This is a genomic window from Vagococcus sp. CY52-2, from assembly GCF_022655055.1.
Taxonomy (GTDB): domain Bacteria; phylum Bacillota; class Bacilli; order Lactobacillales; family Vagococcaceae; genus Vagococcus.
The window spans coordinates 519043-576713 of the sequence record NZ_CP093384.1; the positions used below are offsets into that span (position 1 = coordinate 519043).

Genomic DNA, 57671 nt, shown 5'->3' on the forward strand with positions numbered 1-57671 from the left:
GACTATTAGGTTGGTTTGTAACGATTATCGCTTGGTCAGCAATGGCAGCAGGATTTGCCAAATTATTAATTGTTACAATACCTGCATTAGAAGGGCATAATAAAGCGATTAGTGTTATTTTAGTGATATTATTATCTATTATTAATAGTACCGGACTTAAAACATCCAAAATTTTTACCATCAGTATCACGATCGCAAAATTGATTCCTATTATTGCGTTTACCTTTATGAGTATTTTCTTTATTAAAAATGGTTTTGACGCTGGTAACTTTACACCATTCTTACAACTAAAAGAAGGTATGACGTTATCTAAGGCTATGGCCGGAACATCAATGACAGTATTTTATGCGTTTATCGGATTTGAAGCTTTACCAGTTGTAGCTGGTGAGATGAGAAATGCGAAGAAAAATGTTCCAAAAGCAATTATTGGCTCAATTAGTATCGTATCAATTCTTTACTTCATGATTATCGCTGGAACCATTGCGATGCTTGGAGTGGGGATTTTAGAAACAAATGCGCCTGTACAAGATGCCTTTGCTATGATGATAGGACCTGCTGGTAGATGGATTATTTCCATCGGGGCACTTATTTCAATTCTTGGATTAAACGTTGGGGATTCAATGATGATTCCTCGTTATGGAGCAAGTATTTCTGATGAAGGTTTACTACCAAAAATCGTTTCTAAGAAAAATAAAAAAGACGCACCTTATGTAGCTATTATCATCTCTTGTGTATTGACTTGTTTATTATTATTAAGTGGAAGTTTCGAACAATTAGCAGAATTAAGTGTAGTATTTAGATTTATTCAATATATTCCAACAGCAATCGCCGTTATTTTCTTACGTAAGAAAAATCCTGGTGTTGAAACTGCCTTTAGCTTACCATTTGGTCCAGTGATTCCACTACTTGCTGTAGCAGTTAGTGTATGGATGCTTGTTATGGGAGCAAATAGTAAGAGTTTAATTGCTGGAGGTATTGGTATCATTATCGCTGCAATTTTCTATTTCGTATTGAATGGTAAAAACGCAAGTAAAGCGAAATAAAGGGTTAAAGAGTATTGAATGAGTGAAGTGAGTTGTTAAGTTGAAAATGAGTTTAGGAGGAAGCAATAATGACTGAAGTAATTACATTAACAGGTAATGATTTAACATTGGAACAAGTGGTAGAGGTAGCAAGAAAAGGTGCAACAATTACGTTATCACAAGAAGCAATCGAGGCAGTGAATGCTTCAAGAAAAATTATTGATGATATTGTCGACAGTAAAAAAGTAACTTATGGTGTCAATACTGGATTTGGTTCCCTTGTTAAAGTAAGTATTCCACAAGAAGAAACTAGACAATTACAAGAAAACTTAATTCGTACTCACTCAAGTGGATTTGGTGATCCTTTAGGAGAAGATGAAGTACGTGCTATTATGTTAATCCGTATCAACTCTTTATTAAAAGGCTATTCAGGTATTCGTTTAAGTACCATTGAAACCTTAATGGCTATGTTAAATAATGGCGTTGTACCACATATTCCAGAAAAAGGATCTTTAGGAGCTTCAGGAGATTTAGCACCATTATCACATATGGTGTTACCAATGTTAGGATTAGGGCGTGCTTATTACAATGGTGAATTATTAGAAGGTAAAGAAGCAATGGCTCGTGCTGGTGTTGAAGTGATTCACTTAGAAGCAAAAGAAGGTTTGGCTTTAATTAACGGTACAACAGTTTTAACCGCTATCGGAGCATTAGCAACACATGATTCAATCGAGTTATTAAAACTTTCAGACATTGCCGGAGCATTATCATTAGAAGTACACAATGGTATTGTAAATGCCTTTGATGAAGAGTTACATATTATTCGTCCTCAAAGTGGGCAACTTGCAACAGCGAAAAATATTCGTCACATGTTAGAAGGAAGTACCTTAACAACGCAAGCAACAGCTGAACGTGTACAAGATCCTTACACATTACGTTGTATGCCTCAAATTCATGGTGCAAGTAAAGATACTGTGGCTTACGTGAAGAAAAAAGTGGAAATCGAAATTAACTCTGTAACAGATAATCCAATTATCACTCGTAGTGGAGATGTTATTTCAGGAGGTAACTTCCACGGTGAACCAATGGCACAACCATTTGACTACTTAGGAATTGGCGCAGCAGAAATTGGAAATGTGTCTGAACGTCGTGTGGAACGTTTGGTAAATACTAACTTAAGTGGTTTGCCTTCATTTTTAGTGAAACATCCAGGCGTTAACTCAGGATTTATGATTACACAATATGCTGCAGCATCATTAGCATCAGAAAACAAAATCTTATCACATCCAGCAAGTGTGGACTCAATTACATCTTGTGAAAACCAAGAAGACTTTGTCAGTATGGGAACAACAGCAGCTAGAACTGCTAGAGATATTACGAAAAACTCTCGTCGTATCGTCGCAACTGAAATGATGGCAGCATGTCAAGCTATTGACTTCATTAAAGACCGTGGTGTATTAGGTAAAGGAACTCAAGTAGCGTATGATGTCTTTAGAAAATATGTGAAATTCATTGATTTAGATAAAGATATTGAAATGTATGACGAATTAGAAAAAGCCACAGATGTATTAATCAATGGCGAATTATTAAAAGCTGTTGAAGAAGTTGTAGACTTAGATATCGAATTTGATTTTGGAAAATAAATAAACCACTTATTAAGCTCTGAATTGATTAAGATTCAGAGCTTTATTTTTAAATAAGTCGTGATAACTATTGAGTATCGAATCAATATTATGTAGTATGAATATAACGAGAAAAGGATGGTGTATGACGATGAAATATCAGAAACCAAAAGGAACAAACGATATTTTACCAGGTGAATCAGAAAAATGGCAGTTTGTAGAATCAACTGCACGTGACGTATTAAAAAAATATGACTTTCATGAAGTCAGAACGCCAATGTTTGAACATATTGAAGTTATTACACGAGGTGTTGGTGAGTCAACAGATATCGTGACAAAAGAGATGTATGATTTTAAAGACAAAGGTGATCGCCATATTACGCTTAGACCTGAAGGAACTGCTCCATTAGTTCGTTCATACGTTGAGCATAAATTATTCGGACCGGAACATCAAAATCCGTTTAAAGCTTTTTATATTGGCCCAATGTTTCGCTATGAACGCCCTCAAGCAGGACGTTTACGTCAATTTAACCAAATGGGGATTGAAGTATTAGGTAGTAGTAATCCAGCAACAGATGTTGAAGGGATTTTAGTCGCACTAGATTTCTTTAAACGTTTAGGCGTGACACATACTCAATTAGTGATTAACTCACTTGGAACAAGAGAAAATCGTATGGTTTATCGCCAAGCATTAATTGATTATTTAGAGCCTTTAAGCGACCAATTAAGTGATGACTCAAAACGTCGTTTACATACTAACCCACTTAGAGTATTAGATAGTAAAGATAAAAAAGATAAAGAAATTGTCGAAAATGCACCGTCAATTTTAGATTATCTAGATGAAGAGTCAAATGCTTTCTTTACTGAAGTGAAATCATTACTTGATGCAATGGGTGTGGAGTATGTAGTCGATCATAGAATGGTTCGAGGTCTTGACTACTACAATCACACCGTATTTGAAATTATGAGTAATGCGCCAGGATTTAATGGTGCGATTACCACAATTTGTGCTGGTGGACGTTATGATGGATTGGTTTCAGAGTTTAATGGACCAGATAGTCATGATTCAGGATTTGGGTTTGGTATGGGGATTGAACGTGTCTTAATTACAATGGATGCTGAAGGAGTAGAAATACCTGCAGCAAACAACGTGGATGTATATGTTGTTGGTCTAGGTGAAGAGACAAACTGTGAAAGTTTAAAATTAGCACAAGCAGCAAGACAAGCTGGATTTGTTTGTGAACGTGATTTTCTAAATCGTAAAGCCAAAGCACAATTTAAATCGGCAGATAAATTAAATGCCAAACTTGTTTTAATTATTGGTGAATCAGAATTAGCAGAAAAAGTTGTTCGTGTAAAAAATATGGTGACAGGTGAAGAGACAACCGTTTCATTAGATGATATTTATACATCCTTTAGCAATGTTTACAACAACATAATAGGGGAGTAAACGTATCTTTGGAGGAGACTTACTATGAAACGATTTAGCAAGGACTCTAGTACCATTGCTGATTATACTCGTAAATTAACGGTTATATTTTTATACGCGTTATTATACGCGATTGCTTTGAACATGTTTTGGCATCCAGCTTCAATCTATACTGGTGGAATCACTGGTTTTTCTCAAATAGTAAACACTGTTTTTGACAAATGGTTTGGCGTTAATTGGTCAATATCGGTCATTTATTATTTGATGAATCTACCATTTTTAATTTATGGTTGGAGAAAAATGAATAAAGAAATTGTCATTTTTACTTTAATAAGTGTGACAGCCGCATCCCTTGCAATTAGCATTGTACCTGAAATTGTACTAACTAAAGACCCAATTATTTGTGCACTGTTTGGTGGGGCTATTGGAGGGAGTTCTCTAGGATTAGCTTTAAAAAATGGTATTGCTACAGGTGGACTTGATATTGGGATTATTGTGATTCGACGCAAGACAGGGCGTAGTATCGGCTCAATTTCGATGGTAATCAACGGGATTATTGTAATAGCAGCAGGCTATCTATTTGGTTTTCCATATGCTTTTTATAGTTTGCTATCCATTATTGTGAGTGGAAAAGTGACTGATTTTATTTTTACTAAACAACAAAAAATGCAAGCTTTAATCATTACTAGACAGCCTGAAAAAGTGATCGCCGAACTTAAGGTGCGATTACTTCGAGGTGTGACGATTTTAAATGAAGCAGAAGGAGCGTATGATCACCGTGAAAAAGTGGTTCTTTTGACGGTTATTACACGTTATGAAATGCCGTTATTGGAAGAAGCAATCAAAGAAGCGGATAATGAGGCCTTTGTTAGTATCTCAGAAAATGTCCACACAATTGGAAAATTTGATGATTTTGAATTTTAAATCAATAGAAAAGCCACTTAGCGATTTGCTAGGTGGCTTTTTATAAACTCATTTTCACATGACAGGTAAAAATAAGACTTACACAAGTTGTCGATTTTTTGAAACCAATTCTCCATTTTTATAAACATCTTTGACTAAGTTTGTTGCAAAGAAATATAATGGATAATCAATATTTGGTGCATCAAATACGGCAATGTCAGCACGTTTTCCTTCTGTGAAACTTCCGATTGATTCCCCTAAACCAACTGAGTAAGCAGCATTGATTGTCACGGCATTAAATACTTGGATTGGTGTTAAATGCATTTTGAAACAACCAAGTTGCATAATAAATTGGATATTAGCTGTCGGGCAGCTTCCAGGATTTGAGTCAGTAGACAATGTAATGGCCATACCAGCATCTAACATTTTTTTGGCAGGAGCGTAAGTATCAGCCATTAAACTGAAAGTCGTTCCTGGTAATAAGTTACCAATAACACCTGCTTCACCCATTTTTTTAATTCCTTCATCAGTAGCAGCCATTAAATGTTCTGCACTCACTGTTTCAAGTTCTGCCGCCACATCAACTCCACCGATTGAGTCGATTTCATCAGCATGAATACGCAATTTGAAGTCTAAGTCTTTTGCTGCTTGAAGTAAGCGACGAGATTGTTCTGCTGTAAATACTCCTGTTTCACAGAAAATATCACAAAAATCAGCTAATTTTTCTTCTTTTACTTTTGGAAGCATTTCTGAAATAATATGGTCAATGAATGCATCACCGTTACCATTAAATTCTTCTGGAATAGCATGGGCTGCCATAAATGTTGAGACTAAGTCAATTGGATGAGTATGATTTAATTCTTTTACCACATTCATTTGTTTTTTTTCTGTTTCCCAATCAAGACCATAACCACTTTTGGCTTCTACTGTTGTCACACCATGGATTAACATTTCATCTAATAAATGACTTGATTTATTATAAAGCGTGTCAAAAGAAGCACTCTTTGTTGAGCGTACAGTACTTAAAATACCGCCACCTTCTTTTAAAATATCTAAGTAAGAGACACCATTTAATTTTTTGGCAAATTCATTTTCACGGCTGCCACCATATACTAAGTGAGTATGACAATCAATCAATCCTGGTGTTGCAAGTTTTCCTTTATAATCATGGATTTTAGTATGATCACCAATTAGAGAGTCGTCAGGAGTCCCACTACCAATTTTTAAAATTTTACCATTTTTAATGGCAATGTAACCATCTTCAATAATGGTTGCTTCAGACATTTCTGCTCCCTTTAATGCTCGTTGTTTATCTATCGGTGAAAAAATTTGACTAAAGTGTACTAATAGTTTATCTGCTTTCATGAAGATTCCTCCTTTTATTCTTACACTAATTATAACCATTTAATGAGTATAATGTAGTCTTGTATCATCTAAAAAGGGTCAAAAAATTTTTTTTAGAAAAAAAAGAGAAAAAAAGAGACTTTTTGCTGTAAATTGACCCATAATAGACTATGGGAGGATAAACTAAAGCCATAACTTAATGATTCATTCACTTATGTCTACAGGAAAAGAGATAAGTAACTCAAGATAAACTAAGGAGGAAGTAACAATGATTAAAAATACTGATATTAGTAAAGCAATGACGATTAAATTGCCAGATGTGTTACCAGATATGCCGAAATTCGAAGAAGGCATTCGTCGTGCCCCAGACAGAGGATTCCGTTTAACTGAAGCACAAACTGAATTAGCATTAAAAAATGCGCTTCGTTATGTACCAGAACAATTTCATGATCAAATGATTCCAGAATTCTTAGAAGAATTAAAAACAAGAGGTCGTATTTATGGCTATCGTTGGTATCCAAAAGAACGCATCTATGGTAAACCAATAGATGAGTATAAGGGAAAATGTACTGCAGCTAAAGCAATGCAAGTGATGATTGATAATAACTTAGATTTTGACATTGCACTATATCCTTATGAATTAGTGACTTATGGTGAAACAGGCCAAGTCTGTTCAAACTGGATGCAGTATCAATTAATTAAACGTTACTTAGAAGAGATGACTGATGAACAAACATTGGTTCTTGAATCTGGTCACCCATTAGGCTTATTTGCTTCTAAAAAAGATGCTCCAAGAGTCATCATCACAAATGGTTTACTTGTTGGGGAATATGACAATATTCACGACTGGGAAATCGCAGAACAAATGGGTGTCACAAACTACGGACAAATGACTGCTGGAGGATGGATGTACATTGGTCCTCAAGGGATTGTTCACGGAACATTTAATACATTATTAAATGCCGGTCGTTTGAAATTAGGAATTCCAGACGATGGAGATTTAACTGGAAAACTATTCATAACATCAGGTTTAGGTGGTATGAGTGGGGCTCAAGGTAAAGCTGGTGAGATTGCTAAATCAGTGACAATTGTAGCTGAAGTTGACCGCTCTCGTATCGATACTCGTTTAGAACAAGGATGGATTAGTCATGTGACTGAAACACCAGAAGAAACAATGACATTAGCTAAAGAATATTTAGATAACAAAGATTCAACATCTATTGCTTATCATGGTAATGTTGTTGACTTACTTGAATATGTTGACAAACATGATATCCATGTTGATTTATTATCAGACCAAACCTCTTGTCATAACGTATATGAAGGTGGTTATTGTCCAGTAGGTATCACATTTGAAGAAAGAACTCGTTTACTTGCTGAGGATCAAGATACATTTAGAAAAATGATTGATGATACATTAGAACGTCACTTTAACGTGATCAAATCATTAACAAGCAAAGGAACTTACTTCTTTGACTATGGTAACTCATTTATGAAAGCTATCTATGATACAGGAATTAAAGAAATTTCTAAAAACGGTGTGGATGATAAAGATGGATTTATCTGGCCATCATATGTAGAAGACATTATGGGACCTATGTTATTTGATTATGGTTATGGTCCATTTAGATGGGTATGTTTATCACGTAAACATGAAGACTTAAAGGCAACAGATAGAGCAGCTATGGAAGTTATCGATCCAACTCGTCGTTATCAAGACCGTGATAACTACAACTGGATTCGTGATGCTGAAGATAACAAATTAGTTGTTGGAACAGAAGCTCGTATATTATATCAAGATGCAATGGGACGAGTGAATATTGCGCTTAAATTTAACGAAATGGTTCGCCGTGGGGAAATTGGGCCTGTGATGATTGGTCGTGACCATCATGACGTATCTGGAACAGACTCACCATTCCGTGAAACATCAAATATTAAAGATGGGAGCAATGTAACGGCTGATATGGCAACACAATGTTACGCAGGGAATGCTGCTCGTGGTATGAGTTTAATCGCTTTACATAACGGTGGTGGTGTTGGTATTGGTAAATCTATCAACGGTGGCTTTGGTCTAGTATTAGATGGAACTGAATTAACAGACGACATCATCAAATCTGCGATTGCATGGGACACTATGGGTGGAGTTGCTCGTCGTAGTTGGGCAAGAAATGACCATGCGATTGAAACATCAATGGAATATAATGAAGTGAGAAAAGGATCAGATCATATCACGATTCCATATTTAGCTGATGATGAAAAAGTAAAATCAGCAGTAAGTGATTTATTTAAATAACGATTAGAGTGGACTTCCTATCCAAATCTCTAAACCCTCTCGTTTTTACATTGAGAGGGTTTTATTGTCTTGATTTTTCCGAAAACGATTTCTTTTACTATAACAAAATAGTATAATTATGGTGACAGGGTATATGTGTATATCGTTAATATACAAAAAAGGTGTGATTTGTTAAAGTGGGGAGAGTTTTTACGGTATGGGAAATTATTTAAATTGTCGATTGTTTGGAACACCAGAAGTAAGTTTAGATGGTGAGATTGTTTTGTTTTCTTTTTCTAAAATCAATGCTATGCTTTATTATTTATTAATTAATAAAACTGTTAGTCGTGATGAATTATCAGGACTGTTATGGCCAGATAAGAGTGATAAGAATGCAAAAAAAAATCTTCGAAACGCCATTTACCAAGCAAATAAAAGTTTAGGCATGGAGCTAATTATTTCTCCAAATAAATCATTGTTAATGTTAAATGACACAATTAACTTCACAAGTGATGTGGCGCAATTTACTCAGGATCCTGAAACGTATTATTATCTTTATAAAGGTGAATTTTTGAAAGGGTTTTATTTAAAAGAATGTGAAGGATTTGATTTTTGGGTTGTTAGGATGAAACGCTTTTTTGAGAAAAAGTTCGTTGAGACCGTTCATCGCCGAATAGAACAAGATATTGCCAATGGTGTGAATGAGCATGTGGAAGAAGCGATTGAACAATTAATGTTTATTGATGAATTTAATGAAATTAACTATCAGTATTTGATGACTTTTTATCAACAACAAAGCCGAGATAATAAAGTAGTAGATGTTTATCATAAGTTATCAAATTTGTTGAAATCAGAGCTTGGCGTTACACCAAACAAACAAACAAAAGTCATTTATGAAACGTCACTTGAGAGGATTTTGTCAGAAAATACGACTAACAATCAACGTTTTTCATCACTATTTTATGGTCGTTCAGAAGAGTTACAACAATTATCAGTCAATTTTGCGGCTTTTAAAAGTCGTCAGTCTTATCAATCTGTGGTGGTTCGTGGTGAAGCAGGTATTGGAAAAAGTGCGTTGATAAATCGGGCGATAGATAGCGTGTCAGATGAGTTTAAAGTCATCGAAACACAGTGCTATCAAGCAGAAGAAAATCATTTGTTACGTCCATGGAAAAAAATTATTGATCAATTGACGGTTATAATAGAAAATCAAGAATTAATCGATCCACTTGTTTGGCAAAAAGTGATTCGAAAAGTTTTTCCTAGTTTTACTCAACCGTTTCTTGAAGTGATTTCGCATGGAGAGACAGAACCTTACAAGGAAAAGATGTTATCAGATTTGATGATAGAAGCTATTAACAAGTTATCTCAACAACAACAACTTATTTTCTTATTTGATGATATTCAGTGGATGGATGAATCTAGTTTAGATTTGTTGACGACTGTTATGCTACATTGCCATACAAATGCGATGTTTCTGATGTCCGCTAGAAGTGTTGAGCGTTATCCATTGGACAAATTTATCAATACATTAAAACAGAGTGGTAAGTTAGCAGTTATCAATCTAGAACCTTTCTCATATGAGGAAACAGATGGATTTATTCGCAAAAAATTGCCGCATTTTGATGTGACCACTACAATAGTCGACAATGTGTATCAACATACGGAAGGAAACTTATTTTTCCTAATTGAGTACGTGTCCCTATTAAATAGCAATATGAATTTAAATACCATGACAGTGAAGATGAAAGATGCTTTACGAAATCGCTTTTTATATCTAACAGAAAAAGAACAAGAACTAGTGTCTATTATTTCTTATTTTTATGATTATGCCTTAATTGATAGTCTGGTGTTTTTAACCAATAGATCAAGTTATGACATCGTGGCGATGATTGAAAGCCTCGTATCAAAAAATATCCTAGTTGAAAAAGTGGTTAGAGATAAAATTGCGACAAGTTTTACTCATGTTAAGTTACGGGAGTTTGTTTATATGAATCAATCTCTTGCTAAAAAACGTGTACTTCATCACCGCATTGCTGAATTTTTAGAATTGCAACTTAAACCTGGAGGCAATGATATTCTTCAGTATGACACGATAGCCTATCACTACAAACATGGAAAAGATGAATTAAGTGGTTTGAAATATCGTCTAAAATATTTTGAAGGGTACCTGGGTTTTTATCATGAGCTATTCCCAGTTGAAGGACAATACGGTGTGGATCCATTTAGTTTCAACAAAGAATGGGCAACAGAGCAATTTGCGAAAATTAATCAACGATTAACACAATTAAGTCCAGATGATAAACAAACAAATGTATATAACTTACTCAGACTTCAATATTTGTACCTGGAAGGTCGTTTTTTGATAAAATATGGAGAGTATGAGCGAGGTGTGGCAAACATTCAAAGCGTGTTGATTAGAGCAAGAGAATTAAACGAGAGCTCTTATTTATTAAATGGGTATAAGCAAATGATTTATTATTATATTCAGATAAATGAACCTAAAGAGATGATTTATTACATAGAACTGGCTTTGGATTTGTCGATTCGAGAAAACAATCATCAATCAATCGGTATTTTATTACGTCTTAAGGGACTTTATCATATGATGAGCGGTAATAATACGGTGGCTGAGAAGTTACTAAAAGAGTCTATTAATACGTTTATGTTGACTGATGAAATCAGTAAAAAGTATTCAGTGAGCATTGCAGCAGCCTACAACTACTTAGGTGAAATACGGATGAATAATGGAGCGTACCAAGATGCTGTGGGTATGTTTGAAAAAGCCATTGATTTGTGTCAAAGTAATCAAGCACTCTCAAGTTTAACAATATTCTATATTAATGTTGGCGTGGCGTTGTTTGCTTTAGAAAATTATGAAGAAGCAGAAATCTATTTCTTAAAAGCAGAAGAAATTTTTTCTAGTCTAAATTTTTACTGGAAACGAGCTAAATTGGATGCATATCTTTCTATTTTGTATGCGCAAAAGAATCATATGCAGAAATCTCAATTTTATTTAATTCAAGGTGAAAAGCACGCAAAACGGATGGGGAATTGTCGTGATATAGGTATGGTAGAATATGCAAAATATATCAATTATCACGTGTACCATCATGACGCTATAGATGATTTTTTACCAGTTGAAACGATTTGTGAGTATTTAAATGACTACCAAGATGCTTATGAAATTAGTAAATTAAAAGAAATTAGATAATAAATTCAAGCCTCAATAAGAGGCTTGAATTTTTTTATCTTTAATCATCGAAGATATTTAGTGAAACCAGTGATTTGATGTTAAAATAAAACTATAAAGAAAAAGAAGGGTGGATATGGGATGTATCCTTTAGCGATTGACGTTGGGACAACCAATATTAAGTTACAAATTTTTGAAAAAGACACGATTATAGAAGAACTAGTCTTACCGATAGAAACATTTACAGATAGAGGAAGTAGAGTTTTCCAAAGTCCAGCTCACATTTATCGTCAAATTGTACGAGGTATTCGTACCATGACACAAGAGGGTTACAACATTGATTCAATCGTTTTGACAACAGCTATGCATAGTATTATGCCAATAGTTGAGGGACGAGACGAAGAGATGTATATTTGGCTAGATGCACAAAGCAAGCCATTTGTTGAAACAATAAAATCAGAAAAAAACTATCTAAATTATTATAAAAAAACGGGCACACCCATTCACGAGATGTCACCTTTTGCAAAAATTGGGCATTTCCAAAAAGAAAAATGGTTTAACGATGTTATTCGGTGGGTTGGAATGAAAGATTACTTAATGGAACGATTGACAGGAGAATTTGTCGTAGATTATTCCATTGCCTCAGCAACAGGCTTATTTAATATCCATGATAAGAAATGGGATGACACCATTTTGAAAAAAGTTGGAACAGATGAATCAATGTTAGCTAAGTTAGTTGATACGGATTATTCTGCCCCACTCCTTGAAGATGTTGCGGATGAATTATTCTTAACACCAAATATCCCAGTTTATATTGGTGCAAGTGACGGTTGTTTAGCGAGTTATGCTAGTTATGTCGCAAATGGTACGCTTAATACCATCACGATTGGAACGAGTGGCGCGGTGCGTAAATTATCTAAAACAATTGAGTTAGATGATAAAGGACAGACGTTTTGCTATTACTTAAACGATACTTATTGGGTCATTGGTGGTGCGACAAATAATGGCGGACAAATTATGACATGGGCTGAAAATGTCTTTTTTGAAGGTCAGTCTATTTATCAAGAGCTAAATCATTCTCTTAGTCAATCACCAATCGGAAGTGACGGGCTACTATTTTTCCCTTATTTAACAGGAGAACGTGCCCCAATTTGGCAATCAACTCCTCAAGGAAAATACATTGGACTAAGTTTACAACACACTAAACATCATATGGTTAGAAGTATAGTCGAAGGTATTTTTTATAATTTACGCTATATCAGTGAATTAATTGAATTAGAGCCACGAGAAATTACTGTGAATGGCGGCTTTTTTGCGAATGAGTTATTAGCCATGATGGCGGCTGATATTTTTGGTCAAAATGTTGTTCAATCGGTTTATAATGAACCAAATTTTGGAGCAGTGAGCCTAATTCATCCAGTTAAGTCGTTTTTATTATCAGACCATCGTCGAACATTTTATACGGAAGATAACCATCATTTATATAATCATAGCTATGAATCATTTAAAAAAGAAATAGAAACGAACATTATAAACAAATAACTTTTGAAACTTACGTATATTTTTGACAGAATTTTTATCACTTGTTACAATGAACAAAAAGACAGAATGGAGAATAGTCATGAGTGATATTGCTGTGATTATGGGTAGTAAATCTGATTGGGATACGATGAAAGAAGCATGTGATGTCTTAGATGAACTAAATGTAACATATCAAAAAAAAATTGTCTCAGCTCACCGGACACCAGAGTTAATGTTCGCTTTTGCTCAAGAAGCAGAAAGTAAAGGCTATAAAGTCGTTATCGCAGGAGCAGGTGGTGCGGCTCATTTACCAGGAATGGTGGCAGCTTTAACGACGTTACCAGTGATTGGTGTACCAGTAGAATCAAAAAGTTTAAAAGGAATGGATTCACTTTTATCAATTGTTCAAATGCCAGGGGGAATTCCTGTCGCAACGACAGCTATTGGTAAACCTGGCGCTAAAAATGCTGGTTTATTAGCAGCTCAAATTATTGGCATTACAGATAAAAATATTGGAAAAAATCTGCATCAATATAGACAGCAGTTAAAGAAAACTGTACTAGAAAGTGGTGACTCTTTTGATTAATTCTATCTTGCCTTCGCAAACAGTTGGTATTATTGGTGGTGGACAACTCGGTCAAATGATGGCTCAAAGTGCAAAAGAAAAAGGATTTGTTGTTGGGGTACTTGATCCTAATGACAATTGTCCAGCTGCTCAAGTGTGTGATTTTCATATTCAAGCGTCATATGATGATATCTCTGCTATTAAGAAATTAGCTAATCAATCAGATGTTTTGACGTATGAATTTGAAAATGTCGATGCTAAAGTATTAGAACCATATGACAATATAGGCAAACTCCCTCAAGGGTTGAAACTATTAAAAATATCGCAAAATAGACAATTTGAAAAAGAATTTTTAGTTCAACATAGTATCCCAGTTTCTCCATTTGAAGTCATTCGTTCAGTCGACGAATTAAAAAAAGCACTTAAAGTGATTGGGTTTCCAAGTGTACTGAAAACGATCATTGGTGGGTACGATGGAAAAGGTCAAATTGTGTTGCGCAGTGAAGAGGATATAAAAGACTGTCAAGAATTACTAAAAAATGCGACATGTATTTTGGAAAAATGGGTGTCGTTTGAAAAAGAAATCTCTGTGATCATTTCAAACAATAAGCGTCAAGAGATTAGTGTGTTTCCTGTGGCAGAAAATAAGCATGTGAACAATATTTTGTTTACTAGTATCGCACCAGCTAGAATCAGTGAAGCATGTGCAAAAGAGGCTATATCACTAGCCAAGCGAATTAGTAAAGAACTTGAAGCATGTGGCACAATTACGATTGAAATGTTTGTAACTGAGACAGAAGAATTGGTAGTCAATGAAATTGCACCAAGACCACATAATTCTGGTCATTACACGATTGAATCGTGTTCAGCAAGTCAGTTCGATACACATATATTAGGAATCTGCCAATGGGCAATGCCTAATATCAAAAGTTTTAGTGATGCAGTGATGGTGAACTTAATTGGAGACGAACAAAGCAAAGCGAAACAGGTTGTCTCTGAAAAAAATAATTGGAATTTTCATTTTTATGGAAAAAAAGATGAAAAACCAGGTAGAAAAATGGGTCACATTACGATATTATCAAATAGTATGTCAGAAACATTAACAGAAATTCAAAATCAAGATATTTGGCAATAAGAAAGGAAAAGACAATGATAGAACGTTATACTCGTAAAGAAATGGGAAATATCTGGTCAGATGACAACCGTTATGCTGCATGGTTAGAAGTTGAAATTTTAGCTGCGGAAGCATGGGCAAGCTTAGGAGAAATTCCTAAAGAAGATACTGTATTGATTAGAGAGAATGCGACGTTTGATATTGATCGTATTTTAGAAATCGAACAAGAAACACGTCATGATGTTGTGGCGTTTACGCGTGCAGTTTCTGAGAGTTTAGGACAAGAGAGAAAATGGGTTCACTACGGCCTAACAAGTACAGACGTTGTTGACACAGCTTATGGCTATTTAATGAAACAAGCTAATGATATTTTACGTAAAGATTTGTCTGAGTTTCTTGAAGTAATAAAAGAAAAAGCATTAGAGCATAAATACACAGTTATGATGGGTCGAACGCATGGCGTACACGCGGAACCAACGACATTTGGACTTAAATTAGCGTTATGGTATTCAGAAATGAAACGAAACATCGAGCGCTTTGAACATGCTGCTCGTGGTGTTGAAGCGGGTAAAATTAGTGGTGCTGTTGGAACATTTGCTAATACACCACCTGAAGTTGAAGCGTTTGTCTGTGATAAGTTAGGGATTCGCGCGCAAGAGATTTCAACGCAAGTATTGCCTCGTGACCTACATGCTGAATATATTGCAACAATTGCATTAATCGCCACAAGTATTGAAAAATTTGCAACAGAGATTAGAGGGTTACAAAAATCTGAAACACGTGAAGTCGAAGAATTTTTTGCAAAAGGACAAAAAGGTTCTTCAGCTATGCCGCATAAACGTAATCCAATCGGCTCTGAAAACATGACAGGGTTGGCTCGTGTGTTGCGTGGACACGTGGTAACAGCTTATGAAAATGTGTCTTTATGGCATGAAAGAGATATCTCTCATTCATCTGCAGAACGTATTATTATTCCAGATTCAACGATTTTATTAGATTATATGTTACAACGATTTACTAACATTGTTAAAAATTTAACAGTATTCCCTGAGAATATGAAACGTAACATGGGTGCTACGTTTGGTTTGATTTATAGTCAACGTGTGCTATTGAAATTGATTGATAAAGGTATGTCTCGTGAGGAGGCGTATGATTTAGTACAACCAAAAACAGCTATTTCTTGGGATGAACAAACTGATTTTAGACCATTACTAGAAGCTGATGAAAAAATTATGTCTGTCTTGTCTAAAGAAGAATTAGACGATGCATTTGACTATAACTATCATTTAAAACATGTTGATGATTTATTTGATAGAGTAGGATTAATAAAATAATGACTGAGGTTCGCGAAATCTATTTTCGTGGCCTTTTTATTTTGTCTAAAATCATACTAATTATATTAAAAACGAACATTTTAGAGAATGTTTTATTTTATCGTTAATAATTAATTGACGTTCAAAAAAACTCTTGTTACTATATGTTTATTAAATGAATAATGTTAATAAAATATATGAAAATGTTCTCTAATGACGAAAGGAAGAAAAGAAATGTCAGAAGTTTTATATTTAGGTAAGGCTAAAAGCGTACATTCGACAGAAAAAGAAAATGAGTTAAGGTTGGTTTATCTAGATCAGGCAACGGCATTAAATGGTAAAAAGAAAGATGAAATTATTGGTAAAGGTCAATTGAATAATTCAATTAGTTCTGAAGTGTTTCGATATCTATCTTTAAAAGGAGTTGCACATCATTGGATTAAGCAACTTAGTGAGAATGAGCAGTTAGTTAAAGCTGTGACAATAATTCCGCTTGAAGTCGTCGTTCGAAACATTGCAGCAGGAAGTTTTTCAAAGCGTTTTGGTATAAAAGAAGGAACGATCTTACCAACACCCATTCTTGAGTTTTATTATAAAGACGATGCCTTGGATGATCCATTTATGAATGAAGATCATATTGATTATTTAGATATTGCAACAAAAGAAGAAGTGGCTTTTATTAAAGAACAATCTTTTACAATTAATGATTGTCTAAAAGAATTGTTTTCATCTATTGGATTGACATTAGTTGATTTTAAATTGGAGTTTGGACGAGATAGTGACGGACGCATTATTCTAGCAGATGAGGTAACACCAGATACGTGTCGTTTATGGGATGATAAGACGAACAAATCATTAGATAAAGACGTTTACCGAAAAGACATTGGAGATTTGGTGAGTGTATATAAAGAAGTTGAAAAACGATTAAACGAACGAAAAGGAGAATAATCATGTTTAAAGTAAGAGTGTATGTAAACTACAAAGCATCCATTTTAGATCCACAAGCTGCAGTTATTGAAGGAGCTATCAAACGTTTAGGTGAAGATGGTGTATCAGATATTCGCGTGGGAAAAGTATTTGATTTTGTGATTAAAGCAGATAGCAAACAAGATGCTGAAGCAAAAATTGATAAGATTAGTGATAATTTATTAGCTAATCCAAACATGGAGACCTACGACTTTACTGTTACGGAGGTTAACTAATCATGGCAAAATTTGGTGTAGTAGTATTCCCTGGTTCAAATGGTGATCAAGATTTATTGTTAGCTATTCAAGATGTGATTGGTGAAGAAGCCGAATATGTGTCACATAGAGCAACTGACTTGTCAGAGTATGACGTTATTTTATTGCCAGGTGGTTTTTCTTATGGTGATTACTTAAGATGTGGGGCTATTGCTAAATCAAGTCCAGTGATGGAAGCAGTAAAACAGTTTGCCAGTGAAGGAAAACCAGTCTTTGGCACATGCAATGGATTCCAAATATTAACAGAGACAGGTCTTTTACCAGGTGTTTTATTAAATAACACATCGCTGAAATTCATTTGTGGCATGCAACCATTAAAAGTGAAGAATAATCAAACAATGTTTACAAATGAATATGAACAAGATGAAATCATTACCTTACCGATTGCTCACGGTGAAGGAAATTACTACTGTGACAATGCAACTTTAAAAGAATTAAAAGAAAACAATCAAATTATTTTTACTTATGAAAAAACAAATCCAAATGGCAGTGTGGAAGACATTGCAGGCATTACAAATAAGGAAGGAAATATTATTGGTTTAATGCCCCATCCAGAACGCGCGATGGAAGATTTATTAGGTAGTTCTGATGGCAAAAAACTATTTCAATCAATCGTAAATCATTTAAGAAAGGTGACGGCATAACATGGTAAAAGCACAAACAATGACTCCGGAAGAAGTGAAAGAATCTAAGATTTATCAAGAATGGGGTTTGAAAGACTCTGAGTATGAGTACATAGCTGATTCGATTTTAGGTCGTTTACCCAACTACACAGAAACAGGTTTGTTTGCTGTCATGTGGAGTGAGCATTGTTCTTATAAAAATAGTAAACCTGTGCTAAAACATTTTCCAACATCGAACCAACATGTTTTACAAGGGCCTGGTGAAGGTGCTGGTATTGTGGATATTGGAGATGGGTTAGCTGTTGTGTTTAAAGCAGAAAGTCACAATCATCCATCAGCGGTTGAACCTTATGAAGGGGCAGCTACAGGAGTTGGTGGAATTATTCGTGATATTTTTAGTATGGGTGCTAGACCGATTGCTATGTTGAATTCTTTACGTTTTGGTGAAATTAAAACTAATCGTACTAAATATTTAATTGAAAAAGTAGTCGCGGGGATTGGTGGCTATGGTAATAGTATTGGGATACCAACTGTTGGTGGCGAGATTGCGTTTGACGCGTGTTATGAAGGAAATCCCTTAGTTAATGCCATGTGTGTTGGTTTAATCAAACATGAAGACATTCAAAAAGGACAAGCAAAAGGTGTCGGTAACCCAATCATGTATGTGGGAGCCAAAACAGGCCGAGATGGGATTCATGGTGCCACGTTTGCTTCAGTTGAGTTTGTAGAAGGCGAAGAACAACAACGTTCTGCGGTACAAGTAGGCGATCCATTCATGGAAAAAGGCTTAATGGAAGCGTGTCTTGATTTGATTTTAAATCATTCAGATTGTTTAGTCGGAATTCAAGATATGGGTGCGGCTGGTTTGGTTTCTTCAAGTTCAGAGATGGCGTCAAAAGCTGGATCAGGATTAGAACTTTACTTAGATGACGTGCCACAACGTGAAACAGACATGACACCTTATGAAATGATGTTATCTGAGTCACAAGAAAGAATGTTACTTTGTATCAAAAAAGGAAAAGAACAACAAGTCATCGAATTATTTGAATCTTACGGTTTAGATGCTGTAACAATTGGTCATGTAACAATGGACAAGCGTTATAAATTATTTTTCCAAGGAGAAAAAGTCGCGGATATTCCTGTTGACTCGTTAGCGGAAGATGCGCCGGTGTATCATAACGAACAAGAAAAACCAAAACGCATCATTGAATTTGAAAAACAAGAAGCATATAAACCTAAAATAAAAGACTTTAAACAAACAACATTATCTCTTTTAGCTCAACCAACTATTGCGTCAAAACAATCATTATACGGAACATATGACTCACAAGTTCGTACTAATACTGTTGTAGGTCCTGGTAGTGATGCTGCTGTCCTACGTGTAAGAGGAACACAAAAAGCTCTTGCGATGACAACTGATTGTAATGGGAGATACTTGTATTTAGATCCAAAAGAAGGCGGAAAAATGGCGGTGAGTGAAGCAGCTAGAAATATTGTGGCAAGTGGTGCAAGACCATTAGCTATTACAGACTGTTTAAACTTTGGTTCACCAGAAAAATCTGAAGGATTCTATGAGTTAGATCAAGCAGCAAGAGGAATTGCTCGAGCGTGTGAAGCATTTGATACGCCCGTTATTTCAGGTAATGTTTCGTTATACAATGAAACGAATAATCAGTCTATCTACCCAACACCTATGATAGGAATGGTTGGCGTAGTTGAGGATTTATCCCATGTTACAACTCAAGATTTTAAAGAAGCATCAGATTTGATTTATATGTTAGGTGAAACGAATGCTGATTTTTCAGGTAGCGAAATTCAAAAATTATTAACTGGTAAGATTTCAGGGACTATATCAGCTGTTGATTTAGAAGAAGAAGTGGTCATTCAAGCTAAATTATTACAAGCTATTCAATCAGGTTATGTAAAAAGTGCTCATGACTGTGCTGAAGGTGGACTATTAATTAGTGTGATTGAATCAACATTTGGAAATGGATTAGGTGTTGATATTAAGACGAACCTAGCAACAGAATTAGTGTTTGCCGAGACATCAGGACGATTCGTTGTCAGCGTGTCACCTGAAGATAAAGATGCATTTGAATCTGTATTAAAGAAAGATGCTACTTTATTAGGAAAAGTGACAAATGATGGTGTGATAAAAGTTAGTACAGCCGACGATTCATTAGAATTACCAGTTGCAAAAGCCAAAGAAGTATGGGAGGAAGCAATACCATGTCTCATGAAATAAAAGGGATAAATGAAGAATGTGGTGTGTTTGGTGTATGGAACCATAAAGATGCCAGTCAAATGACTTATTATGGCTTACATAGTTTACAACATAGAGGACAAGAAGGTGCAGGGATTGTGTCATTAGAGAACAATCGCCTGCATGGTCATCGAGGATTAGGGTTATTGCATGAGGTATTTGCTAACCCTGATTTATTAACACAATTAAAAGGCCACTCTGCGATTGGTCATGTGCGTTATGGAACAAGTGGCGAGGGAGATATTATTAACATTCAGCCCTTTTTATTTCGCTTTTACAATGCTGAAATGGCATTAGCTCATAATGGAAATTTGATTAATGCTAAAACGTTACGTAAAGAATTAGAAGAAGATGGGGCTATTTTTCATTCTAATTCTGATACAGAAATCTTGATGCACTTAATTCGTCGTAGTAATAAAGACACATTCATCGACAAATTATCTGAAGCGTTGACTATTGTCAAAGGCGGGTTCGCTTATCTACTGCTAACGGATGATGCCATGTATGCAACGCTTGATCCAAATGCCTTTCGCCCATTATCTATTGGCCGTACGAGTAATGGTGCTTATGTTGTCTCAAGTGAAACGTGTGCTTTAGATACGATTGGAGCAATGTTTGTCAGAGATGTCGAACCTGGTGAAATTATTGAAATCAGCGATAACGGATTAAAAAGCTACCGTTACACTGATGAGACGATGTATTCAATTTGTTCAATGGAGTACATTTACTTTGCACGACCTGATTCAAACATCAAAGGAATTAATGTTCACTCTGCTCGTAAACGCATGGGAAAAACATTAGCTAAAGAACATCCTGTTGAAGCAGATATGGTCATTGGTGTGCCTAATAGTTCTCTTTCAGCGGCTAGTGGGTATGCTGAAGCAAGTTCTATTCCTTATGAAATGGGATTGGTAAAAAACCAATATGTCGCTAGAACGTTTATTCAACCAACACAAGAACTGCGAGAAGAAGGTGTTCGATTAAAACTATCTGCTGTTCGTGGTGTTGTGGAAGGAAAACGCGTGATTTTAGTGGATGATTCAATCGTTCGTGGGACAACATCAAAACGTATTGTTCGTTTGTTAAAAGAGGCTGGTGCAACAGAAGTTCATGTTAGAATTTCATCACCTCCATTAGCATATCCATGTTTTTATGGGATTGATATTCAAACAAAAGAAGAATTAATTGCTGCAAATTATTCAACAGATAAAATTAGAGAAATTATTGAAGCTGATTCGTTAGAATTTTTAACAGAAGAAGGTTTGATTAACTCGATTGGATTAAAGTTAGATGCCCCTTATAACGGGTTATGTATGGCGTATTTCAATGGTGATTACCCTACACCTTTATATGATTATGAATACAGAGAAAACAAGGAGGACTAGTATGTCAACAGCATATGAAAAATCAGGAGTCAATGTTGAAGCAGGATACGAAGTCGTAGAAAGAATTAAAGCTCACACAAAAAAAACAGAGCGTTTAGGGATGATGAGTGCATTAGGTGGATTTGGTGGCTGCTTTGATTTAAGTCAGTATCACGTGAAAGAGCCTGTCCTTGTTTCTGGAACAGATGGTGTGGGAACAAAATTAATGATTGCCATTGAAGCAGACAAACATGACACAATAGGGATTGATTGTGTTGCCATGTGTGCAAACGACATTTTAGCTCAAGGAGCGGAACCTTTGTTCTTTTTAGATTATATTGCTACAGGAAAAACCTATCCTGAAAAAATCGAAAAAATTATTGAAGGTGTAGCTAGTGGCTGTGTGGAATCCAAAATGGCTTTAATTGGTGGCGAAACAGCTGAGATGCCTGATATGTATGGTGAAAACGATTATGATTTAGCTGGATTTGCGGTTGGATTGGCAGAAAAATCAGAATTAATCGATTCATCAACTATTTCTGAAGGTGATGTATTAATCGGTGTTGCATCAAGTGGGATTCATTCAAATGGTTTTTCACTAGTCAGACAAATCTTATTTAAAGATCATGATTTTTCTTTAGATACAGTTTTAGATGAGTTAAATGGAAAAACTTTAGGTGATGTGTTATTAACGCCAACAAAACTTTACATAAAAAGTGTTTTACCATTAATTAAAATGCAAAAAATTAAAGGCATTGCTCATATTACTGGTGGAGGTTTCTATGAAAATATTCCTAGAATGTTACCAGCGAATATATCAGCCACTATAACAAAAGGCACGTGGCCAGTACTACCTATTTTTGATTGTTTACAAAAACTCGGAAATATCAGCGAAAAAGATATGTTTAGTACATTTAATATGGGAATTGGTATGGTACTAGCAGTTGATAAAAGAGATGCTCAGACAGTTTTAGATTATATCAATGATCATGATGAACTTGCTTATACAATTGGACAAGTTGAACTAGGTGAGACAAGTTCTGTTCACATTAAAGGAGAGAGTCGATGAGATTTGCCATTTTTGCTTCAGGAAACGGATCAAATTTTGAAGCAATAGTTAAAGCGAGTCAACAAGGAAATATTGCTGGAACATTGGTCTGTTTATTTTGTGATAAAAAAGATGCCTACGTGATTGAACGAGCAAAAAAGTATGACGTGCCTTATTTTGTGATGGAAAAAAAGGTACATCAGACAAAAGAAGCGTATGAACAAAATATTTTGACGATGCTAGAAAATGAAGACATAGATTTCATTGTGTTAGCAGGCTATATGAAAATTATCGGCCCAACACTTTTGAATCAATACAAAAAGAAAATCATTAATTTGCATCCATCCTTATTACCAAAATATCCGGGAAATAAAAGCATAAAAGAAGCCTATGAAAGCACTGATGAAAAGACTGGTGTGACGATTCATTTAGTGGATGAAGGTGTGGATACTGGCCCAATTATCTATCAAGAAAGTTTAGCGATTAATCGCGAGCTTTCTTTAGAAGAATTTGAGGAAGAGATGCATCAATTAGAGCATCATGTATTACCAATTATTTTAAATCAATTTATCTTGGAGGAATTTAAGAATGTCTAAAAAGCGTGCACTCATTAGCGTTTATGATAAAACTGGTGTAGCAGATTTTGCAAAAGAGTTAGTTAAGTTAGGGTATGACATTATTTCAACTGGCGGAACAAAACGAATACTTGAATCTGAGGGAATTAAGTGTTTGAGTGTGGAAGAAGTAACGAAGTTTCCAGAGATGCTTGATGGACGAGTCAAAACACTGCATCCATTTATTCATGGTGGATTATTAGCTAGACGAGATAATTCAGAACACATGAACACATTAAAAGAACACCATATAGAGATGATTGATTTAGTGTGTGTCAATTTGTACCCATTTAAAGAAACCATTGCTCAACCTAATGTGACACAAAATGAAGCGATTGAACAAATTGATATTGGTGGCCCGAGTATGTTACGAAGTGCCGCGAAAAACTTTGCTAGTGTGACGGTTGTTGTTGATAGTAGTGATTATGAGGTTATTTTAAATGAATTGAGTGAATCAGGGGACACAACACTTAAAACAAGACAATCATTAGCAGCAAAAGTATTTGCAACCACATCAGACTATGATGCAAGCATCGCTAATTACTTGTCAGAAGAAAATGATGAAAAAGGGTTACCAAACCAATTGTCACTAAACTATACAAAAGTTGATACTTTAAGATACGGTGAAAACAATCATCAAAAAGCGTATTTCTACCAATCAGATGATAATCAATCAGAAATCGGAATAGGAACAGCAAAACAATTACATGGGAAAGAATTATCTTATAACAACTATAAAGATGCTAATGCAGCGATACATTTAGTCAAAGAATTTGATGAACCAACAGTGGTTGCTGTGAAACATATGAATCCATGTGGTGTTGGTTTTGGAAAAACGATACATGAAGCTTACAGCCTAGCTTATGAAAGTGATCCGATTTCGATTTTTGGTGGCGTACTAGCTTTTAATCGTGAAATTGATGCTGATTTGGCTGAAAGTTTAAATCAATTGTTTTTAGAAATTATTATTGCCCCAAGTTTTACAGCTGACGCTTTAGAGATATTAGAGAAAAAGAAAAATCGTCGTTTGCTTCAATTAGACACAACGAAACCAAACCAATCTGAGTGGGAATTAGTCAGTGTCTCAGGTGGTTTACTAGTGCAAGAGTCTGATACTAAAATTGACGATGAGACAGAATGGACAGTTGTTACGGATACATTACCAACAGTTGAAGACATTGATGCATTGAAAAAAATGTGGTTAGTGGTTAAATCTGTAAAAAGTAATGCGATTGTTGTCGGTAACGCTCGCCATACATTAGGTATTGGTGCTGGACAAATGAATCGTGTCGGGTCAGTAAAATTAGCAATTGATCAAGCAGGTGATTTAGCCAAAGGTGCTGTATTAGCTAGTGATGCCTTTTTCCCAATGCCTGATAGTGTGGAATATGCAGCAAAACATGGGATAAAAGCAATCATACACCCAGGTGGTAGTGTGAAAGACCAAGAATCAATTGATGTAGCAAATGAGTATGGTATTGCAATGATTGTCACTGGAACAAGACATTTCAAACATTAAGAGGAGAAGACTTGATGAAAAGAAAACTATTGGTAATTGGTAGTGGTGGACGCGAGCATGCGATTGGTAAAAAATTATTACAAAGTCCACTAGTTGAAACAGTCTATTGTTTACCGGGAAATGCAGGAATGGTCATAGATGGGATTCAGTTAGTAGATGGAAACGAAAGTGATCAAGAATTTATTGCATCATTTTGTCAGGATAAAGAGATTAGTTGGGTATTTGTCGGACCTGAAGTGCCTTTAATAGATGGATTAGTTGATTTTCTAGAGACAAAAGGGATAAAAGCGTTTGGACCTAAAAAAAATGCAGCCATTATTGAAGGTTCAAAAGATTTTGCAAAACGACTAATGGCCAAATATGATATTCCAACGGCAAATTATGAAACATTTACTGATAGAGATGATGCAATTGCCTATTTATCAACACAGGAATTACCGATTGTCATCAAAGCAGATGGATTAGCTGCAGGTAAAGGTGTTGTGATTGCCCAAACCATTGAAGAAGCAACACAAGCTGTTGATGATAATTTATTAAATAATGTTTTTGATAGTGAAGAACCCAAAATTGTGATTGAAGAGTTTTTAGTTGGTAAGGAATTTTCTTTATTGTCATTTGTGGGAGACTCTTTTGTGTACCCAATGGTTGCAGCGAAAGATCACAAAGCAATTTTTGATGGAGACAAAGGACCAAATACTGGTGGAATGGGTGTATATACTCCTGTGCCGTATGTGGCAGATTCAGTGTATCAAGCATCACTATCAAAAATAGTTTCCCCAACAGTAGATGCGATGAAAAAAGAAGGAAGAGCTTTCCAAGGGATTTTATATACTGGATTAATCCTGACAAAAGATGGTCCGAAAGTCATTGAGTATAATGCTCGCTTTGGGGATCCTGAAACACAAGTATTGCTTGAAAGATTAGAAACAGATTTAGTTGAAGTAATCGAATCTATTTTGGATGATCAATCATTAGAAGTTTCTTGGAAAAATACTGGATTTGACTTAGGGGTTGTTGTCTCTGCAAAAGGATATCCAAATAGTTATGAAAAAGGAAAACCTTTAAACATTGATACAACGAATAAAGAAGTGAACCTTTTCTTTGCAGGAGTTGCAAAGAAAAATGATTCTCTTGTCTCAAATGGTGGTCGAGTATTTATGGCTGAAAGTAGTGGAGCAACACTCGAAGAAGCGAGACAAAAAGTATATGGTTGGTTATCTGAGCAACAGTTAACTGATTTTTATTATCGAACAGATATTGGAAAATAAAACAAGCTGACTAGGACTATTTTAACCTGGTCAGCTTGTTTTATTATTTTAAATTATTGCCAAAAACACTGATTAATCCGCCGCCCAAATTATTATTAGTATAGGGAAAATTTGTGATAGTCAGATACAATTCACCGGTTTCTTTTGATAACTGTCCACTTACAGCTAATGGAGTAAGTGACGCTCTTAAATCAGAAACGACACGTGGTAAGTAGCTGTTATTCTCAAGAGTTGTTTTAGCTTTTGTTAGTATCGCTTTTTCATTTTTGGGAATTTCTTTAAGTATCAGCTTATCAATACAACATATAAACTCCTTGTTAGACATTTGTTTTTGCATGAAATATCCTCTTTTCGTTTTTATGATAATATTACGACATGTTTTACTCTGTGTAGTAATAAAAGTTATTATTCTAGACGTTTGTCAATAATGGAACGTAGTACTTTTTCTCTTAATTCAAGGGAATCAACATTATATTTAATTTCATATCCTTTAATTAGTAAATCACAAATATATAATTGGGACATTTTACCGGCAATTGATCCACCATCTAAAAATTCATCAACAGTTGTTTGAAGTACAACATCTGCTAATTGAGCGATTGGTGATAACAAATAATTTGTAATGGCTATAATTGTTGCTTGATTTTGTTTCGCGATTTTTAAAGAGCCATAGGTGTCCTTAGTCTTACCAGAAAGAGATAATCCAATCACCAAATCTTCTTTGGTTAGTAATGAGGCAATTTGTGCTTGTAAATGGGGATCAATACTTGCATTAGCTTGAAGGCCAACTCTTAAAAACATAGATTCTAAATCATTGGCGGTGTTCCCGCTTGATCCCATGCCAAAAATATGAATGTTTTTGGCCGAGCTTAGAAGATTAATGGCTGTATCCAAAGCATGATTATCTAATATCTTTTCTGTCATTTTTAACGCATGAGCCAAATTAGTAGCAAAATCACTGTAGAAAAAGGTCGAATTATTTTGTTTTTTTTTGTTGGTGAAGTCTTCTTTAGCAATTTCTATTTTTAAGTCAGTAAAGCCAGAAAATCCTAATTTTTGACAAAATCTAATTATTGTAGCGTCTCCAACACCTGTTTCTTGTTTGACTTCACTCATTGTAGAATGGATAATTTTTTCATTAGTGGTTGTAATATAATCAGCAATTTTTTTCTCTGATTTAGTTAATGTTTCGTAATGATCCTGCAATAGCTGTTTAAAGCTCATAATAACCCTCCGTCAATATAGTTACTGTTATAAGTATACGATAAAAAAAATAAATTGACCAATCTATTTACATTTATGAAAACGTATGCTAAATTAATTTTGGAGAATAAATCCGAAATTAATTAAAAACGGAGTGGAAGTGGAGTATGAAGAAAGAAGAATTTTTATCGCAAATTCATAAAGGCTTAATTGTTTCCTGTCAAGCATTACCGGGAGAACCCCTATATACTAAAGAAGGTGGTGTAATGCCTTTATTGGCTTTAGCAGCAAAGGAAGCTGGAGCAGTTGGAATCAGAGCAAATTCAGTTAGAGATATTCAACAGATTAAAGAAAAAGTTGATTTGCCAGTCATTGGTATTATTAAGCGAGATTACTTACCTGAGAAACCTTTTATCACAGCAACCATGAAAGAGGTAGATGAATTAGTAGAAACAGGTGTAGAGGTTATTGCTTTAGACTGTACGTTAAGACAACGTCATGATGGCTTAACGATTAATGAATTTATTAAACAAATAAAAGAAAAATATCCACAACAACTATTTATGGCAGATATCGCTACATTAGAAGAGGGGATAAATGCCCATAAAGCAGGGATTGATTTTATTGGGACAACACTTTGTGGCTATACAGAAGAAAGTAAGGATATGGTAGTACCAAATGATGATTTAATTAAATCATTGATTGAATGCGGAGCTAATGTAATAGCTGAAGGACAAATACATACACCAGAAGTAGCAAAACGTATCATGGATTTAGGTGTGAGTGGCCTAGTCGTTGGTGGTGCAATTACACGTCCAAAAGAGATAGCAACTCGTTTTATTAACGAATTAAATAAGGAGGAAAACTAATATGTTTAAAAAATTTTCTCAATTGGGTAGAGCATTTATGTTACCAATATCGATTTTACCAGTAGCAGGATTGTTACTTGGTTTAGGCGGTGCGTTAACAAATGAAAGTGCTGTGGCTGCCTATCCATTTTTAAATCAAGGTTGGTTACAAACGATATTGACTGTGATGAGTTCAGCAGGAAATGCCGTGTTTGCTAACCTAGCATTAATTTTTGCTATTGGTATTTCTGTTGGGTTAGCTAAAGGAGACAAAGGAACAGCTGGATTAGCTGGTGGTGTAGCCTTTCTAGTTTATACAGCAACTATTAGTGGGTTATTACAATTATTTTCAGCAGAAGGTGCCACGATTGATACAGGGGTTGTTGGGTCAATCGTTATAGGTGTCACTGTTGCTACGCTACATAATAAATATCGTAAAATTCAATTACCACAATTTTTAGGTTTTTTTGGTGGGTCAAGGTTTATTCCAATTGTTTCATCATTTGCTGCAATTATTATAGGTAGTTTCTTCTATATTATTTGGCCACCAATTCAAGATATGTTAGTTGTCGCAGGAAATCACATTGCTGATATGGGAAGTATCGGAACGTTTTTCTATGGATTCTTATTACGTTTAACTGGTGCAGTTGGACTACATCATACAATTTACCCAATGTTTTGGTATACCTCTCTTGGTGGTAGTGAAGTTGTGGCAGGTCAAACGATTTCAGGTGCACAAAATATCTTTTTCGCTCAGTTAGCTGATCCTCAACATACAGGACTATTTACTTATGGAACTAGATTCTTTGCTGGTCGTTTTATTACAATGATGTTTGGGTTACCTGCTGCCTGTTATGCTATGTATCGTGCTATTCCGAAAGCTAATAGGGAAAAAAATGGCGGATTATATTTTAGTGGAGCTTTGACATCATTTTTGACAGGTATTACAGAACCAGTTGAATACATGTTCTTATTTGTTGCGCCATGGTTATACGTCATTCACGCATTTTTGGATGGATTAGCCTTTTACTTTGCTGATATTTTAAATATTCGTATAGGTAATTCTTTTTCTGGTGGATTAATCGACTTTTTATTATTTGGTTTACTTCAAGGTGAAGATAAAACAAATTGGATAAAAGTCATTCCTTTAGGGTTATTATGGGCAGTTATATACTACTTAGTATTCACTGTATGCATTAAAAAATTCCATGTCGCCATTCCAGGAATGGAAGATGCAAGTAGTACGTTAAATAAAGTTGATGTAGTGGATAAAAATAGTACATTGCATGAAGATGCTGTGAAGATTATTGAAGTGTTGGGAACAGAAGAAAATATTGAGTCTGTTACAGCATGTGCAACACGTTTAAGAGTATCAGTGAAAGATAGTCAAAAAGTTCAAGTAGATGTATTTAAAACTCTTGGTGCAACAGCAGTATTTGAAGTTCAAGGAGGAATTCAAGCTGTATATGGTGGTAAAGCCGATTTGTTAAGTCAAGAAATTAATCAAATTTTAGGGTTGGATGAGTAAATTTTTTAGTCGAATAAATGAATTAATCTAATCTTAATTATGTGAGGTGTTTTAAATGTTTAAGATGTTTAAAAAGAAAGAAAAATCAATATATGCAGTAGCAACAGGACAATTGATTGAATTAGCTAATGTGTCTGATGCGATGTTCTCTCAAAAAATGATGGGAGATGGTTTTGCAGTGTTACCAACAGATGGTAATGTGTCATCACCTATAGATGGAAAGGTAATGTCTGTTTTTCCAACGAAACATGCTATCACATTGGAAACAAATGATGGCTTAGAGTGTTTAATTCATATGGGGGTTGATACGGTTGAATTAAATGGAGAACCATTTACTATCCATGTTCAGGAAGGAGATAATGTATCTTCAGAGACGTTATTAGCAACTATCGATTTAGATAAACTAAAATCAGCAAGTAAACATATAGATATTATCGTTGTTTTTCCAAATTATGCCGAAAAAATTAAATTAATGGAAATGGACACGTTAAAGCAAGTTGTTTCAACAAATCAAATAGGCAAGCTAATTTTAAAATAAATAAATGGTATATCTGACACACTAAGAGTTAAGTGAATCATTCTGACTTTTAGTGTTTTTTTTATTATAGACTTCTTTTTTTTTCGATAGAAATTAATTAGTCGTAACGGATGAAATATCATTAAAAATAGCGTATAATAAGAATTGACGTAGAGTGCCTAGGAGCCTCTATTTTTTTTGAAAGGAAGAAACTATGTTTAATCAATATAAACCGACATGGATGGTAGATAAAATTTACAATATTACGCCTGCGCAATTGAAATCAAAAGGGATTGATGCAGTGTTGACTGACTTAGACAACACTTTAATTGCTTGGAATAATCCTGATGGAACGCCTGAGTTATTGGAATGGATTAAAAATATGAAAGCAGCTAATATTCCAGTAATTGTCGTGTCTAATAATAAAGCATCACGAATTGAACGAGCTGTTAATTCATTAGGTCTTGATTATGTGTCACGAGCGATGAAACCTTTTAATAAAGGATTTAAGGAAGTTGAAAGACGCTATAATTTACCAAATAAACATCTAGTGATGATTGGTGACCAGTTGATGACGGATATTAAAGGAGCTAATAGTGCGGGTATTCGTACTATATTAGTAAAACCGATTGTTGAAACCGACGCTTGGAACACCCAATTTAATCGTGCGATGGAAACGAAGATCATGTCTTATTTAGTAAAAAAACATCCAGATATGAAATGGAGGACGTCATTAAATGACTGATGAACTAAAATGTATAGGGTGTGGCTCAACTATACAAACTGAAGATGCCGATAAAATAGGTTATACACCTCAATCTGCCTTAGACAAAGGAATGGAATCTGGTGAGTTATATTGTCAAAGATGTTTTCGTTTAAGACATTATAATGAGATTCAAGATGTGGATTTAACAGATGGTGATTTTCTAGCTTTGTTAAATAAAATAGGTGATGCGGATGCATTAATTGTCAATGTTGTGGATATTTTTGATTTTAATGGAAGTTTAATTCCAGGTTTACATCGATTCGTCGGTGATAATCCTGTTCTTTTAGTTGGAAATAAAGCGGATATTTTACCTAAATCACTTAAAAAACCACGCTTAATTCAATGGATGAAGGAACGCTCTCACGAAGCTGGTTTACGACCAATAGATGTGACGTTGACTAGTGCTAAACGTAAGCAAGATATAAGTGATTTACTTGAGTTGATTGATAAGTATCGTGATGGTAGAGATGTATATATAGTAGGTGTAACAAATGTTGGTAAATCAACATTAATCAATGAAATTATTAGACAATCAGCAGGTGTTGATAATGTTATTACAACGTCTCAATTTCCTGGAACGACACTTGATTTGATAGAAATTCCATTTGAAGATGGTAGTTGTTTAATTGATACACCTGGAATCATTCATCGTCATCAGATGGCGCATTATCTTGGAAAAAAAGATTTACGATTAGTGTCACCAACTAAAGAAATCAAGCCAAAAGTGTATCAATTAAATGATGGGCAAACACTCTTTTTAGGAGGATTAGCTCGTTTTGATGTGATTCAAGGTGAAAAAATGGGATTTATTGTTTATGTTTCAAATGAACTAGTTCTTCATCGGACAAAGCTTGCAACGGCAAGTGAATTTTATGAAAAACATGTCGGTGGATTGTTACAACCACCTAGAGAAGACGAAGTAGAAGAATTTCCAGAGCTTGTTCGGTTTGAATTCTCTATAAAAGAAAAGACAGATTTAGTATTTGCTGGACTTGGTTGGGTTACTATACCAAAACCATGTGTCATTGCAGGATGGGCACCAAAGGGCGTTGATGTTATCATCAGAAAAGCCTTGATTTAAGAAAGAGGGATAAAACATATATGGAATTACGTGGAAAACAAAAACGATTTTTAAGAAGTCAGGCACATCATTTAGATCCAATCGTACAAATTGGTAAGCATGGCTTAACTGATACAGTATATGATCAGGTAGATGATATTCTAGAAAGACGTGAATTGATTAAAATAACGTTATTACAAAATACTGATGAAGATATTCAAGACGTTGCTTGGCGAATGGAAGAAGAACTTGATTGTGCGGTTGTTCAAATAATTGGACGCATTATAGTGCTATTTAGACCTTCTTCAAAAGAAAAATACCAAAAACTATCACCTCTTGTCAGAAAAATGTAGGAGTAGAGCTATGTTAACTCATGTAGATAACCATACAATCGTACACGAAAAAACGGAAATGATTAATGAGCCAAGAAAACGAGTTGGGATTTTAGGTGGAGGGTTTAATCCAGTTCATCTAGGGCATTTGGTGATGGCAGAACAGGTGTATGCCCAACTAGCTTTAGATGAGTTTTATCTCATGCCAACTTATCAACCACCGCATGTTGACAAAAAAACAGTGATTGATGCAAGCCACCGAGTTGCAATGTTAGAATTAGCGACAAAATCAAATCCTCATCTTAAGGTTGAATTAGAAGAAGTATATCGTGAAGGAAAAAGTTATACGTTTGATACGATGGAGTCTTTAATTGCAAAAAATCCAAATACGGATTATTATTTTGTTATAGGTGGAGATATGGTTGACTACTTACCAAAATGGTATAAAATTGATGAGTTAATGAAGATGATTCAATTTGTTGCGATTAAACGGAGTGGTTTTCCACAAACATCTGATTACCCATTAATCTGGGTCGATTCTCCAATGATGGATATCAGCTCGTCTTTGATACGACAAAATATTCAAAGAGGATGCCCAATTAAGTATTTGGTACCTGATAACGTGATTGACTATATACAAAAAAAGGATTTGTATCGCCATGACAACTGAGTTAGTTTATAGCAAACAATATACTGATTTAACTCGTGAAGACTTAATGCAAAAAGTATCTGAACAAATGTCTGATAAACGATTTCAGCATGTGTTACGAGTAGAAAAAAAAGCATTGGAATTAGCGAATAACTATCAAATTGATAAAGAAAAAGCAAGTATTGCAGCGTTAACTCATGATTACGCAAAGGAAAGACCTGATGAAGAGATGATCGATATCATTCAAAACGAAGGTTTTTCTCGTGAATTATTGGAGTATGGAAATGCGATATGGCACGGCATACTAGGTGCTTATCTGGTGAAAATAGAATTAGGTATTACTGATCAAGAGATTCTTGATGCGATCACGATACATACGACTGGTGCTAAAGAGATGAGTGATTTGGCTAAGGTGATTTATGTGGCAGATTATATTGAGGATGGTCGTGATTTTCCTGGTGTTGTCGAGGCAAGAGAAAGTGCAGAAAGAAGTTTAGATGAAGCTGTTTCATATGAGACATATCACACCTTAACTTATTTATTAAAAAGTAAAAAGAAAATATACCCAAAAACATTAGAAACATACAATTATTGGGTTGTAAGTCATTAGGAGGGATTTATTATTAATAGTGAGCAGATTTTAGAATTAGTAGTAAAGGCAGCAGATGATAAACGTGCAGAGGATATCGTTGGTTTAGATGTATCAAAGGTGTCTCTGTTAGCAGATTATTTCGTAGTTTGTCATGGAAATAGTGACAAGCAAGTATTAGCGATTGCAAAAGAAATTATTGACGAAGCATATAAACATGAGGTTGATGTGAGACGTGTTGAAGGAAAAGAGTCAGCTCGTTGGATTTTAATTGATTTAGGTGATGTCATTGCACATATTTTTTACGGAGAAGAACGTGAATTTTATAATCTAGAAAAATTATGGTCAGATGCACCACTTGTTAATATCGATCATATGGTAGTTAGTTAATGACAATTTATAAAACGTTCGCTAAGATTTATGATGAGGTCATGGACGAAACATTATATGAAGATTGGTTGGATTTTACAACGCGTCATATTGGAGAGTCACAAAAAAATATTTTAGAACTTGCGTGTGGGACAGGCATATTATCGGTTGAATTAGCCAATATCGGTCATCAGGTAACAGGACTAGATTTGTCTGAAGAGATGATTGAATTAGCGAAAGAACGAACAACAGAAGATGATGAATTGTTATCTTTTGAAGTTGGAGATATGCTAGATTTGAAGAAAACGAACCAATATGATGTGGTAACGTGTTTTTCAGATTCATTGTGTTACATGCCAGATGAAGAAGCAGTTCAGACTGTTTTTAATGAAGTAAATCGTGCGTTGAAATCAGGTGGGATATTTTTATTTGATGTTCATTCTATTTTTAAAATAGAACACGAATTTCCAGAATATAGTTATCATTATCAAACGGATGAATTTGCCTTTTTATGGGAAAGTTATCCAGGAGATGTACCGTATAGCATTGAACACTTTTTGACATTTTTTGTAAAAGAAACAGAAGAAGAGGACATCTTTAAACGTTATGATGAACTGCATGAAGAACGTACTTATTCAATCGAAACATATGAAAAAATGCTTTCTAAATCAGGGTTTACTGATATTAAAGTCGTCGCTGATTTTACAGATAATGAACCAAATGACGAAAGTACACGTTGGTTTTTCATTTGTCAAAAATAATTATGTAGCTTAGAGACTCGTTCTCTGAGCTATTTTAATACGTTGGGAGTAGTTTGATGAGGTTAACAAGTTGTGGTGTTATTGTAGAGTATAATCCATTTCATAATGGACATATCTACCATTTGAAAGAAGCAAGGAAAAAGTCAGAAGCAGATGTGTTAGTTGCGGTCATGAGTGGTAATTTTTTACAACGAGGAGAACCAGCTATCATTGATAAATGGCAAAGAGCCGAAACAGCCCTACATAATGGAGCTGATTTAGTTATAGAGTTGCCTTTTGCTTATGCGGTACAGTCAGCAGATTACTTTGCAAAAGGTGGTGTTAAGTTGCTTCATAGTTTAAACGTGGAGTCCCTTTGCTTTGGAACAGATTTAACACAGTCAATGGATTATGAATTATTTGGTCAAACATATGTAGAAAAAGAGGAACTTATTAATCAACGATACCAAGAAATAAAAAATAATGGACAGAGTTATCCGCAACAAATGACACAGATTTATAGGGAGTTATTACAACAAGTTCCGCTTGATTTCTCATCACCAAATCATATTTTAGGGATGGCTTATGCCAAAGAAAATGCAAGGTATAATAACCCGATGTCACTCATTCCTATTACTAGACAAGGTTCCGGTTATCATGATGAAACCATAAAGTCACAAGAGTTTTCTAGTGCAACAGCTATCAGGCAACGTGTTTTAGAAAAAGATATGACAAGTATTTCTCATACAGTACCAAGTGAAACACGTGAGTTTTTAAAAAATAATAACTTACATTCTTGGGAGGATTATTGGCCATTATTAAAGTATCACTTGTTAACTCACTCTTTTGAAGAATTATCTGATACTTATCAACTAAGTGAAGGAATTGAGTATCGATTGAAAGAATTGGTAAAAAAAGCGGCTAGTTTTTCAGATTTTATGTCTCTTGTTAAAACGAAACGGTACACATGGACAAGGTTACAACGTTTAGCAACATACTTATTATTAAATGTGACACAAGAAGAAATCGAGCAAGTTTGGACTCACTCCTATCTTAGAGTACTTAGTTTTAATGAAACAGGTAGGCAGTATCTAAAACAAGAAAAAAATATGAGCGAACTACCAATTATTACTAAAATTAGCCAAAAAAATGAACGTCAATTGTCTTTAGATATACGCGCTGGTCAGATTTATCAGTTAATTGAAAAAGATATTGCCAGTGAGCAAGATTATTATCGCTCACCCATTTATTTAAGAGAGGAGTGTTAACATGAGAGTGGTTTTTCATATTCATGATGAGTCAATGTGGATAACTTGTTTAGCAAATGTTAAAAATTTTTTAGAAATGGGTCAAGATGAGCAAGAGATTAAGGTCGAAGTGGTAGCAAATGGTCCAGCTATAAAGGGATACCTCAATGGGTCTATATGTCAAAAGATAGAACATTTTATCCAAACGGACCATGTTACTTTTTCAAGTTGTCAGAAAGCCATGGTAAATCAAGGAATAAAAGAGAGTGATTTTTTAACAAAGATAAAAATAGTTCCCTCAGGTGTGTTTCGCTTAGTTGAGTTACAGCAACAAAAATTTGCCTATATAAAAGTGTAGCCTACCTGTTAGATAAAGGTGTGCTACACTTTTTTTAATTTATTGGTAGATGTCGTTGATAACACCAATTTGTTAGATGACTATCTAAAACAAGTGGTTGATCTTTTATAGTCGAAATTGATTGTGCTCCGACTAAAACCATTAAGTGTGTTAATTCTGCTTTGAAACGTTCAATTTGCTGAATCGTTTCATCCGTTCCTTTTGTTAAAATAAGATGTAGAAATTCACCAGATAATCCAGTTGCTACCGCGCCTAATCCAAAGCTTTTTAACATATCAAGTGGTGTTTTTATACCACCGGAGGCAACAATCGCTGCTTGTGATGAAAATTTTCTAGCTTCTAGTAGCGATTCAGCAGTTGTTTGTCCCCAATCATATAAATAAGAATATTCTTTCAGTTCTCGTCGTTGATTTTCGATTTCAATAAAGTTGGTGCCACCTTTTCCTGCCACGTCGATGATGGTTACCCCAACATCAATTAGTTGTTGAATCGTTTCTTTAGACATACCAAATCCAACTTCTTTAACAATCACAGGGACATTAAGTCTATTAACAATTGATTCAATATTTTTTAGCCAACTCGAAAAGTCACGATCCCCCTCTGGCATAACGAGTTCTTGTGGTGTATTTAAATGAAGTTGTAAAGCATTTGCTTCAATCAAATCAACGGCTCTTTTAGCATTTTCAACAGAGTGATGGGCACCTAGATTGGCAAATATAACACCATTAGGGTTTGTTTTTCTGACAATTTTAAAAGATTCTTGCTGTGTCGTGTCATTTAAGGCAATACTGATAGAACCCACAGCCATAGCTACATTTGTTTCACGAGCCACATAGGCTAAGTTTTTATTGATGATAGTTGCTTTATCACTACCACCAGTCATCGCATTAATAAAAAAGGGAACAGTCAATTTTAAAGTACCCAAATTGGTGTGTAAGGATACATCCTTCACGCTAATTTCAGAGAAAGATTGATGAACAAATCTTACACCATCTAAGCCATTAGATTTGGATTGGTTGTATTGCATCTCAGCATAATGAATATGTTGATCTTTACGATTCCAAGAGGTTGTCATAGAACATTAAACCTCCGATACAATGGCTTGATGTGTGGTATTAGGAGTACGGTAAACTTTTAGTGGTAAATTTGTAATACCATGTTCTTCCCATTTTTTCAGTATTGAAGAAGCATTATCTTCTTTTTTAAATAAAACAATGCCGCAATCACCACCACCAGCACCAGAAGATTTAGCAGCTCCACCAAATTCTTCTGCACTTTGACACAAGTTTAATAAGGCTTCAGTTTCAATATCAACTCCACTTTTTTGTGCTAATGATGTGAGAAGAGAGCGATTCAAACGAATACCTTCTTGGAATGATTCAATGTTTCCGTCTTTGAAAGCTTTAATTAAATCTTTGACACATTTTGCACTTTTTTCTAAAAAGTCTCGGTAAAAACCGTTCATTTCATGTTGCTCATCGTTCATTGTGTCAACAAGTAACGTCGTTGAAGCTGGTGTTCCTGTCCAACCAATATACAAATCTAAATTCGTTGGGGCTTCAAGTGGTTCAATCATTAGTTTTGGCCATGGTTTTTTTAATAACTCTACCAAAGTAAGTGACTTATTTTCTAGGTGGTTTAATACCCAATCTTTTTCAAAGCATGAGTAAGCAACCCATCCTTCAAATGAACTGGCAGCTAGGTCTCCAAATGATCCGTTACTGTGCAATGAAAGATGAGTAATTGCTGCTAATTTATAAAGTAATTCTGCGTTATAGTTAATATCATAAAATTGTAACATGGCTTTAATAGTAGCAATAGTAACCGCACCACTTGAACCAAGCCCATATTTTCGTCCATCTTTATTATCTAATTCACTTTCAATCGTTAAATCAAAATATTTTAATGGTAATCCTAGTTCTTTTAAATACGATTCAACAATCATTACAGAGCTAGCAATGTAAGAAAAAGGATTATCGCGCTCATCCATGTAAAATTTTCCATTTTTTCTTGTCCACGGAATGGAAATACCATTTGAATAAGATGAACAAATGCTTCCTTGTGTATCTGCTTTTTTTAGCGTTACAGTAATAAATTGATCTAATGCAACGATTAGCGCAGGGTTTCCAGGTTCTAGTACAGCATATTCACCAGCTATGTACAATTTCCCTGGTGCACTTGCTTTAATCAAAAAAATCTCCCCTTTAGTAACTCCATTCTGTATCAGTTAATTGTTTAATTCCTTCTCCAACAGCGGAACAAATTAACTGATCATTTGTAAAACTTTCTTTTAATTTATCTAATATGTCAGACATTTGTGATTGCCTACATAATACTTTTACATTCGGTCCAGCGTCCATTGTAACATAACAAGGGATACCATTGTTACGAATTTCTTTCACTTTATTAATTGCTTTAACACTATCAGGTTCCCAGTATGAAATAGGAGGAGTTGCTCCAAGCATTGTTGCATGCATTTTCATCCCATTTGATTCGGTGATTTCTCCTAGCGTGATAAAATCTTTTTGTTTGATAGCCTCTTTCATAGCGATTAAATCCTTTTTCGCTTCAGTTACCCATACTGGGTAAAATGGTGAGGTATCGACTGTTAGTTTCATACCAACACGGCTTGATAATTTCTTTTTATGCTTGTTAATCGCAATGACAATCATTCCGATGTCCCATGATGCGTCATCAATTTCGATTGCGTAACTGGATTCAGATATATCTCCTTCTCCCATGTTCCATTCAACTAAACCACCGTAGATACTTCTAGTTGAACTTCCACTTCCACGACGAGCGTAAGTAGAGAGGGTTTGTTTGTCTAAATTAAGTTGCCAAGCAGTATTTGCAGCACCAGCAAGGGCAGCAAAAGCTGAAGCAGAAGAAGCAAGACCTGCAGCAGTTGGTACATGATTGTAGCTTTCAATTTTAGCATGTACATCTCTGTTTGCTGTTTGACGAAATAAATCAAGAAAGCGGCTAATTTTTTTTGTTTCGTCTTTATTTTGTTTTATTCCATTTAGGAAAAATTCATCCGTTTCAAGATTAGAATCAAGAGTAACAGAGGTATCAGTATAAAAAGCATCTAAGGTTAAAGATAGACTACTATTCATTGGTAAAAAAAGATCACTATTTCTTTTACCCCAATATTTAATTAAGGCTATATTTGTATGGGCACGACAGCGTCCAATTTGTCTCATAATAGTTGTTCACTCATTTCATAAACCCATGTTTGTTTTGCTCCATGAACTTCTAAAGCTTGAGCAATTTCATGAGCCGATTTTTTATCCATCGCTAATGCTATCATACATCCACCACGACCGCCACCGGTTAATTTTGCCCCAAGAGCGCCATGACTTAGGGATTCTTCAACAAGTTTGTCTAATTTTTCGCTAGATACATCTAACTCTTTTAAGATATTGTGAGCTTGTGTCATATAATTACCTAAAATCGTTGCTTGATTAGTCTCTAATGCAACTTTTCCTTTTTTTGGTAAGTCACCAAGAGAGCTGATTAAAAATTGATAATGTAGAGAATTTTTTTGTTGTAGCTTTTGGTTAATACTTTCAACAGCCTCTTTTGTTTGTCCAGTTTCACCAGTATCGGCAACGACTAAGTAAGCTTCTAAAACCATATTTAAAGGAACCTCTTCTTGTCCTTTAATAAAATAATAAGGTGAAGAGGAACTTGTCATTAGGGCATCTAACCCACTTGGGTTACCATGAGCGATTTTTTCAGATGTGTTGACCAGTTCGAGTAGTTTTGATTGTGTTAATTCAGTATCAAAATAATCAAAAATCCCTCTAACAGTCGCCACAGCAACTGCAGCACTTGATCCCATACCGCGTTCAGCAGGAATGGTGCTCTTTATAGTGATAGATAAAGGATAAGTTTCTTGATTTAATGTCTTCAGACTTAGGTGAATCGCTTCTTTTAAGCTATCTAATAACTCTGGCATATCATCAAGTAATCCAGTATAAAAGTCACAAGAGATAGTTTGATGAGATGTCGCTTTTTCTACGATTGTTTGGATAGATGTTTTAGGAAAAGGTATAGCAATCGACGGATAATTATAAACTACTGCATGTTCTCCTAGCAAGATAATTTTTCCATGTGATTGCCCCATTCCAGTTTGTTTTGGTACCATGTACAAACTCCTTTTATAACGTGACATGTTTCATAAAAAATGAATCTCTCTTAGCATAATACAATAAATGACTATATAACAACTAAAACTAGCCAATATTTTATAAATTCTTATATTATTTTTAGAAAAAAATGTTTAATGAACGAATCATAGTTATATGTTTTTTTATATTAGACAATGAACAATTGAAAAAGTTTTAATTAATAAAATGGAGGAGGTTATATGAATAAAAGTATGATTGATTCAATCCCCTGGAATGGTTGATACTAGTAGTTACGTACTTGTTAGTATATTATCTTTTCCAATTACTTTGTTAGGTACATATGCTGTAAAAAATGTTTCTATGATAGATTGGCTTCACAAAAAATTTCCAGTATACCATTATCAGTTGCCTTTACCATAAATATGGTATTGTTTTAAATTCTACTGATAGGCATATTACCTTCGTGGGGGAATCTTTTAATATCGTGTTAACATTGTTAATGGTTTTATGGTCTGTTTTATCGAGTTTATCAGAGCTTTACTTTTTAAATAAAGCATAAAACATTCTACTAACTGTTATCTATCAGCTAGTAGAATGTTTTAATTATTTAGTTGCTTCTTGAAGAATATTGATTTTTTCAATCTTAATATCTTTTTTAGGTTTATCATTTTCTCCTGTTTCAGCTTTTGCAATGTTATCAACAACATCCATGCCTTCAATAACTTGTCCAAACACAGTATGTCTTCCATCTAAGTGAGGTGCGCCACCTTTTTTATAAGCGTCGATAATTTTAGTTGGAACATCTTCTGCTAATAATCCATCAGACATGTCATCACTATTTTGAACGATAAAGAATTGACTCCCATTTGTATTTGCACCAGAGTTTGCCATAGATAGAGCACCTCTTAAGTTGTACAATTGATTTGAGAATTCATCTTCAAATGGTTTATTCCAAATACTTGCTCCACCTGTTCCGTTTCCTTCAGGATCGCCACCTTGAATCATGAAATCATTTATAACACGATGGAAAATTAACCCATCATAGTACCCATCTTTTGCGTGTGTCATAAAGTTTTCCACAGCTTTAGGAGCAATTTTAGGGAATAATTTAATTTTGATTGAGCCTTCTGTTGTCACCATTTCAACCAAGTCTTCATCTTTTGCTACCTCAGTTGATAATTGTGGTAGCTCTAAAGAATTAATATCTACTGATTCTGAAGTTGCTGTACTTGAAACAGCTGTTGATTGTTCTGTTTTACTTGTTGCAGTTTCTTTTTTTGCTGAATCGTTATTACCACAAGCGGAAAAGAGAGCCAAAGATAAAAGAAGAGTTGTTGAAGCAATTAGCCATTTATTATTTTTCATTAATAAAGCCTCCGTATGTTATTTAATTTATAACCTCCTCATAATAGTAACAGACTTTAAAACTCTTGCCAATTACAAAAGGAGGTATAAAAGTAATTATATTAAAAATAAAAACAGTTTCATCAACAATTTTTATGTAATTTTTTTGTTTTAGTTGCGTTAATGAATAAAAGCCTATATTCTATAGTATGGAACTAGGTTCAATAGTAGGAAAGCAAAGTGAAGAATTGATGAACTTTGTAGACAAACAAAAAATGAACCGATACAATAGAAAAGAGATTTTAATAGAAAAGAGGTGGACTAACATGTCCATGTTTTTAGATCAAGTCACAATTGATGTGAAAGCCGGTAATGGTGGAGACGGAATGGTGGCATTTAGACGAGAGAAATATGTTCCAGATGGAGGACCAGCTGGTGGAGATGGTGGTCGTGGTGGAAGTATTATATTTCAAGTAGATGAAGGATTACGAACTTTAATGGATTTTAGATACAATCGTCACTTTAAAGCACATCCAGGGGAACATGGGATGAGTAAAGGGATGCATGGTAGAGGAGCAGAAGATACTTATGTCAGTGTCCCACCAGGAACGGTTGTAAGGGACGTTGAGACAGGTCAAATTTTGGGTGATTTACTAGTCAAGGGGCAAACACTTTTAGTGGCTAAAGGCGGTCGTGGTGGTCGCGGAAATATTCGATTTGCGACACCAAGAAATCCTGCACCGGAAATATCAGAAAATGGTGAACCAGGACAAGAAAGAAAAATCGAGTTAGAATTAAAAGTTTTAGCTGATGTTGGTCTTGTTGGGTTTCCTTCAGTTGGAAAATCAACGTTGTTATCTATTGTATCAAAAGCTAGACCCAAAATTGGCGCGTACCATTTTACAACGATTGTTCCTAATTTAGGAATGGTCACAACAAGTGATGGACGCAGTTTTGTTATGGCTGATTTACCAGGATTAATCGAAGGAGCTTCTGAAGGAGTAGGACTTGGAACGCAATTCTTACGCCATATTGAGCGAACACGCGTTATTTTACATGTGGTTGATATGAGTGGAATGGAAGGGCGAGATCCATTTGAAGATTACTTATTGATTAATAAAGAGCTAGAATCTTATGATTTACGTTTGATGGAAAGGCCACAATTAATTGTGGCTAATAAAATGGATATGCCAGATTCAGAAGAAAATTTAGCCATTTTTAAAGAAAAATTAGCAGAGTTGAAAACAGATGAATGGGAAGATGATATTAAAATATTCCCAATTTCAGGTGTCACACAACAAGGTGTTGCGCCATTGTTAAATGCAACGGCTGATTTATTGGAAGTAACACCAGAATTTCCTCTTTATTTTGAAGATGAAGAAGAGGATGATGTGGTTAACTATACCTTTACAGAAGATGAACCTGAATTTGTGGTATCTCGTGAAGATGATGCGACATGGGTCTTATCAGGTGATAAACTTGAAAAATTATTTGTTATGACAAACTTTGATAGAGAAGAAAGTACCATGAAATTTGCTCGTCAATTACGTGGAATGGGTGTAGACGAAACACTTAGAACGATGGGAGCAAAAGACGGTGATTTAGTTCGTATCAAAGATTTTGTGTTTGAATTTGTGGATTAATCAAAATGAGAAAGAGTTATTCTTTCTCATTTTTTTATTTTTTAAGGTGCGATACTCTGTAAAAATTGATACAATAGTTGTTATAATTAAAAAGAATGAAAGAAAAGCAGGGGAAAAATGGAATTACAATTTTTAGGAACAGGTGCAGGAGTACCTGCCAAGCAACGTAATGTGACTAGCATTGCTTTAAAGTTATTAGATGAAAGAAATGAAGTTTGGTTATTTGATTGTGGGGAAGGAACACAGCAGCAAATACTGCACACGACCATTCGTCCTCGAAAAATCGCTAAAATATTTGTGACGCATTTACACGGGGATCATATCTTAGGATTACCAGGGCTTATTAGTAGTCGTTCATTTCAAGGAGGGTCAGACCAACTTGAAATATATGGGCCAAAAGGAATCAAAGACTATATTGAATTAACTCTTAGGATTTCTGATACACATTTAAAATACCCTATTAAATTTATTGAAATAGATAAATCAGGGCTTATTTTTGATGATAAAACCTTTAGTGTGTATTGTGATTATTTGGATCACCGGATTGAATGTTTTGGTTACAGAATAGTAGAAAAAGATTATCCTGGTGAATTAAATGTTCAAAAATTACGTGAAGAGCAAATTATGCCAGGACCGATTTATAAAAAAATAAAAGACGGTGACATAGTGACTCTACCTGACGGACGAATAATTAATGGAAAAGATTATTTAGGCCCTAATATCAAAGGTCGTATTGTGACGATATTAGGTGATACTAGAACACATCCTAATTGCTACACATTAGCCGAACAAGCGGATTGTTTAGTACATGAGAGCACATTTAGTGCCTCAGAAGGTAAGTTAGCGAGAAATTATTATCATTCCACCAGTTTACAAGCAGCAACAGTAGCTAAGAAAGCAAACGTTAAGCAATTGTATTTAACGCATATTAGTGCACGATACTTAGGAAGACAGGCACTTGAATTACAACATGAAGCACAGACTGTGTTTAAATCTTCTACAATTGTAAAAGATTTTGATGTGTTTGATATTCCTTTAACAAAATAAAAAGGAGGAGTCAAATTGACAGTAAAAACATTGAAAAATAACTATGTATTAATCACAGGAGCATCTAGTGGACTGGGTGAAATGATTGCTTATGAGGCGGCAAAAAAAAATGCCTCTTTAATATTATGTGCTAGAAATATGGAAAAATTAAAAAAAGTGGCAAGTATATCTCAAGCTATGACAACGGGGAAAGTATTGATTCAGTCATTGGATATTTCTGATTATAATAGTGTAGAACAATTAATGACATTTATTGAAGAAAATGAGCTACCTATTGATGTATTAGTTAATAATGCAGGGGTTGGTATTTTTAAACCATTTTTAGAGACAAGTCAAGAAGAGATAGATATGATGTTTTCAGTTAATATTTTAGGATTAATGACTTTAACGCAAAAAGTAGCTGTGATGATGGCTGAAAATAAAAAAGGTCATATCATTAATATCGCATCACAAGCAGGAAAAATGGCAACACCGAAATCTAGCGTGTATGCGGCAACAAAATTTGCTGTGATTGGATGGTCCAATGCACTAAGATTAGAATTAAAACCATTTGGTATTAAAGTGTTAACCGTTAATCCTGGACCGATGAGAACGAATTTTTTCGATACAGCAGATCCAACAGGTGACTATTTAAAACAAGTTTCAGCGTTTGTTACAGAACCTGAGCGATTAGCTAAGAAGGTTGTTAATACGATTGGTAGTAATAGACGTGAAATTAATACACCATGGATGATGGAAGTTGGCAGTATTGGTTACACGTTATTTCCAAGAGTGGGTGACTTTTTAACTGGGGGATTATTTAATAAAAAATAAGGAGTGACATAAATAAAATGAAAAATACAACTAAAACGATTGTGATATTATTACTATTGTTTGTCGTCGTGTTATTTGCTGTGATTAATGCTCAACCTATTGCGATTAATTTTATCTTTACTAAACAAAGGGTACCATTAGTATTAATCATTATTACTTCAGTCATCATTGGAGCATTAATCGCTTTAATAGGCACTATAGGTACTATCTGGAAGAAAAATCGTTTAGTGAAAGAATTAAATCAACAATTAGTTGATTCAAAAAATACTCAATTAGAAGGGGATGACAACCAACAACGAGTTGAATTAGAGCAAAAGTTAAAAGAAAGTCAGCTTGAGATTTCTGATTTAAGACACAAGTTAGTCAACCAAATGATGTCTAGTTCAACAACTACGTCAACTCCTGAAGAAGAACCTGAAATTGTTGAAGTAACAAAGAAGGATTGATAGTATGTTACGAGTAGAAAAAAGGGAGTTACATCAGGTTGATTATCGAATCTTATTGCCAGTTTTTTTATTAAGTATTATTGGGTTAATGTCAATGTATGTTGCTATTAGTGGGGAGTATTCTTCTGCTGAGGCCATAAAAAAAATGATGCAGCAAATTTTATGGTATGCCATTGGGGGAATTGCTTTATATGTCACAATGGTGATTAAACCGGATACCATTTGGAAATTAATACCATATGCCTATATTATAGGGATTATATTAATGATTGCGCTACTGTTTTTTTATGATGCAGCTCTTGCTATAGAAACAGGATCGAAAAATTGGTTTCGATTTGGACCATTAACGTTTCAACCAGCAGAACTAGTCAAAATATTATATATATTAATGCTATCATACGTCGTGACAAGGCATAATCAAGAATTTGGAAAACGAGATATGAAAACGGATGGATTATTAATAGGTAAGATGTTGTTGGTTACCTTGCCTATTGCTATATTACTTAATCTACAAAATGATTTTGGAACGATGTTAGTATTTTTGGCTATATTAGGAGGTATATTTTTAGTTTCTGGTATTTCGTGGAAAATTGTATTATCCGTTGTGGGAATCTTTTTAGTATTAGGTGTCACACTGATTTTTTTAGTGACAACAGAAAATGGTCGTCAATTTTTGTACAGATTGGGATTTAAATCTTATCAGTTTGCTAGAATTGATGCATGGATTAATCCATTTTTTGATCCGACAGGTCAATCCTATCAACAAGTTCAAGCATTATTAGCTATAGCGACTGGTGGCTTTTTTGGTAAAGGATTCAATGTATCTGATGTTTATGTTCCTGTTAGATCATCTGATATGATTTTTTCAGTAATTGCGGAAAATTTTGGTTTTGTGGGTAGTATTTTCGTGATTCTTTTATACTTACTACTGATTTATCGAATGATTCATGCCTGTTTTGAAACAAAAAATGTATTCTTTTCTTATGTGACAGCTGGTGTGGTGATGTTGATTCTTTTCCATGTTTTTGAGAATATTGGAGCAAATATTGGTTTGCTTCCCTTAACTGGAATTCCTTTACCTTTTATTAGTCAGGGTGGTTCAGCTTTAGTCAGTAATATGATTGGTGTGGGCTTAGTTATGAATATGAGATATCATTATTCATCGAAAAAAACAAGCTAGCGTAGTTTAATAACTATGTTAGCTTGTTTTTGTAGCTTAATTTGTTGAAAAAATAATATTGGCTTGTTTATTACTAATATGATGTTGTGAGTCATTTTTATTAATCTTAAATATAATTAATTCATTGAAGTCATCGATATCTAAAATAGTGATGGTATCACCAATAGATAAGTTGATACTATCCAGATAAGTTAAGACAGATACATCATCCATCACTCGTCCAATAATTGGCATATCGCCAATTTTAAATTCAGTTAAGGGAATAATCGCTTGTTCGCGGTAATTTTCTTCTGTTGGGATAATACCACCATGGGGACAATTTGTTGGGTTACCTAGATAGTCATAGAGTCTATCAAAAAAGACAGAGTCTTTGACATGTTCTAATTCTTCAGATAAATGGTGTAAATCATATAAAGAGTATCCCAATTTATCATATAAGAATGTTTCGATGATACGATGATTTCGAATGATGATAATTGTTTGATTTAATCCTTCTAAAGTTAATTTAGCACCAGTATAAGGTTTATACTCAATCAAGCCATCTTTCTGCAGTTTTTCAACCATTTCACTAACAGATGCTGGGGATACATGAAGATGTTGGGAGAGTGTCTTGTTTGAAACAAATTCGTCAATTCCATTATTTTCATAAATTGCTTTTAAATAGTCTTCTTTATTGGAAGATCTTGACATGCTTGTCCCTCCTACAAAATAATTGCTAAAATATATTAACTAATTTATTCTATCATAAAATTTAAAATTATATTAGAAAAAAGAAAAAATGAATCTTTTTTTTAATAATTGATATGCTATACTATAAACGTATTAAATAAAGAAGTGAAGGTGAGAAAATGACAACTTTTTATTGGTATCCTAAATGTTCAACTTGTAAAAAAGCGATAGCTTGGTTAGATGAACATAATATTGAGTATAACTTAATAGATATGATTGAATCACCACCTACAAAAGAACAATTAATTCATTGGATGGAGACAAATGACTATCCAATTCGTCGTTTTTTTAATACAAGTGGTGTACGTTATAGAGAACAACATTTAAAAGAAATTGTAAATGATTTTTCTAAAGAAGAGGCTGCAACACGTTTAACTGCTGACGGTATGTTGATTAAGCGACCTATTTTAGAAGTAGGAGATAAAGTGTTATTAGGCTTTAAAGAAACAGATTATGAGTCATTATTGTTAAACTAAATAAGGAAGTGTTAATATGTCAGAAGAAACATTATGGGTTAAAGACGTTGAGAAGGGGAAAATGGTTGGCTTAACTTCTACAGCTCAAGACGATTTAGGAAGTATCACATTTGTGATGTTGCCAAAAGTAGGTAAAGAGATAAAAATAGGCGATCCTATCGTTGAATTAGAAGCTGAAAAAGCAGTTGTTGAATATGATTCACCTGTTTCAGGTACTATTGTATCCATTAACGAAGAAGCTGAAAAAAATCCTAAGTTACTTGATGAAAAAGATGCTTGGCTATGTATTATTAAATAGAAAAGAACCCACATAATGTGTGGATTCTTTTTTATTTTCTGTCCTTATCAGTAGGGGATGGCTTGACTGAAAAATTAACGGTTGTTTTTTCTTTTTCAGGTTTATCTTTTTTATCCTCTTTTGGTTCTATTGCAAATTCTTCAAACATCTTTTCAAGTGAGTCTTTTCGTTTAAATGTTAATCCCATTTATAATTCCTCCCAGGTTATAGGTTTGATATAGTGATTGGGTTGAGCTTTATACCTGTCAAAATTTGTTTCTTTCTTTAATAACCAGTCTACCAATGTTTTACCAATTATTGGTCCAGTTGTCAAACCAGAAGACCCTAAGCCACTGGCAACCCACAAGTTTTTAAGGCCTTTTACTTCGCCAAAAAATGGTAAAAAATCTGATGTGTAAGCACGAGTTCCCACTCTGTGTCGTGTGATAGGTAATTCAACTAAAGAATTAATAGTATCACTTGCCACCAGTTTTAGATGCTCTAATTGTGTATAATCGGGTGTTAAGTCAAATCCTTCATCATTTTCATGAGTAGCACCAATTAATATGTTTCCATCATAAAAAGGGATGATATCAGATTCTCCAACAGGCATGATAACAGGTAAATCTGCTGTAGAAAGATTAGATTGTACTTCAATGAGTTGTCCTTTTTGTGGTCTAATATCAACATGATAGTGAAGTGGTTCTAACAACTGAGGTAACCATGCTCCAACACTTAAAATTAATGAATCAAACATCAAAATGTCATGTTTAGTATGGACGTTCCATTGATGATTCATATATTCTATCTTGGATACGCTCGTTTTTATTAACTGATCACTTTCTTTTAAAATAGAATGAATCCCATTGATTAGTTGTTCTCCATCAATTTTAGCACCACCTGTAATAAATAAGGCATCATCTGTTGATGTGATAAATGGGTACAATTGGTTGATTTCTTTGTCTGATAGATGAGAGATATCGCCAATTTCTGGAGCATCTACTAAACGTTTGTGAGCCATTGATTCTAATTTATCAAGAAGTTTAGGCGTTTTTTTATAAAGTAACGTTCCAGTTTTATGATAGATTTTTGTTGTATCTAAAAAATCTGATAAATCTGACATGTACCGAGTGTAAAACTTAGCCCCTTCTTTAGCTAGAAAGTACCACTCCTTATTTCTTCTTTGTGATAACCAAGGTGAAATGATACCGGCAGCAGCTGAGCTGGCTTGACCAGTTCCATCATCAAACAAGGTGACATCAATAGTTGGTTCCTGAGATAAATAAAAGGCGGCAGTTGAACCAACAATACCACCACCTATAATTCCTACTTTATGTTTTAATGACATATTATCATATCCTTTTAGCTTTATTTACTTGGATAAAAAGGCTCGACATGGACATCAATGTCAAAAATATCATATTTTTCTTTTAGCTCAGTTTCTAATTGATCGACTAATTGATGACTATTTTCAACAGTTAGAGTTGGATTCATTGAGACAACAACGTCTAAGAATACATTAGCCCCTAAACTTCTAGCACGAATGCTAACGACATCCATAATACCATCCATATTCAGGATATCATTTTTATATACTGTTAACAAATCTTTATCAAAACCATCAGATAAATAAAATGTACTTTCTTTGAAAATTTCATAAGCTGTTTTCAAAATGATACAGCCAATAATAATCGCAGTTAATGTATCAAGCCAACCTAATTTAAATGAAGCAGCAAAAACAGCAATAGAAGTCCCAATACTTGTTAGCATGTCACTAAAATTGTCTTTGGCGACGGCATGTAAAGCTTGACTGTTATTTTTTTCTGCAATTTTTTTATTAATCAAGTAAACCCCATACATAATTGAAGCAGAAAATAGACCAACATAGGCAGCTAATTGACTTGGTTGTTCCAGTTGCCTATCTACAATAGAACGGATACCATCCATCACCACTTGAACCCCCACAGCAAACATAATTAAAGAAGTTAATAAAGAGGCGACGTTTTCTGCTTTCCAATGCCCATATCGATGCTCATTATCAGCAGGTTTACGAGAAACTTTTAGTCCAATTAAAACAGCAATAGAAGCAATCATATCTGTGAAGTTATTCAACCCATCAGCAGATAAAGCTTGAGATTTACCATAATAACCAGCAGCTAATTTGATAAAAGCTAAAAAAATGTACGTAAAAATACTAATAAGGGCGCCTTTTTCTGCTTGTTTAATTTCATTAATCCTTTTTGTCAATAAACTCACTCCTTAAATGATACGAGAGTTAGTATAACAGACAAATGACCATTTAGAACAGATAGAAAAAAATATTAAGGCAACCTAAAAAATAAAATAAAAAGCCCCAAAATTAATTGAGACTAAGCTGCAGGATTAATTAATACCCCGTTAATATTATGGACTGTTGTTAAATTAATACGTTCATCATATTTTTCATCTGTTCCTTTTTTAGAAAAATTAAAGTATAGGTCATCCCCGTTATAAACTAATTCAAAAAAGTCGATATCATCATAGATAAAACGTTCAGAATTATTATAGATAACGACAATTCGTCCTTTTGTAATATATAAATTTGATAATAATACTTTATTTTTTAACTCAATAAGTGAATGTTTTCTTGGCATAATTATCTCTCCTTTTGTATGTAGTGTATCATAAATAACAGAGTTGATAAAATAATTAGAAATTATTCAAACGTTAGAGTTTCTAAACGATCAAAAGCTTCTTCTAAAACAGGAATATCTTGTGTCGCTGCTAATCGAATAAAGTTTGAACCACTTTCTCCAAAGGCTTGACCTGGGATAACAAGAATTTGTTTTTCTGTTAATAATTTCTTAGAAAAGGCGACAGAGTCCAAACCTGTCCGACTAATGTTAATGAAGGCATAAATACTTCCTTTTAGTGAGTGAACACTTAAAAATGGAATGTCTTGGATACGTTTTTCAATATATTCTAAACGTTCTTTAAATAAATGAACCACTTCTTTTGATACATCTTGATAGTGGTCTAAAGCATAAATACCAGCCCGCTGAGAAGGAGTAGGAGCAGAGTAAGTCACATCTTCAGATAATAAATGACAGGCATCGTTAATATATTTTGGTGCAATCATATAGCCTATTCTCCAACCAGTCATAGCAAATGTTTTTGAAAAACTACTAAAGGTAATCGTATTATCTGGCGCTAATGAAGCCATAGGAGTAAAAGGTTCGCCAAAAGTGAATGCTTCATAAACTTCATCTGATAAGATAAATAAATTATGTGTTATTGCGAGTTCCGCTATTTTAGTTAAGGTACCTTTAGAAAAAACGGCACCAGTTGGATTATTTGGAGAGTTAATGATAATGGCTTTTGTTTTTGTCGTAATAGCTTTTTCTAAAATAATTGGATCAATTTGAAAGTCATCTTTCTCATAAGTTGGAATGATAATAGGTGTTCCACCAGCCTCAATAACTTGTGTTTTATAAGGAGAAAAGTAAGGTTCATGTATAATGACTTCATCTCCTTCATTTAATAAAACTTGAAGAGTAAGATACATACCTTGTAAAGCACCCACAGTAGCGCGTACTTGATTTTTTTCAAAAGATAAATCATATTGTTTTTTATAAAAATTGATAACGCTTGTTAAAAAGTCGTCACTTCCATCAGAAGCAGTGTAATGCGTGTGTCCGTTATAAGTGTCTTTAAATGCCGAGTCAATAATTTCTTTAGGAGTTGTGATGTCGGGATCGCCAATAGATAGATTTAATAGGTTAGGGGTTTTACTGGCTAAATCAGTAAATTCCATTAATAAATTTTCGCTTGGTATTTGGTAAAAAGTATTTAACATTGTTTTATTCATTGATATCCTCCTTAATAATAAAAAAAGTCAAAGGTTTCTCCTTTGACTTTTTTATAGTACTTTTTCTAAAAAGCCTTGTGTTCTGTCATTTTTTGGGTGTAAAAAGATATCATCAGGGGCTCCTTCTTCTTGAATTACCCCTTTATCCATAAAAATCACTCGATCGGCTACTTCTCGGGCAAATCCCATCTCATGAGTCACGACGACCATGGTCATGCCTTCTTCGGCTAACGCATTCATAACGGCTAGAACTTCACCAACCATCTCAGGATCTAGCGCACTCGTTGGTTCGTCAAATAACATGACATCTGGATGCATCGCTAGGGCACGCGCGATCGCGACACGTTGTTGTTGACCACCAGATAAACTTTTTGGGTATTGATTGGCTTTATCTTTTAGTCCAACTCGTTCTAATAGAGCAAGTCCTTCTCTGTCAGCTATGTCTTGTGACTCATTTTTTACTTTTACTGGGCTAATAGTCAAATTTTCTAACACTGTTTTATGTGGGAAGAGGTTAAAGTTTTGGAACACCATCCCCATTTTTTGACGGAGTTGATTGATGTCTACTTTTGGATCAAGTAGGTTGGTTCCCTCAAATTCAATCATACCACTAGTCGGTGTTTCGAGTAAATTTAAACAACGTAGAAACGTACTTTTTCCGCTACCAGAAGGGCCAATCACTACAACCACTTCACCTGCTTTTATATCTAGATTAATTCCTTTTAAGACGTCATTATCACCAAAGGATTTTTTTAAATCGTGTATCTTAATCATTGGTACCAATTCTCCTTTCAGCTACACCTAATGCACGAGATAAGGTGAAGGTTAATACAAAATAAATCAATGATGCAATTAAAATTGGTAAGAATGGTTTGAAACTTGCACCACGTACTACGCCTGCTTGGAACATTAATTCAGATACCCCGATAACAGATACCACAGATGATTCTTTAATGACAGTCACAAACTCATTTCCTAAAGCAGGTAAAATATTTTTAATCGCTTGTGGCATGATAATATATCGCATCGCTTTTTTCTGACTCATACCTAGAGATCGTGCCGCTTCAGCTTGTCCTTTATCAACGGCGTTTAACCCAGCACGAATGATTTCAGCTACATAAGCCCCACTGTTTAGTGATAAGGCCACACAACTTGATGCAAGAGCACTTAGGTTAATTCCTAAAACATTTAGTCCAAAGAACACTAAAAAGATTTGAACCAGTAGGGGAGTCCCACGCACGTATTCGATGTAGATGACTGAAATCCACTTAAATAATTTATTTTTCGATTGTTTCATTAACGCAAGCAGTGTTCCTAAAATACTACCAAACAGTACCCCAATAATGGCTAGGAAAATCGTGTAGCCAGTCCCTTTAATGTAGTAGGGAGCATATTTTTTCATAAAAGACTCATCTTGGAACATATAAGGAATGACTTCTTTTTTGTACTCAGTCATTAAATCTTTATCATTAATTTCCTTTATAGAAGCATTAACTAAATTTAAAAAATCAGGTGCATTTTTTTGTATAGCCACTGCCGTTCCTTTATTTGCATTATCAAGTCTAATATCAGCAAACATTAATGAGTTGTCTTGTGTTAGGTAAGCTTCAGCGACTGGCTCTTCAATGACAGCAGCATCAATTTTCTTTTTTTGGAGTTGTAAAATAATATCAGGTACTTGTTGGAGAGAGACTGTATTGGCATGTAATTCATCGTTAGAAAGTTCTTCTTGCATGGATTGAACTTGTGCTCCAACTTTTATACCGTTAAAATCATCAACTGTTTTAAATTTATCTTTGTCTTCTTTTCTAATAACTATTTTTTGTTCGACTGTCATATAAGGATCAGAAAAATTAACTTCTTTTAATCGTTCTGGAGAGGGAGACATACCAGAGATAATTAAATCAATTTTTCCAGTTTTAAGCGCCCCAATTAACGCATCAAATCCATACTCTTCGACTTTTAATTTAACGCCCATATCATCTGCAATTTTTTGAGCGATTAAAATATCAGTCCCAACGACTTGATCTTTTCCATCCATTGTTGCGTGGAACTCATATGGAGCATAATCAGCAGACAAACCAACTGTCAATACCCCTTTATCTTTAATATTTTTCAAAATAGTCTCTTCTTCTGCAAATGTATGTAATGGCACTATAGTAGTTAGTACACCAATAATAAGTGTAAATAATAGCATTAACTTTTTTCTTAGTGAGCGTTTCATTACAAAACTCCTTTCTTTTTATCATGTTTTTCATTATAGAATAAATATAATTATTATTCAATATTTTTTGGATAAATGTATAAAAATGACTTATATTCAATTTTTTAAGACTGTTTATACATTTTAAGGATAATTATATTTTTATAATGATAAAAATTAAAAATAGATTGAGTTTGTTATAATCAAGCAGGTTGAATAAACCTCATTAGATGGAAGAGGAGGAGTAGGATGAATAAAAAATAAAAATTGGGTTAGCGCTATTTGGTGCAACAGTACCGAGAAGATGCAAATCTTGTTGGGGTGCCTGATGGTAGAACCATTTATTGAGAGACGAATCAAGAAAAAAGATAAATATTTTGACAATTTAAACTTACGTAAAGCTCTATCATATGCAATAGATGGAGAAGCCATTATCAACCATGTACTAGGAGATGGATCTAAGATTGTATGCGGGATTGTATCTAAAGGGCTTTCGTCAAATCCCAAAACAGTAAAAGATTTTGTTGCAGATTCATAGAAGTACAAAGAGTTTGATGAAAAAAGAAAAAGAATATTTTGAAAAAGCTAAAAAAGAGTTGATTATTGATACGCATCGTTTCGAGATTTTAACAGATGATCATGACTCAACGAAAACATTGCTGAGTACATTCAAAGTGCTTATAAAGATGTATTAGGAATTGAAACAAACGTAGCAATTACCACAAAACCCATTCGTCCTGACTGTACGACTGCAAAAGGGGGGGAGATGGTCGTGACTGGTTGGGGAGCAAATTATAACGATGTGAGTTCATTCTTAAATTTATTTGTGACAGGAAATAGTTACAACAAAGGGAAATATTCTAATCCTAAATACGATAAATTAATCGAAGGATCTAGAACAACGCATGCAACTAATTTAGAAGCGAGATGGCAAAATCATTTGGATGCTGAAAAAGTATTGTTGGGTGAAGGTTATGCTGTCATTCGACTATATCAAGTAGTTGAAGGACATTTAATTAATCCTAAAACAAAGGATATGGTCGTCATGTTGCTGGAGCTCCCTATGATTATAAATATATGTCAGTAGAGTAATCATAAATTTGAGTATAGAGATTTTACTTAGAATAGTTTTTATATAATTAATCAATAAAATGTAACAAAGTACCCCGTTGAATTCATGTAAGAGTGAAGCTGAACGGAGGTGTTTTTTATTTTTAAATTTGTTTTGAGTATCAAATTAAAATGATTTTTGTTATAATTAGACAATAGTTACTGAATGTCTAGATGTCTAAAGGAGGCGTATTTGTATGTTACCACAAACAGGAGAAGTTATTATGAATTGGCTGCCATATATAGGCATTGCACTTGTTGTCGTTGTAGCTTTTTTATTGTTTAAGAAAAAAAAATCTAATGACGATGAAGAACAAAATGAACCATAACACAAGAAGCACCTTTTTAGGTGTTTTTTTGCTATAAAGAAAAGGAGAGATAATATGTCAAAACTACTAGAGCGTTTTATTACATATGTCAAACTAAATACACGTTCAGATGCAAGTAGTAGCACCATCCCAACGACTTATTCTCAAGTGGAATTTGCCTTAATATTAAAAAAAGAATTAGAAGAAATGGGATTAGATAGTATTTTTTATAATGAAAAAAATGGTTTTTTGACAGCCAAATTACCTAAAAATAGTGATGAAAAGGTGACGTCAGTTGGATTTATTGCACATTTAGATACAGCTGATTACAATGCTGATAATATCACACCACACGTCTTTTCTAATTATGATGGTGGTGATGTGGTATTGAATAAAGAAACGAACATCATCATGAAGGTGGATGAGTTTCCTAACTTGAAGGACTATGTAGGAGAAACATTAATTACAACTGATGGAACAACTCTCTTAGGTGCAGATGATAAGGCAGGAATTGTGGAAATATTAGAACTGTTGGACTATTTCATTAGTCATCCAGCGATTGAGCATGGAGATATTTATGTTGCTTTTGGTCCTGATGAAGAAATTGGAACAGGGGCAGACCATTTTGATGTATCATATTTTCCAGTGGACTATGCTTATACTATTGATAGTGGACGTATCGGACACTTTGAGTATGAAACGTTTAATGCTGCTCAAGCCACGTTAACGATAGATGGGACAAGCGTTCATCCAGGGACAGCATATGGCATGATGGTTAATGCATTAAAAGTGGCAATAAATATAGATGCACAACTTCCTCAATTGGATGTACCAGAAAAAACACGAGGTTACGAAGGATTTTATCTACTTCATGATTTAGAGGGAAGCATTGACTCAGCGACAATGACTTATATTATTCGAGATCATGATAAAGCTCGCTTTGCTGAGAGAAAAGACTATATGACACGACTTGTTGATGAAATGAATAAGACGTTTGATCGTCCAAGAATTTCTCTTCAATTAGTTGATCAATACTATAATATGAAAGACATCATAGAACAAGATATGAGAAGTGTTGATGTTGCTGTTAAAGCAATGAAACAGTTAAGTATTGACCCAATTATTACCCCTTTTAGAGGTGGAACAGATGGTTCAAAAATATCATTTATGGGTGTGCCTACACCAAATATTTTTACAGGTGGAGAAAATTTTCATGGGCAATATGAATTTATTACATTAGAATCGATGGAAACTGTTGCAAAATTATTGATAGAAATTGTTAAATTAAGTGATTAAAAGGAGGAACAATTTATGACTTAATGGTTATTAACATGTGTCGATTTAAAAGAAGAACAAAAGATTTACCTTCAGGATAATTTTCCAACAATTAGGGTTGTTTCAATTGACTTGTTAGCTGTATCAGATTACGAAAAAGTGACTATTATCTATGGATGGTCTGATAAGCTTCCTTCATTGACTCATTTTCCTTCTTTAAAATGGTTACAAACTCTTTCAGCTGGAGTGAATTATTTACCATTAGAAGAATTGGCTAAACGAGATATTCTGGTGACAACAACAAGTGGTATTCATGGTCATCAAATGACTGAGAGTGTTCTAGGAATGCTGTTTAGCTATACTAGAAATATTCGCGAATCTATTTTAAAACAAGAA

60 protein-coding genes (2 of these 60 only partly in view) are annotated in these 57671 nt (G+C 34.4%); 44 read left to right on the forward strand and 16 right to left on the reverse strand.

Translation table 11 applies throughout. The features are described 5' to 3' along the window. The 4 genes from MN187_RS02620 to MN187_RS02635 all read left to right on the forward strand — a co-directional run. Nucleotides 1-1043, forward strand: partial view of an APC family permease gene (locus MN187_RS02620; protein WP_241699327.1) — the 3' portion only. It extends 313 nt beyond the left edge of the window; the window shows 1043 of its 1356 coding nt (coding positions 314-1356); its start codon lies off the left edge, out of view; the stop codon is at nt 1041-1043. Between the two features lie 68 nt (nt 1044-1111). Then, nucleotides 1112-2665 carry a histidine ammonia-lyase gene (hutH, locus tag MN187_RS02625; protein ID WP_242094191.1) on the forward strand — a complete coding sequence of 518 codons (1554 nt, stop codon included), beginning with the start codon at nt 1112-1114 and terminating at the stop codon, nt 2663-2665. Nucleotides 2666-2795: 130 nt separating this feature from the next. Next, nucleotides 2796-4094 (forward strand): histidine--tRNA ligase, encoded by a 1299-nt coding sequence (hisS, locus tag MN187_RS02630; protein ID WP_117972626.1) that lies wholly within the window; start codon nt 2796-2798, stop codon nt 4092-4094. 24 nt (nt 4095-4118) lie between these two features. Next, nucleotides 4119-4997, forward strand: coding sequence for a YitT family protein (locus MN187_RS02635; RefSeq protein WP_242094194.1), 879 nt, complete (start codon nt 4119-4121; stop codon nt 4995-4997). Between the two features lie 78 nt (nt 4998-5075). On the opposite strand, the gene hutI is transcribed toward MN187_RS02635, so the two are convergent. Continuing rightward, nucleotides 5076-6341 carry an imidazolonepropionase gene (hutI, locus tag MN187_RS02640; RefSeq protein ID WP_242094196.1) on the reverse strand — a complete coding sequence of 422 codons (1266 nt, stop codon included), beginning with the start codon at nt 6339-6341 and terminating at the stop codon, nt 5076-5078. 247 nt (nt 6342-6588) lie between these two features. On the opposite strand from hutI, the gene hutU reads away from it, so the two are divergent. From hutU to purD, 15 genes are all read left to right on the forward strand, one after another. Continuing rightward, entirely contained in the window at nt 6589-8613 is a 2025-nt protein-coding gene (gene hutU / locus MN187_RS02645; protein ID WP_242094197.1) for a urocanate hydratase, read from the forward strand. Between the two features lie 196 nt (nt 8614-8809). Continuing rightward, entirely contained in the window at nt 8810-11806 is a 2997-nt protein-coding gene (locus tag MN187_RS02650) for an ATP-binding protein (protein WP_242094199.1), read from the forward strand. Between the two features lie 120 nt (nt 11807-11926). Continuing rightward, nucleotides 11927-13327 carry a gluconokinase gene (locus MN187_RS02655; protein WP_242094202.1) on the forward strand — a complete coding sequence of 467 codons (1401 nt, stop codon included), beginning with the start codon at nt 11927-11929 and terminating at the stop codon, nt 13325-13327. A gap of 49 nt (nt 13328-13376) precedes the next feature. After that, on the forward strand, nt 13377-13892 hold the full coding sequence (purE, locus tag MN187_RS02660; RefSeq protein ID WP_241699331.1) for a 5-(carboxyamino)imidazole ribonucleotide mutase: 516 nt from the start codon (nt 13377-13379) through the stop codon (nt 13890-13892). Next, nucleotides 13876-15006 (forward strand): 5-(carboxyamino)imidazole ribonucleotide synthase, encoded by a 1131-nt coding sequence (gene purK, locus MN187_RS02665; protein ID WP_241699332.1) that lies wholly within the window; start codon nt 13876-13878, stop codon nt 15004-15006. Before purE ends, purK begins: the two co-directional genes overlap by 17 nt. 14 nt (nt 15007-15020) lie before the next feature. Further along, nucleotides 15021-16319 carry an adenylosuccinate lyase gene (purB, locus tag MN187_RS02670; RefSeq protein ID WP_071457281.1) on the forward strand — a complete coding sequence of 433 codons (1299 nt, stop codon included), beginning with the start codon at nt 15021-15023 and terminating at the stop codon, nt 16317-16319. A 213-nt stretch (nt 16320-16532) separates the two neighbouring features. Beyond that, nucleotides 16533-17246 carry a phosphoribosylaminoimidazolesuccinocarboxamide synthase gene (gene purC, locus MN187_RS02675; protein WP_242094204.1) on the forward strand — a complete coding sequence of 238 codons (714 nt, stop codon included), beginning with the start codon at nt 16533-16535 and terminating at the stop codon, nt 17244-17246. Nucleotides 17247-17248: 2 nt separating this feature from the next. Beyond that, nucleotides 17249-17500, forward strand: a complete 252-nt coding sequence (gene purS / locus MN187_RS02680) for a phosphoribosylformylglycinamidine synthase subunit PurS (protein ID WP_242094206.1) — start codon at nt 17249-17251, stop codon at nt 17498-17500. 2 nt (nt 17501-17502) lie between these two features. Further along, entirely contained in the window at nt 17503-18183 is a 681-nt protein-coding gene (gene purQ / locus MN187_RS02685; protein WP_071457278.1) for a phosphoribosylformylglycinamidine synthase subunit PurQ, read from the forward strand. Nucleotide 18184: 1 nt separating this feature from the next. Further along, on the forward strand, nt 18185-20407 hold the full coding sequence (gene purL / locus MN187_RS02690; RefSeq protein ID WP_242094208.1) for a phosphoribosylformylglycinamidine synthase subunit PurL: 2223 nt from the start codon (nt 18185-18187) through the stop codon (nt 20405-20407). Further along, nucleotides 20392-21810 carry an amidophosphoribosyltransferase gene (purF, locus tag MN187_RS02695; RefSeq protein ID WP_242094210.1) on the forward strand — a complete coding sequence of 473 codons (1419 nt, stop codon included), beginning with the start codon at nt 20392-20394 and terminating at the stop codon, nt 21808-21810. The genes purL and purF overlap by 16 nt, the downstream gene beginning before the upstream one ends. Nucleotide 21811: 1 nt before the next feature. Further along, entirely contained in the window at nt 21812-22858 is a 1047-nt protein-coding gene (gene purM, locus MN187_RS02700; RefSeq protein WP_242094212.1) for a phosphoribosylformylglycinamidine cyclo-ligase, read from the forward strand. After that, nucleotides 22855-23433: a phosphoribosylglycinamide formyltransferase gene (gene purN, locus MN187_RS02705; RefSeq protein ID WP_117972639.1), complete on the forward strand. Its 579-nt coding sequence runs from the start codon at nt 22855-22857 to the stop codon at nt 23431-23433. The genes purM and purN overlap by 4 nt, the downstream gene beginning before the upstream one ends. Beyond that, on the forward strand, nt 23426-24970 hold the full coding sequence (purH, locus tag MN187_RS02710; RefSeq protein ID WP_242094214.1) for a bifunctional phosphoribosylaminoimidazolecarboxamide formyltransferase/IMP cyclohydrolase: 1545 nt from the start codon (nt 23426-23428) through the stop codon (nt 24968-24970). Before purN ends, purH begins: the two co-directional genes overlap by 8 nt. Before the next feature lie 14 nt (nt 24971-24984). Beyond that, nucleotides 24985-26238: a phosphoribosylamine--glycine ligase gene (purD, locus tag MN187_RS02715; RefSeq protein WP_242094216.1), complete on the forward strand. Its 1254-nt coding sequence runs from the start codon at nt 24985-24987 to the stop codon at nt 26236-26238. Between the two features lie 43 nt (nt 26239-26281). On the opposite strand, the gene MN187_RS02720 is transcribed toward purD, so the two are convergent. Beyond that, nucleotides 26282-26575, reverse strand: a complete 294-nt coding sequence (locus MN187_RS02720) for a bacteriocin immunity family protein (RefSeq protein WP_242094218.1) — start codon at nt 26573-26575, stop codon at nt 26282-26284. A gap of 68 nt (nt 26576-26643) precedes the next feature. Beyond that, on the reverse strand, nt 26644-27462 hold the full coding sequence (locus tag MN187_RS02725) for a MurR/RpiR family transcriptional regulator (protein ID WP_242094220.1): 819 nt from the start codon (nt 27460-27462) through the stop codon (nt 26644-26646). A gap of 146 nt (nt 27463-27608) precedes the next feature. On the opposite strand from MN187_RS02725, the gene MN187_RS02730 reads away from it, so the two are divergent. The 12 genes from MN187_RS02730 (at nt 27609) to MN187_RS02785 (ending at nt 36444) form a co-directional block, all read left to right on the forward strand. Beyond that, nucleotides 27609-28310, forward strand: coding sequence for an N-acetylmannosamine-6-phosphate 2-epimerase (locus tag MN187_RS02730; RefSeq protein ID WP_079347626.1), 702 nt, complete (start codon nt 27609-27611; stop codon nt 28308-28310). A 1-nt stretch (nt 28311) separates the two neighbouring features. After that, complete coding sequence (locus MN187_RS02735; RefSeq protein WP_242094222.1) at nt 28312-29817, forward strand: PTS transporter subunit EIIC; 1506 nt, start codon at nt 28312-28314, stop codon at nt 29815-29817. A gap of 55 nt (nt 29818-29872) precedes the next feature. Then, the gene (locus MN187_RS02740) at nt 29873-30355 is read left to right on the forward strand and encodes a PTS sugar transporter subunit IIA (RefSeq protein WP_241699341.1); all 483 of its coding nucleotides are present in this window, start codon (nt 29873-29875) and stop codon (nt 30353-30355) included. A 193-nt stretch (nt 30356-30548) separates the two neighbouring features. Continuing rightward, entirely contained in the window at nt 30549-31079 is a 531-nt protein-coding gene (locus MN187_RS02745) for a YqeG family HAD IIIA-type phosphatase (protein WP_117972645.1), read from the forward strand. Beyond that, nucleotides 31072-32181, forward strand: coding sequence for a ribosome biogenesis GTPase YqeH (yqeH, locus tag MN187_RS02750; protein WP_117972646.1), 1110 nt, complete (start codon nt 31072-31074; stop codon nt 32179-32181). The genes MN187_RS02745 and yqeH overlap by 8 nt, the downstream gene beginning before the upstream one ends. A 20-nt stretch (nt 32182-32201) precedes the next feature. Then, the gene (yhbY, locus tag MN187_RS02755; RefSeq protein ID WP_241699342.1) at nt 32202-32513 is read left to right on the forward strand and encodes a ribosome assembly RNA-binding protein YhbY; all 312 of its coding nucleotides are present in this window, start codon (nt 32202-32204) and stop codon (nt 32511-32513) included. Between the two features lie 10 nt (nt 32514-32523). After that, nucleotides 32524-33162 (forward strand): nicotinate-nucleotide adenylyltransferase, encoded by a 639-nt coding sequence (locus MN187_RS02760; RefSeq protein ID WP_241699343.1) that lies wholly within the window; start codon nt 32524-32526, stop codon nt 33160-33162. Continuing rightward, nucleotides 33152-33751, forward strand: a complete 600-nt coding sequence (gene yqeK, locus MN187_RS02765) for a bis(5'-nucleosyl)-tetraphosphatase (symmetrical) YqeK (RefSeq protein ID WP_117972649.1) — start codon at nt 33152-33154, stop codon at nt 33749-33751. Before MN187_RS02760 ends, yqeK begins: the two co-directional genes overlap by 11 nt. A gap of 27 nt (nt 33752-33778) precedes the next feature. Then, nucleotides 33779-34120: a ribosome silencing factor gene (gene rsfS, locus MN187_RS02770; RefSeq protein ID WP_233519168.1), complete on the forward strand. Its 342-nt coding sequence runs from the start codon at nt 33779-33781 to the stop codon at nt 34118-34120. After that, on the forward strand, nt 34120-34860 hold the full coding sequence (locus MN187_RS02775; protein WP_242094224.1) for a class I SAM-dependent DNA methyltransferase: 741 nt from the start codon (nt 34120-34122) through the stop codon (nt 34858-34860). The genes rsfS and MN187_RS02775 overlap by 1 nt, the downstream gene beginning before the upstream one ends. 53 nt (nt 34861-34913) lie before the next feature. After that, nucleotides 34914-36107, forward strand: coding sequence for a nucleotidyltransferase (locus MN187_RS02780; protein ID WP_199500885.1), 1194 nt, complete (start codon nt 34914-34916; stop codon nt 36105-36107). Between the two features lies 1 nt (nt 36108). Continuing rightward, entirely contained in the window at nt 36109-36444 is a 336-nt protein-coding gene (locus MN187_RS02785; protein ID WP_242094226.1) for a DsrE family protein, read from the forward strand. A gap of 34 nt (nt 36445-36478) precedes the next feature. Here MN187_RS02785 and fni read toward each other — a convergent pair whose 3' ends face one another. The 5 genes from fni to MN187_RS02810 form a co-directional block, all read right to left on the reverse strand. Further along, a complete protein-coding gene (gene fni, locus MN187_RS02790; protein WP_242094228.1) occupies nt 36479-37519 on the reverse strand; it encodes a type 2 isopentenyl-diphosphate Delta-isomerase in 1041 nt (346 codons plus the stop codon). Nucleotides 37520-37525: 6 nt separating this feature from the next. Continuing rightward, complete coding sequence (locus tag MN187_RS02795; protein WP_241699346.1) at nt 37526-38635, reverse strand: phosphomevalonate kinase; 1110 nt, start codon at nt 38633-38635, stop codon at nt 37526-37528. Nucleotides 38636-38648: 13 nt separating this feature from the next. After that, nucleotides 38649-39650 (reverse strand): diphosphomevalonate decarboxylase, encoded by a 1002-nt coding sequence (mvaD, locus tag MN187_RS02800; RefSeq protein ID WP_199500891.1) that lies wholly within the window; start codon nt 39648-39650, stop codon nt 38649-38651. Continuing rightward, a complete protein-coding gene (gene mvk, locus MN187_RS02805) occupies nt 39644-40594 on the reverse strand; it encodes a mevalonate kinase (protein WP_117972657.1) in 951 nt (316 codons plus the stop codon). Before mvk ends, mvaD begins: the two co-directional genes overlap by 7 nt. Before the next feature lie 586 nt (nt 40595-41180). Further along, a complete protein-coding gene (locus MN187_RS02810; protein WP_117972658.1) occupies nt 41181-41942 on the reverse strand; it encodes a peptidylprolyl isomerase in 762 nt (253 codons plus the stop codon). Nucleotides 41943-42247: 305 nt separating this feature from the next. On the opposite strand from MN187_RS02810, the gene obgE reads away from it, so the two are divergent. The 5 genes from obgE (at nt 42248) to MN187_RS02835 (ending at nt 47050) form a co-directional block, all read left to right on the forward strand. Beyond that, on the forward strand, nt 42248-43564 hold the full coding sequence (obgE, locus tag MN187_RS02815) for a GTPase ObgE (RefSeq protein ID WP_117972659.1): 1317 nt from the start codon (nt 42248-42250) through the stop codon (nt 43562-43564). Nucleotides 43565-43681: 117 nt separating this feature from the next. After that, nucleotides 43682-44611: a ribonuclease Z gene (rnz, locus tag MN187_RS02820; RefSeq protein WP_117972660.1), complete on the forward strand. Its 930-nt coding sequence runs from the start codon at nt 43682-43684 to the stop codon at nt 44609-44611. A gap of 15 nt (nt 44612-44626) precedes the next feature. Continuing rightward, nucleotides 44627-45424, forward strand: a complete 798-nt coding sequence (locus MN187_RS02825; RefSeq protein ID WP_256463836.1) for an SDR family NAD(P)-dependent oxidoreductase — start codon at nt 44627-44629, stop codon at nt 45422-45424. Between the two features lie 17 nt (nt 45425-45441). Further along, nucleotides 45442-45870: a LapA family protein gene (locus MN187_RS02830; RefSeq protein WP_117972661.1), complete on the forward strand. Its 429-nt coding sequence runs from the start codon at nt 45442-45444 to the stop codon at nt 45868-45870. A 4-nt stretch (nt 45871-45874) separates the two neighbouring features. Next, a complete protein-coding gene (locus tag MN187_RS02835) occupies nt 45875-47050 on the forward strand; it encodes an FtsW/RodA/SpoVE family cell cycle protein (RefSeq protein ID WP_241699347.1) in 1176 nt (391 codons plus the stop codon). A gap of 36 nt (nt 47051-47086) precedes the next feature. Here MN187_RS02835 and MN187_RS02840 read toward each other — a convergent pair whose 3' ends face one another. After that, nucleotides 47087-47740 (reverse strand): metal-dependent transcriptional regulator, encoded by a 654-nt coding sequence (locus tag MN187_RS02840; RefSeq protein WP_117972663.1) that lies wholly within the window; start codon nt 47738-47740, stop codon nt 47087-47089. Between the two features lie 158 nt (nt 47741-47898). On the opposite strand from MN187_RS02840, the gene MN187_RS02845 reads away from it, so the two are divergent. Together MN187_RS02845 and MN187_RS02850 are read left to right on the forward strand one after the other, a co-directional pair. After that, entirely contained in the window at nt 47899-48255 is a 357-nt protein-coding gene (locus tag MN187_RS02845) for an arsenate reductase family protein (RefSeq protein ID WP_117972664.1), read from the forward strand. A gap of 16 nt (nt 48256-48271) precedes the next feature. Next, the gene (locus tag MN187_RS02850; protein WP_117972665.1) at nt 48272-48553 is read left to right on the forward strand and encodes a glycine cleavage system H family protein; all 282 of its coding nucleotides are present in this window, start codon (nt 48272-48274) and stop codon (nt 48551-48553) included. A 31-nt stretch (nt 48554-48584) separates the two neighbouring features. Here the strand turns inward: MN187_RS02850 and MN187_RS02855 are convergent, their stop codons facing one another. The 7 genes from MN187_RS02855 to MN187_RS02885 all read right to left on the reverse strand — a co-directional run bounded on the left by MN187_RS02855 (nt 48585) and on the right by MN187_RS02885 (nt 54603). Then, the gene (locus MN187_RS02855) at nt 48585-48740 is read right to left on the reverse strand and encodes an SPJ_0845 family protein (protein WP_199500886.1); all 156 of its coding nucleotides are present in this window, start codon (nt 48738-48740) and stop codon (nt 48585-48587) included. Beyond that, the gene (locus MN187_RS02860) at nt 48741-49880 is read right to left on the reverse strand and encodes an NAD(P)/FAD-dependent oxidoreductase (protein ID WP_241699348.1); all 1140 of its coding nucleotides are present in this window, start codon (nt 49878-49880) and stop codon (nt 48741-48743) included. Between the two features lie 20 nt (nt 49881-49900). Continuing rightward, entirely contained in the window at nt 49901-50779 is an 879-nt protein-coding gene (locus MN187_RS02865) for a cation diffusion facilitator family transporter (protein WP_242094230.1), read from the reverse strand. 122 nt (nt 50780-50901) lie between these two features. Beyond that, nucleotides 50902-51165: a hypothetical protein gene (locus MN187_RS02870; RefSeq protein WP_117972668.1), complete on the reverse strand. Its 264-nt coding sequence runs from the start codon at nt 51163-51165 to the stop codon at nt 50902-50904. 62 nt (nt 51166-51227) lie between these two features. Beyond that, nucleotides 51228-52379: a pyridoxal phosphate-dependent aminotransferase gene (locus MN187_RS02875; protein ID WP_117972669.1), complete on the reverse strand. Its 1152-nt coding sequence runs from the start codon at nt 52377-52379 to the stop codon at nt 51228-51230. 51 nt (nt 52380-52430) lie between these two features. After that, the gene (locus tag MN187_RS02880; RefSeq protein ID WP_241699349.1) at nt 52431-53153 is read right to left on the reverse strand and encodes an amino acid ABC transporter ATP-binding protein; all 723 of its coding nucleotides are present in this window, start codon (nt 53151-53153) and stop codon (nt 52431-52433) included. Then, nucleotides 53146-54603: an ABC transporter substrate-binding protein/permease gene (locus MN187_RS02885; protein WP_241699350.1), complete on the reverse strand. Its 1458-nt coding sequence runs from the start codon at nt 54601-54603 to the stop codon at nt 53146-53148. Before MN187_RS02885 ends, MN187_RS02880 begins: the two co-directional genes overlap by 8 nt. A 307-nt stretch (nt 54604-54910) precedes the next feature. On the opposite strand from MN187_RS02885, the gene MN187_RS02890 reads away from it, so the two are divergent. The 6 genes from MN187_RS02890 to MN187_RS02915 all read left to right on the forward strand — a co-directional run. Beyond that, entirely contained in the window at nt 54911-55120 is a 210-nt protein-coding gene (locus MN187_RS02890; protein WP_241699351.1) for a hypothetical protein, read from the forward strand. Between the two features lie 13 nt (nt 55121-55133). After that, nucleotides 55134-55277, forward strand: coding sequence for a hypothetical protein (locus tag MN187_RS02895; RefSeq protein ID WP_158559381.1), 144 nt, complete (start codon nt 55134-55136; stop codon nt 55275-55277). Between the two features lie 77 nt (nt 55278-55354). Further along, entirely contained in the window at nt 55355-55669 is a 315-nt protein-coding gene (locus tag MN187_RS02900; RefSeq protein ID WP_158559383.1) for a hypothetical protein, read from the forward strand. Nucleotides 55670-55889: 220 nt separating this feature from the next. Next, complete coding sequence (locus MN187_RS02905; RefSeq protein ID WP_117972674.1) at nt 55890-56021, forward strand: LPXTG cell wall anchor domain-containing protein; 132 nt, start codon at nt 55890-55892, stop codon at nt 56019-56021. A gap of 54 nt (nt 56022-56075) precedes the next feature. Continuing rightward, nucleotides 56076-57296: a peptidase T gene (gene pepT / locus MN187_RS02910; RefSeq protein WP_117972675.1), complete on the forward strand. Its 1221-nt coding sequence runs from the start codon at nt 56076-56078 to the stop codon at nt 57294-57296. A gap of 111 nt (nt 57297-57407) precedes the next feature. After that, on the forward strand, nt 57408-57671 hold the beginning of the coding sequence (locus MN187_RS02915; RefSeq protein WP_158559385.1) for an NAD(P)-dependent oxidoreductase. It continues 582 nt past the right edge of the window; 264 of the gene's 846 nt are visible here — the first part of the coding sequence; it begins with the start codon at nt 57408-57410; its stop codon lies beyond the right edge, outside the window.

What these genes read in the sequence shown, in the direction of transcription:
- hutH (WP_242094191.1), top strand. Translation starts at nt 1,112, where the DNA reads ATGACTGAAGTAATTACATTAACAGGTAATGATTTAACATTGGAACAA.
- hisS (WP_117972626.1), top strand. Translation starts at nt 2,796, where the DNA reads ATGAAATATCAGAAACCAAAAGGAACAAACGATATTTTACCAGGTGAA.
- MN187_RS02635 (WP_242094194.1), top strand. Translation starts at nt 4,119, where the DNA reads ATGAAACGATTTAGCAAGGACTCTAGTACCATTGCTGATTATACTCGT.
- hutI (WP_242094196.1), bottom strand. Translation starts at nt 6,341, where the DNA reads ATGAAAGCAGATAAACTATTAGTACACTTTAGTCAAATTTTTTCACCG.
- hutU (WP_242094197.1), top strand. Translation starts at nt 6,589, where the DNA reads ATGATTAAAAATACTGATATTAGTAAAGCAATGACGATTAAATTGCCA.
- MN187_RS02650 (WP_242094199.1), top strand. Translation starts at nt 8,810, where the DNA reads ATGGGAAATTATTTAAATTGTCGATTGTTTGGAACACCAGAAGTAAGT.
- MN187_RS02655 (WP_242094202.1), top strand. Translation starts at nt 11,927, where the DNA reads ATGTATCCTTTAGCGATTGACGTTGGGACAACCAATATTAAGTTACAA.
- purE (WP_241699331.1), top strand. Translation starts at nt 13,377, where the DNA reads ATGAACAAAAAGACAGAATGGAGAATAGTCATGAGTGATATTGCTGTG.
- purB (WP_071457281.1), top strand. Translation starts at nt 15,021, where the DNA reads ATGATAGAACGTTATACTCGTAAAGAAATGGGAAATATCTGGTCAGAT.
- purC (WP_242094204.1), top strand. Translation starts at nt 16,533, where the DNA reads ATGTCAGAAGTTTTATATTTAGGTAAGGCTAAAAGCGTACATTCGACA.
- purS (WP_242094206.1), top strand. Translation starts at nt 17,249, where the DNA reads ATGTTTAAAGTAAGAGTGTATGTAAACTACAAAGCATCCATTTTAGAT.
- purQ (WP_071457278.1), top strand. Translation starts at nt 17,503, where the DNA reads ATGGCAAAATTTGGTGTAGTAGTATTCCCTGGTTCAAATGGTGATCAA.
- purL (WP_242094208.1), top strand. Translation starts at nt 18,185, where the DNA reads ATGGTAAAAGCACAAACAATGACTCCGGAAGAAGTGAAAGAATCTAAG.
- purF (WP_242094210.1), top strand. Translation starts at nt 20,392, where the DNA reads ATGTCTCATGAAATAAAAGGGATAAATGAAGAATGTGGTGTGTTTGGT.
- purM (WP_242094212.1), top strand. Translation starts at nt 21,812, where the DNA reads ATGTCAACAGCATATGAAAAATCAGGAGTCAATGTTGAAGCAGGATAC.
- purN (WP_117972639.1), top strand. Translation starts at nt 22,855, where the DNA reads ATGAGATTTGCCATTTTTGCTTCAGGAAACGGATCAAATTTTGAAGCA.
- purH (WP_242094214.1), top strand. Translation starts at nt 23,426, where the DNA reads ATGTCTAAAAAGCGTGCACTCATTAGCGTTTATGATAAAACTGGTGTA.
- purD (WP_242094216.1), top strand. Translation starts at nt 24,985, where the DNA reads ATGAAAAGAAAACTATTGGTAATTGGTAGTGGTGGACGCGAGCATGCG.
- MN187_RS02720 (WP_242094218.1), bottom strand. Translation starts at nt 26,575, where the DNA reads ATGCAAAAACAAATGTCTAACAAGGAGTTTATATGTTGTATTGATAAG.
- MN187_RS02725 (WP_242094220.1), bottom strand. Translation starts at nt 27,462, where the DNA reads ATGAGCTTTAAACAGCTATTGCAGGATCATTACGAAACATTAACTAAA.
- MN187_RS02730 (WP_079347626.1), top strand. Translation starts at nt 27,609, where the DNA reads ATGAAGAAAGAAGAATTTTTATCGCAAATTCATAAAGGCTTAATTGTT.
- MN187_RS02735 (WP_242094222.1), top strand. Translation starts at nt 28,312, where the DNA reads ATGTTTAAAAAATTTTCTCAATTGGGTAGAGCATTTATGTTACCAATA.
- MN187_RS02740 (WP_241699341.1), top strand. Translation starts at nt 29,873, where the DNA reads ATGTTTAAGATGTTTAAAAAGAAAGAAAAATCAATATATGCAGTAGCA.
- MN187_RS02745 (WP_117972645.1), top strand. Translation starts at nt 30,549, where the DNA reads ATGTTTAATCAATATAAACCGACATGGATGGTAGATAAAATTTACAAT.
- yqeH (WP_117972646.1), top strand. Translation starts at nt 31,072, where the DNA reads ATGACTGATGAACTAAAATGTATAGGGTGTGGCTCAACTATACAAACT.
- yhbY (WP_241699342.1), top strand. Translation starts at nt 32,202, where the DNA reads ATGGAATTACGTGGAAAACAAAAACGATTTTTAAGAAGTCAGGCACAT.
- MN187_RS02760 (WP_241699343.1), top strand. Translation starts at nt 32,524, where the DNA reads ATGTTAACTCATGTAGATAACCATACAATCGTACACGAAAAAACGGAA.
- yqeK (WP_117972649.1), top strand. Translation starts at nt 33,152, where the DNA reads ATGACAACTGAGTTAGTTTATAGCAAACAATATACTGATTTAACTCGT.
- MN187_RS02775 (WP_242094224.1), top strand. Translation starts at nt 34,120, where the DNA reads ATGACAATTTATAAAACGTTCGCTAAGATTTATGATGAGGTCATGGAC.
- MN187_RS02785 (WP_242094226.1), top strand. Translation starts at nt 36,109, where the DNA reads ATGAGAGTGGTTTTTCATATTCATGATGAGTCAATGTGGATAACTTGT.
- fni (WP_242094228.1), bottom strand. Translation starts at nt 37,519, where the DNA reads ATGACAACCTCTTGGAATCGTAAAGATCAACATATTCATTATGCTGAG.
- mvk (WP_117972657.1), bottom strand. Translation starts at nt 40,594, where the DNA reads ATGGTACCAAAACAAACTGGAATGGGGCAATCACATGGAAAAATTATC.
- MN187_RS02810 (WP_117972658.1), bottom strand. Translation starts at nt 41,942, where the DNA reads ATGAAAAATAATAAATGGCTAATTGCTTCAACAACTCTTCTTTTATCT.
- obgE (WP_117972659.1), top strand. Translation starts at nt 42,248, where the DNA reads ATGTCCATGTTTTTAGATCAAGTCACAATTGATGTGAAAGCCGGTAAT.
- rnz (WP_117972660.1), top strand. Translation starts at nt 43,682, where the DNA reads ATGGAATTACAATTTTTAGGAACAGGTGCAGGAGTACCTGCCAAGCAA.
- MN187_RS02830 (WP_117972661.1), top strand. Translation starts at nt 45,442, where the DNA reads ATGAAAAATACAACTAAAACGATTGTGATATTATTACTATTGTTTGTC.
- MN187_RS02835 (WP_241699347.1), top strand. Translation starts at nt 45,875, where the DNA reads ATGTTACGAGTAGAAAAAAGGGAGTTACATCAGGTTGATTATCGAATC.
- MN187_RS02840 (WP_117972663.1), bottom strand. Translation starts at nt 47,740, where the DNA reads ATGTCAAGATCTTCCAATAAAGAAGACTATTTAAAAGCAATTTATGAA.
- MN187_RS02845 (WP_117972664.1), top strand. Translation starts at nt 47,899, where the DNA reads ATGACAACTTTTTATTGGTATCCTAAATGTTCAACTTGTAAAAAAGCG.
- MN187_RS02850 (WP_117972665.1), top strand. Translation starts at nt 48,272, where the DNA reads ATGTCAGAAGAAACATTATGGGTTAAAGACGTTGAGAAGGGGAAAATG.
- MN187_RS02855 (WP_199500886.1), bottom strand. Translation starts at nt 48,740, where the DNA reads ATGGGATTAACATTTAAACGAAAAGACTCACTTGAAAAGATGTTTGAA.
- MN187_RS02860 (WP_241699348.1), bottom strand. Translation starts at nt 49,880, where the DNA reads ATGTCATTAAAACATAAAGTAGGAATTATAGGTGGTGGTATTGTTGGT.
- MN187_RS02870 (WP_117972668.1), bottom strand. Translation starts at nt 51,165, where the DNA reads ATGCCAAGAAAACATTCACTTATTGAGTTAAAAAATAAAGTATTATTA.
- MN187_RS02875 (WP_117972669.1), bottom strand. Translation starts at nt 52,379, where the DNA reads ATGAATAAAACAATGTTAAATACTTTTTACCAAATACCAAGCGAAAAT.
- MN187_RS02880 (WP_241699349.1), bottom strand. Translation starts at nt 53,153, where the DNA reads ATGATTAAGATACACGATTTAAAAAAATCCTTTGGTGATAATGACGTC.
- MN187_RS02885 (WP_241699350.1), bottom strand. Translation starts at nt 54,603, where the DNA reads ATGAAACGCTCACTAAGAAAAAAGTTAATGCTATTATTTACACTTATT.
- MN187_RS02890 (WP_241699351.1), top strand. Translation starts at nt 54,911, where the DNA reads ATGGTAGAACCATTTATTGAGAGACGAATCAAGAAAAAAGATAAATAT.
- MN187_RS02905 (WP_117972674.1), top strand. Translation starts at nt 55,890, where the DNA reads ATGTTACCACAAACAGGAGAAGTTATTATGAATTGGCTGCCATATATA.
- pepT (WP_117972675.1), top strand. Translation starts at nt 56,076, where the DNA reads ATGTCAAAACTACTAGAGCGTTTTATTACATATGTCAAACTAAATACA.